This window comes from Methanobrevibacter sp. UBA417 (genome assembly GCF_002508845.1).
Lineage (GTDB): Archaea > Methanobacteriota > Methanobacteria > Methanobacteriales > Methanobacteriaceae > Methanobrevibacter_A > Methanobrevibacter_A acididurans.
On sequence record NZ_DAZC01000036.1, the window covers coordinates 60,567 to 118,237 of the forward strand.

At 27.9% G+C, this 57,671-nt stretch carries 51 protein-coding genes, 7 tRNA genes and 1 other RNA gene (1 of these 59 only partly in view); 15 read left to right on the plus strand and 44 right to left on the minus strand.

What is annotated here, in order from left to right; all coding sequences use genetic code 11:
- Window positions 1–19 precede the first annotated feature (19 nt).
- The 18 genes from BP769_RS08135 to BP769_RS08220 form a co-directional block, all read right to left on the minus strand.
- Window positions 20–301 (minus strand): energy-converting hydrogenase B subunit P, encoded by a 282-nt coding sequence (locus BP769_RS08135; RefSeq protein ID WP_413824775.1) that lies wholly within the window; start codon window positions 299–301, stop codon window positions 20–22.
- Between the two features lie 29 nt (window positions 302–330).
- On the minus strand, window positions 331–1,329 hold the full coding sequence (locus BP769_RS08140) for a respiratory chain complex I subunit 1 family protein (RefSeq protein WP_413824772.1): 999 nt from the start codon (window positions 1,327–1,329) through the stop codon (window positions 331–333).
- A 4-nt stretch (window positions 1,330–1,333) separates the two neighbouring features.
- Entirely contained in the window at window positions 1,334–2,494 is a 1,161-nt protein-coding gene (locus BP769_RS08145) for a nickel-dependent hydrogenase large subunit (RefSeq protein WP_413824770.1), read from the minus strand.
- Between the two features lie 76 nt (window positions 2,495–2,570).
- Window positions 2,571–3,017 carry an NADH-quinone oxidoreductase subunit B family protein gene (locus tag BP769_RS08150; protein WP_413824768.1) on the minus strand — a complete coding sequence of 149 codons (447 nt, stop codon included), beginning with the start codon at window positions 3,015–3,017 and terminating at the stop codon, window positions 2,571–2,573.
- Entirely contained in the window at window positions 3,014–3,532 is a 519-nt protein-coding gene (locus BP769_RS08155) for a 4Fe-4S binding protein (protein WP_413824765.1), read from the minus strand. Before BP769_RS08155 ends, BP769_RS08150 begins: the two co-directional genes overlap by 4 nt.
- 22 nt (window positions 3,533–3,554) lie before the next feature.
- Window positions 3,555–4,928, minus strand: coding sequence for a 4Fe-4S binding protein (locus tag BP769_RS08160; RefSeq protein ID WP_413824763.1), 1,374 nt, complete (start codon window positions 4,926–4,928; stop codon window positions 3,555–3,557).
- 135 nt (window positions 4,929–5,063) lie between these two features.
- Window positions 5,064–5,324: an energy-converting hydrogenase B subunit J gene (locus BP769_RS08165; protein WP_413824760.1), complete on the minus strand. Its 261-nt coding sequence runs from the start codon at window positions 5,322–5,324 to the stop codon at window positions 5,064–5,066.
- On the minus strand, window positions 5,321–5,803 hold the full coding sequence (locus BP769_RS08170) for an MnhB domain-containing protein (protein WP_413824758.1): 483 nt from the start codon (window positions 5,801–5,803) through the stop codon (window positions 5,321–5,323). The genes BP769_RS08165 and BP769_RS08170 overlap by 4 nt, the downstream gene beginning before the upstream one ends.
- Window positions 5,800–6,078 carry an EhbH gene (locus BP769_RS08175; protein ID WP_409198398.1) on the minus strand — a complete coding sequence of 93 codons (279 nt, stop codon included), beginning with the start codon at window positions 6,076–6,078 and terminating at the stop codon, window positions 5,800–5,802. Before BP769_RS08175 ends, BP769_RS08170 begins: the two co-directional genes overlap by 4 nt.
- A complete protein-coding gene (locus BP769_RS08180) occupies window positions 6,071–6,406 on the minus strand; it encodes an energy-converting hydrogenase B subunit G EhbG (protein WP_413824756.1) in 336 nt (111 codons plus the stop codon). Before BP769_RS08180 ends, BP769_RS08175 begins: the two co-directional genes overlap by 8 nt.
- Window position 6,407: 1 nt before the next feature.
- Window positions 6,408–7,901 carry an energy conserving hydrogenase EhbF gene (ehbF, locus tag BP769_RS08185; protein ID WP_413862387.1) on the minus strand — a complete coding sequence of 498 codons (1,494 nt, stop codon included), beginning with the start codon at window positions 7,899–7,901 and terminating at the stop codon, window positions 6,408–6,410.
- Window positions 7,894–8,262, minus strand: coding sequence for a cation:proton antiporter subunit C (locus BP769_RS08190; RefSeq protein WP_409199056.1), 369 nt, complete (start codon window positions 8,260–8,262; stop codon window positions 7,894–7,896). The genes ehbF and BP769_RS08190 overlap by 8 nt, the downstream gene beginning before the upstream one ends.
- Window positions 8,263–8,264: 2 nt before the next feature.
- Window positions 8,265–8,498 carry a DUF4040 domain-containing protein gene (locus BP769_RS08195; RefSeq protein ID WP_409198395.1) on the minus strand — a complete coding sequence of 78 codons (234 nt, stop codon included), beginning with the start codon at window positions 8,496–8,498 and terminating at the stop codon, window positions 8,265–8,267.
- Between the two features lie 2 nt (window positions 8,499–8,500).
- Window positions 8,501–8,944, minus strand: coding sequence for a cation:proton antiporter (locus tag BP769_RS08200; RefSeq protein ID WP_413824750.1), 444 nt, complete (start codon window positions 8,942–8,944; stop codon window positions 8,501–8,503).
- A gap of 2 nt (window positions 8,945–8,946) precedes the next feature.
- A complete protein-coding gene (locus tag BP769_RS08205) occupies window positions 8,947–9,207 on the minus strand; it encodes a monovalent cation/H+ antiporter complex subunit F (RefSeq protein ID WP_413824747.1) in 261 nt (86 codons plus the stop codon).
- Window positions 9,208–9,310: 103 nt separating this feature from the next.
- Window positions 9,311–9,625 carry a monovalent cation/H+ antiporter subunit E gene (locus tag BP769_RS08210; RefSeq protein ID WP_409198392.1) on the minus strand — a complete coding sequence of 105 codons (315 nt, stop codon included), beginning with the start codon at window positions 9,623–9,625 and terminating at the stop codon, window positions 9,311–9,313.
- Between the two features lie 313 nt (window positions 9,626–9,938).
- Window positions 9,939–10,487: a metal-dependent hydrolase gene (locus BP769_RS08215; protein ID WP_413824744.1), complete on the minus strand. Its 549-nt coding sequence runs from the start codon at window positions 10,485–10,487 to the stop codon at window positions 9,939–9,941.
- A 239-nt stretch (window positions 10,488–10,726) separates the two neighbouring features.
- Window positions 10,727–11,518 (minus strand): succinylglutamate desuccinylase/aspartoacylase domain-containing protein, encoded by a 792-nt coding sequence (locus BP769_RS08220; protein ID WP_413824741.1) that lies wholly within the window; start codon window positions 11,516–11,518, stop codon window positions 10,727–10,729.
- Window positions 11,519–11,717: 199 nt separating this feature from the next.
- Here BP769_RS08220 and BP769_RS08225 point away from each other — a divergent pair, with 199 nt between their 5' ends.
- Both BP769_RS08225 and BP769_RS08230 read left to right on the plus strand, forming a co-directional pair.
- Window positions 11,718–13,736, plus strand: a complete 2,019-nt coding sequence (locus tag BP769_RS08225; RefSeq protein ID WP_413824739.1) for an IGHMBP2 family helicase — start codon at window positions 11,718–11,720, stop codon at window positions 13,734–13,736.
- 432 nt (window positions 13,737–14,168) lie between these two features.
- Window positions 14,169–15,344 carry an argininosuccinate synthase gene (locus BP769_RS08230; RefSeq protein ID WP_413824737.1) on the plus strand — a complete coding sequence of 392 codons (1,176 nt, stop codon included), beginning with the start codon at window positions 14,169–14,171 and terminating at the stop codon, window positions 15,342–15,344.
- 132 nt (window positions 15,345–15,476) lie between these two features.
- Here BP769_RS08230 and sfsA read toward each other — a convergent pair whose 3' ends face one another.
- Together sfsA and BP769_RS08240 are read right to left on the minus strand one after the other, a co-directional pair.
- A complete protein-coding gene (gene sfsA, locus BP769_RS08235) occupies window positions 15,477–16,181 on the minus strand; it encodes a DNA/RNA nuclease SfsA (RefSeq protein WP_413862389.1) in 705 nt (234 codons plus the stop codon).
- Window positions 16,182–17,750 (minus strand): NAD(P)H-hydrate dehydratase, encoded by a 1,569-nt coding sequence (locus BP769_RS08240; protein ID WP_413824731.1) that lies wholly within the window; start codon window positions 17,748–17,750, stop codon window positions 16,182–16,184.
- A gap of 124 nt (window positions 17,751–17,874) precedes the next feature.
- Here BP769_RS08240 and BP769_RS08245 point away from each other — a divergent pair, with 124 nt between their 5' ends.
- Window positions 17,875–19,056: an NAD-binding protein gene (locus tag BP769_RS08245; RefSeq protein WP_413862391.1), complete on the plus strand. Its 1,182-nt coding sequence runs from the start codon at window positions 17,875–17,877 to the stop codon at window positions 19,054–19,056.
- Between the two features lie 42 nt (window positions 19,057–19,098).
- Here the strand turns inward: BP769_RS08245 and fhcD are convergent, their stop codons facing one another.
- Together fhcD and BP769_RS08255 are read right to left on the minus strand one after the other, a co-directional pair.
- On the minus strand, window positions 19,099–19,986 hold the full coding sequence (fhcD, locus tag BP769_RS08250; protein ID WP_409198384.1) for a formylmethanofuran--tetrahydromethanopterin N-formyltransferase: 888 nt from the start codon (window positions 19,984–19,986) through the stop codon (window positions 19,099–19,101).
- Window positions 19,987–20,217: 231 nt separating this feature from the next.
- Window positions 20,218–21,372 carry a UPF0104 family protein gene (locus BP769_RS08255; RefSeq protein WP_413824726.1) on the minus strand — a complete coding sequence of 385 codons (1,155 nt, stop codon included), beginning with the start codon at window positions 21,370–21,372 and terminating at the stop codon, window positions 20,218–20,220.
- Window positions 21,373–21,754: 382 nt separating this feature from the next.
- Between BP769_RS08255 and BP769_RS08260 the strand changes: the two genes are divergently transcribed.
- The 3 genes from BP769_RS08260 (at window position 21,755) to BP769_RS08270 (ending at window position 24,676) form a co-directional block, all read left to right on the plus strand.
- On the plus strand, window positions 21,755–21,976 hold the full coding sequence (locus BP769_RS08260; RefSeq protein ID WP_409198382.1) for a TRAM domain-containing protein: 222 nt from the start codon (window positions 21,755–21,757) through the stop codon (window positions 21,974–21,976).
- 278 nt (window positions 21,977–22,254) lie between these two features.
- Window positions 22,255–23,721: a TrkH family potassium uptake protein gene (locus tag BP769_RS08265; protein ID WP_413828766.1), complete on the plus strand. Its 1,467-nt coding sequence runs from the start codon at window positions 22,255–22,257 to the stop codon at window positions 23,719–23,721.
- Window positions 23,722–24,001: 280 nt separating this feature from the next.
- Window positions 24,002–24,676, plus strand: coding sequence for a potassium channel family protein (locus BP769_RS08270; protein WP_413824722.1), 675 nt, complete (start codon window positions 24,002–24,004; stop codon window positions 24,674–24,676).
- A 29-nt stretch (window positions 24,677–24,705) separates the two neighbouring features.
- On the opposite strand, the gene BP769_RS08275 is transcribed toward BP769_RS08270, so the two are convergent.
- The 8 genes from BP769_RS08275 to BP769_RS08310 all read right to left on the minus strand — a co-directional run bounded on the left by BP769_RS08275 (window position 24,706) and on the right by BP769_RS08310 (window position 26,756).
- The gene (locus tag BP769_RS08275; RefSeq protein WP_413827091.1) at window positions 24,706–25,317 is read right to left on the minus strand and encodes an MBL fold metallo-hydrolase; all 612 of its coding nucleotides are present in this window, start codon (window positions 25,315–25,317) and stop codon (window positions 24,706–24,708) included.
- An 82-nt stretch (window positions 25,318–25,399) separates the two neighbouring features.
- Window positions 25,400–25,549 (minus strand) — tRNA-Trp (locus BP769_RS08280).
- Window positions 25,550–25,645: 96 nt separating this feature from the next.
- The gene (gene hjc, locus BP769_RS08285) at window positions 25,646–26,053 is read right to left on the minus strand and encodes a Holliday junction resolvase Hjc (RefSeq protein ID WP_413824715.1); all 408 of its coding nucleotides are present in this window, start codon (window positions 26,051–26,053) and stop codon (window positions 25,646–25,648) included.
- 185 nt (window positions 26,054–26,238) lie between these two features.
- Window positions 26,239–26,314 (minus strand) — tRNA-His (locus tag BP769_RS08290).
- A 58-nt stretch (window positions 26,315–26,372) separates the two neighbouring features.
- Window positions 26,373–26,455 (minus strand) — tRNA-Leu (locus BP769_RS08295).
- A gap of 48 nt (window positions 26,456–26,503) precedes the next feature.
- Window positions 26,504–26,578 (minus strand) — tRNA-Glu (locus BP769_RS08300).
- 25 nt (window positions 26,579–26,603) lie between these two features.
- Window positions 26,604–26,677 (minus strand) — tRNA-Ile (locus BP769_RS08305).
- 6 nt (window positions 26,678–26,683) lie between these two features.
- Window positions 26,684–26,756: transfer RNA gene (locus BP769_RS08310), tRNA-Asn, on the minus strand.
- A 283-nt stretch (window positions 26,757–27,039) separates the two neighbouring features.
- Between BP769_RS08310 and BP769_RS08315 the strand changes: the two genes are divergently transcribed.
- From BP769_RS08315 to hisE, 4 genes are all read left to right on the plus strand, one after another.
- On the plus strand, window positions 27,040–28,041 hold the full coding sequence (locus BP769_RS08315; protein ID WP_413824713.1) for a radical SAM protein: 1,002 nt from the start codon (window positions 27,040–27,042) through the stop codon (window positions 28,039–28,041).
- Window positions 28,042–28,261: 220 nt separating this feature from the next.
- Window positions 28,262–29,614: an Asp-tRNA(Asn)/Glu-tRNA(Gln) amidotransferase subunit GatB gene (gatB, locus tag BP769_RS08320; RefSeq protein ID WP_413824860.1), complete on the plus strand. Its 1,353-nt coding sequence runs from the start codon at window positions 28,262–28,264 to the stop codon at window positions 29,612–29,614.
- A 32-nt stretch (window positions 29,615–29,646) separates the two neighbouring features.
- Window positions 29,647–30,456 (plus strand): CBS domain-containing ParB/RepB/Spo0J family partition protein, encoded by an 810-nt coding sequence (locus BP769_RS08325; RefSeq protein WP_413824710.1) that lies wholly within the window; start codon window positions 29,647–29,649, stop codon window positions 30,454–30,456.
- A gap of 24 nt (window positions 30,457–30,480) precedes the next feature.
- Window positions 30,481–30,771: a phosphoribosyl-ATP diphosphatase gene (hisE, locus tag BP769_RS08330; RefSeq protein WP_409198375.1), complete on the plus strand. Its 291-nt coding sequence runs from the start codon at window positions 30,481–30,483 to the stop codon at window positions 30,769–30,771.
- 51 nt (window positions 30,772–30,822) lie between these two features.
- Here the strand turns inward: hisE and BP769_RS08335 are convergent, their stop codons facing one another.
- Entirely contained in the window at window positions 30,823–31,431 is a 609-nt protein-coding gene (locus tag BP769_RS08335; protein WP_413824708.1) for a GNAT family N-acetyltransferase, read from the minus strand.
- 30 nt (window positions 31,432–31,461) lie between these two features.
- The gene (gene larB, locus BP769_RS08340) at window positions 31,462–32,253 is read right to left on the minus strand and encodes a nickel pincer cofactor biosynthesis protein LarB (protein ID WP_413824705.1); all 792 of its coding nucleotides are present in this window, start codon (window positions 32,251–32,253) and stop codon (window positions 31,462–31,464) included.
- A 129-nt stretch (window positions 32,254–32,382) separates the two neighbouring features.
- Between larB and hypF the strand changes: the two genes are divergently transcribed.
- On the plus strand, window positions 32,383–34,692 hold the full coding sequence (gene hypF / locus BP769_RS08345) for a carbamoyltransferase HypF (RefSeq protein WP_413824703.1): 2,310 nt from the start codon (window positions 32,383–32,385) through the stop codon (window positions 34,690–34,692).
- 25 nt (window positions 34,693–34,717) lie between these two features.
- Here hypF and BP769_RS08350 read toward each other — a convergent pair whose 3' ends face one another.
- Complete coding sequence (locus BP769_RS08350; RefSeq protein ID WP_413824701.1) at window positions 34,718–35,299, minus strand: ArsR/SmtB family transcription factor; 582 nt, start codon at window positions 35,297–35,299, stop codon at window positions 34,718–34,720.
- A 308-nt stretch (window positions 35,300–35,607) separates the two neighbouring features.
- On the opposite strand from BP769_RS08350, the gene BP769_RS08355 reads away from it, so the two are divergent.
- From BP769_RS08355 to dnaJ, 3 genes are all read left to right on the plus strand, one after another.
- A complete protein-coding gene (locus BP769_RS08355; protein ID WP_413824699.1) occupies window positions 35,608–36,183 on the plus strand; it encodes a nucleotide exchange factor GrpE in 576 nt (191 codons plus the stop codon).
- Window positions 36,184–36,275: 92 nt separating this feature from the next.
- Window positions 36,276–38,186: a molecular chaperone DnaK gene (gene dnaK, locus BP769_RS08360; RefSeq protein ID WP_413824697.1), complete on the plus strand. Its 1,911-nt coding sequence runs from the start codon at window positions 36,276–36,278 to the stop codon at window positions 38,184–38,186.
- Window positions 38,187–38,415: 229 nt separating this feature from the next.
- A complete protein-coding gene (gene dnaJ, locus BP769_RS08365) occupies window positions 38,416–39,576 on the plus strand; it encodes a molecular chaperone DnaJ (RefSeq protein ID WP_413827084.1) in 1,161 nt (386 codons plus the stop codon).
- A 295-nt stretch (window positions 39,577–39,871) separates the two neighbouring features.
- Here the strand turns inward: dnaJ and BP769_RS08370 are convergent, their stop codons facing one another.
- From BP769_RS08370 to BP769_RS08415, 10 genes are all read right to left on the minus strand, one after another.
- A complete protein-coding gene (locus BP769_RS08370; protein ID WP_413824693.1) occupies window positions 39,872–40,216 on the minus strand; it encodes a DUF2149 domain-containing protein in 345 nt (114 codons plus the stop codon).
- Window positions 40,217–40,228: 12 nt separating this feature from the next.
- On the minus strand, window positions 40,229–40,891 hold the full coding sequence (locus BP769_RS08375) for a MotA/TolQ/ExbB proton channel family protein (protein ID WP_413824691.1): 663 nt from the start codon (window positions 40,889–40,891) through the stop codon (window positions 40,229–40,231).
- Between the two features lie 183 nt (window positions 40,892–41,074).
- Window positions 41,075–41,782, minus strand: coding sequence for a DUF2162 domain-containing protein (locus BP769_RS08380; protein ID WP_413827081.1), 708 nt, complete (start codon window positions 41,780–41,782; stop codon window positions 41,075–41,077).
- 54 nt (window positions 41,783–41,836) lie between these two features.
- Window positions 41,837–45,331 (minus strand): beta strand repeat-containing protein, encoded by a 3,495-nt coding sequence (locus BP769_RS08385; RefSeq protein WP_413824304.1) that lies wholly within the window; start codon window positions 45,329–45,331, stop codon window positions 41,837–41,839.
- 102 nt (window positions 45,332–45,433) lie between these two features.
- On the minus strand, window positions 45,434–48,742 hold the full coding sequence (locus tag BP769_RS08390) for a beta strand repeat-containing protein (RefSeq protein WP_413824306.1): 3,309 nt from the start codon (window positions 48,740–48,742) through the stop codon (window positions 45,434–45,436).
- A 241-nt stretch (window positions 48,743–48,983) separates the two neighbouring features.
- On the minus strand, window positions 48,984–53,939 hold the full coding sequence (locus BP769_RS08395) for a cobaltochelatase subunit CobN (RefSeq protein ID WP_413827079.1): 4,956 nt from the start codon (window positions 53,937–53,939) through the stop codon (window positions 48,984–48,986).
- A 147-nt stretch (window positions 53,940–54,086) separates the two neighbouring features.
- An RNA gene (gene rnpB / locus BP769_RS08400) (RNase P RNA component) lies at window positions 54,087–54,379 on the minus strand.
- 102 nt (window positions 54,380–54,481) lie between these two features.
- Window positions 54,482–54,556: transfer RNA gene (locus BP769_RS08405), tRNA-Met, on the minus strand.
- 121 nt (window positions 54,557–54,677) lie between these two features.
- Window positions 54,678–55,163, minus strand: coding sequence for a hypothetical protein (locus tag BP769_RS08410; protein WP_413824311.1), 486 nt, complete (start codon window positions 55,161–55,163; stop codon window positions 54,678–54,680).
- A 23-nt stretch (window positions 55,164–55,186) separates the two neighbouring features.
- Window positions 55,187–55,591 carry a hypothetical protein gene (locus BP769_RS08415; RefSeq protein WP_413824334.1) on the minus strand — a complete coding sequence of 135 codons (405 nt, stop codon included), beginning with the start codon at window positions 55,589–55,591 and terminating at the stop codon, window positions 55,187–55,189.
- 168 nt (window positions 55,592–55,759) lie between these two features.
- On the opposite strand from BP769_RS08415, the gene map reads away from it, so the two are divergent.
- A complete protein-coding gene (gene map / locus BP769_RS08420; protein WP_413824314.1) occupies window positions 55,760–56,692 on the plus strand; it encodes a type II methionyl aminopeptidase in 933 nt (310 codons plus the stop codon).
- A 232-nt stretch (window positions 56,693–56,924) separates the two neighbouring features.
- Here map and frhB read toward each other — a convergent pair whose 3' ends face one another.
- A protein-coding gene (gene frhB / locus BP769_RS08425) for a coenzyme F420 hydrogenase subunit beta (RefSeq protein WP_413824317.1) crosses the window boundary here: on the minus strand, window positions 56,925–57,671 show its 3' portion. 99 nt of this gene lie beyond the right edge of the window; the window shows 747 of its 846 coding nt (coding positions 100–846); its start codon lies beyond the right edge, outside the window; it ends in the stop codon at window positions 56,925–56,927.

Consider the following 57,671-nt stretch of genomic DNA (forward strand, 5'->3'; position numbering starts at 1 on the left):
AAGAAAGGAAAAAAATTATTTAAATTAACTCAACGTCAATATCCACTTTTTCCATAAACTTGTCTAAATCAGCATGTGCCTTTTTAAACATAGCCAAATAATTATCTTCATCCCTAACAGGAATAACTTCTAAACCTAAAGCCCTATGTTCATCAATCCAACTTTCCTCTAAAACAGGGACCTCAATTTTAATAGGTTCAGCAGTTTTATTAACAATTATAAGATTCCTATAAGGGAAATGTGTTTCAACAATATATCCCCCAAGACTTAACATATGATAAGGTCTCATAACAATTTTCATTCAAAGTCACCTAAATAAAATAATAAATATTAAAACATTCCTACAACAATAGCTAAAACTCCAAGTAAAGAGCTAGCAATAACAACTGGATAAAATTGTCTAAAAGTAAATACTGGAGAGAATGCACTTAAAATCCCAACAATAACAGGGAAAATAAAAGCAACCACAATATTAACAAGAATACCCCAAGATAAAATATTAGGTGTAATACCTAAAAATAATACACAAAAAATACTAGCTAGAGCAAACATTAAAAATCCTTTAGTTAAATAAATAAAAGCTCTTGAATCAGCAGCAAATTCCATATACGGTCCTTGAATAACATCAGCTTCAGCATGAACAATATTAAAAGGATACTCATTTAATAAGATAATATAACCAATCAAAAAGACTATAGCACCAATAAACCCTGGAACAGTAAATAAGAATGGGCCAGAAATTTGTTGCATAGTCACTATATCATTAAGATAAATACTACCAGATAAAACTACTGGAACAAATAAGGATAAATACAATGGAAAAGAACCAAAAGCAATCATTCTTAAAGATCTATTAGAACTTATATCTTCTAAAAAACTTACATTAGTATCAGTTCTAGCTCCACCTTTAGCATGATCTGGGAAAGGCATATTACCAGACATAACAGACTTAGACAAAGAACCCATTAAAACATAACAAATTTCATCAATCTTTAAAAATCCAACAATAGCAATCAAACTAGCAAAAGCTAAAAATTGATAATTTTGTGGAGTTAAAGTTAAAAACAATAAAAACACTGCAATGAAACAAACAATTGGTAAAGCCTTATATAAACTAGGAACAGGTGAATTAATTTTCAAATTTTTCTTAAAAAAGAATTTAATAGTTGAAAATAAACCTGGACTAGCAAAATTTGGCCCAATTCTTTGCTGAATTCTAGCTTGAACATACTTTCTTTCAAAACCAGGAAGAAGAGTCCCTACAAACACAGCAACAACCAAAGTACCTAACACTGCTAAAACTGAATATATAATTGGAATGAATGACATTTTCCTATTTCCTCATCATTTTTTTATCATTTTTATCAAGTTGAATAATTTCTACAGCACGATCAGTACAAGTGAAACATGGATCACATTGAACTATACATAATTGACCATCAGTAATAGAATCACCAATACATGCATATTGCATAGCACCAATATTAGCTAAACTAGGAGTTCTAATTAAACAACTTCTAATTCTCCCATCTTCAATTGCAAAAGAATCATATAAATCTCCACGTGGAACTTCAATATGAGATTCAATAATATCACAATCAAACATTTCCCAAGACCTATTAGAAATAGGACCAGAAGGAAGATTTTTAACAGCTTGACGAATAATTTTAATAGATTCAAAAGACTCTAAAACTCTCATTAAAAGATTAGATTTAACATCACCATCAGGTTGAGTTATAAGATCATAATCAAAATTCTCATACTCATACATACCAGTTCTTAAATCAGATTTAACACCAGTAGCCCTAAGAGTTGGTCCAGAAACTGCAAGTTTAATAGCTTGCTCTTGAGGAAGAACACCAACACCAGTGATTCTTGACATAACCATAGTATCATGAAGGAATCTATCAGCAAAATTTGTGAGAGCTTCTTCTGTTTTATTCATCCCATCAATCAATCTTTGTATACGATTATCATCAAGTTCACATCTAGGTCTCACACCACCTATAATAGCACAACCATACTGAACACGATTTCCACCAATCATGCTTAAAAGTTCCATAATAGTTTCTCTCATATAGAAAACTCTCATAGAAAAGGTTTCATGACCTAAAACTTCACAACCATGAGCAAGATAAAGGAAGTGACTATGTAATCTTTCTAATTCCCCCATAATAACTCTAATATAAACTGCCCTATCTGGAACATCAACTTCTAATCCCTTCTCAGCAGTTCTAACAGAATTCCAGACATGTGAATTAGAACAAATTCCACAAATTTTTTCAGTAAGAGCATTAGCTTTTTCTACAGGAAGACCTTCCATAATACGTTCAACACCACGATGATTAACACCAACAGTTATTTCAGCATCTTTAATAATTTCATCTTCCACAAAAAATCTAACTCTATAAGGTTCTAAAGCAGCAGGATGAACTGTACCCATTTGGATTTCAGTTTCTATTACTTCCTCCTTTTTAGCTCTTTTCTCTTCCATTATCTCACACCTTATTTTTAAATCATCTTAAATTTTTGAATTATTAAAATTTTTATAAACATTAATCTTATTTTTTTTAATCAGCATCTAACAATTGAGGTAGAACTGACACCACTCCTGCAATAACATCTTGAGGTCTGCAGGCACAACCTGGAACTTTAGCATCTACAGGAATTATATTTTCAACTGGACCATCAATTTCTTCAGAAGGAATATCACCATGAATATTTTTATAAACTCCACCCATCAATGCACAACTACCTGCAGCTACAACAAGTTTAGGTTCAGGAACTGCAGCATAAATTTCTTCTAAAGGTTTCCTATTATGATGTGTAACAGGACCTGTAACTACTAATATATCAGCTTCACGAGGATTCCAAGTTAAAAATACATTATACTGTTCTAAATCAAATCTTGGTGATAAAACACAATTCACAATTTCAATATCACAACCATTACATCCACCAGTATAACATAACATCAAATGAATAGATTTTGATCGTGAAAAAGATTTAAGACTCATTCTATCTCCTCTTTATCCTCTTTTTTAGAATTATTATTTTTAAGATTGTCTAATACAGACTTATCAGACATGTATTGTGCTATAAATGCAAGTTTATCTGCTGGAATTTTAAAAGGTTCTTTAATAAGATTTTCAACATCAATAACATTTTCACCAACATTATTAGGATGTATAGCACCAGCTTCCCCATATAAGGCATATACTGGACAAAAATCATGACACCAATAACAAACAACACATTTTTCTTGATTTAATTCTGGAACTTCAGTAACAATCCATCCTTCAGCTAACTTAACAGGTTCTTTTAATGGTTTCATAGTTATAGCATCAGTTGGACAAACATTTGCACAACCACCACATCCAATACAAGCTTTAGATACTTTTTCTGTAGGTTTTACTTCACCATTTAGGATAGCATTTCTCATATCCATATCAGTTACTCTATCTGAAGCAAAAAGTATTTTCTTTATATTTCCGTAAGCTCCTTCTAAGAATACTTTAAGTAAATCTTTCATTTAAACTCCACCTAGTACTGGACTATTTAGCATCCTTGAATTTTCTTTCAAAGAGGAAAGCATTTGATGGGCAAACATGCATACATGCCCCACAATAAATACAATCATCATCTTTAACAACTAAATGACCATCTTTTTCTATAATAGCATCTTCAGGACAAATATCTTGACACAAACCACAATTAATACATAATTGTTGATCAATCATATTAAATCCATCAGCTATTTCTTTTTTAACTGTTGTTCGCTTAGGAATAGCATCTTTTGGACAATGAATTCCACAAGTTTCACACATTATACATTTATCTAAATCAACTTCAATAGTTCCTCTTTTTAAGGTAATCGCATCTTTTGGACATACTTCAACACATATTCCACAAGAAATACAATCTTCTGAAACCTTACCATCCCATTCTATAACTGAAGCTTTACGTGCATCATTTTGACAAACTTCAACACACTTTCCACAAGACACACAATATCCTTCTAGTTTATAATCACTTGTCTCATGTAAAGATGAAACTGGACAATCAGCTATCATTAACTGATGATTTTCAACTGATGAATCAGATAAAACATCTAATGATGGATCATATCTTAAATTTCCATCAACCTTTTTCAAGGAACCATTTTCATTATTATCAGCACATAAACCACAATTTAAACATGAAATAATAGAACCATTAATTTTTTGATTCAATTTAATAATATTAACTTTAAAATCATCTATACTAATTGAATTACTTGGACAATTATTTAAACAATTTAAACACAAAGTACAGATAGATGGATCAACAATACCATTTTTAATAGCCCCTGTAGGACAAACATCTTCACAAACCTTACATTCTGTACATATACCTTGTTGTTGTACTGTAACATTTATAGCATTTGTTGGACAGTAATATTCACATCTACCACATAAAGTACATTTATCATAATCAGTATCCATACAAATTCTAGAAGCAAATTCTTTATCACTTTTATTAGATTGAATAGGTACATTAACATCAGAAACATTAGGCATTGCTAATTTTAAAGAATTTAAAAAACTTAAACGGTTTTCATCAATTAAATTAGATGCATCAATTCTTGATTCACAAACATCCCCACATAAACCGCACATTGAACAAATACCTTTAACAACACCATCTTCAATATGTATACTTTCAACAGGACAAGAATATTCACATATTCCGCAACCATTACATTTAGCCCTATCTACAACATAACCCCCATAACTATTTTTGAAAATAGCATTATTAGGGCAGACATCATGACATGTCCCACATGTAATACAGCTAAAAGCATTTCCTTTAATTAACCTAATAGCTTCTGTCGGGCACTTTTTAATACACTCTGCTCGACTTTCACATTTATTAGTTGTTACATACATGATTTTTACTTCCAATCTAATTTTATTTTTTTTAAAACTTTTCTTTTTATAAATTTTATTATTATAATATTTGAAATTATTTTTTTATAAAATCAAAAATCCTTTTCTTGATAATATAAAAATAATCAACTTTTTTTAACTATTTTCTTTAGATCTCCCAAATAGGAATTTACCTAATATAAGACCTATAAATGCTGATACGAATCCAGTTGCAACAGGAAAATCAGAATAATATGGGAAATTTCCTAATTGCCATGCCATTAATATAGCAACAATGAATAATAAGAGAATAGATCCTCCAGTTAATCCAATATTAACTTTAGCATCAGTTCTAATTCTAGAACCTATTACTAAACCGATTATTAATCCAAATAAAATTGGTCCTATAACTATCATTCTTCATCCCCTTCTTCTTCAAAACTTTTAAATTGATAAAATGCAATTGCAATAGCAGATAAACCAACCATAACTTTTAAACCAACAACAATATTTAAGTATGGGATTATTCCAGCATTAGTCACATCAGGATAATGGAAAATAGTTTGTACGAGATTTGGAACAAGATTATAAGCATCAAAACCAATATTATACAAGAATGAACCTGCAAATATTAAACCTACTAATCCTAAACCAATATATGCTAAAGCTCCAAAACTTTCAACTGCTGAAACGAAATCATGAGAGAAATCTACAGGGATTCTATCATAACCATAAACAAAGAGACTTAAAATAACTCCCCCAGCAATCATAGCTCCACCTTGGAAACCACCACCCGGTGTAATATGTCCACCTAAAATAGTGTTTACTCCTAAACATATTGTGAAGATTGAAATTGGAAAAGCTAGTAATTTTAATACTGTACTTCCTTCACTCATTGTTCATCACCTTTTAATTTTCCTCTTCCAAATATTAATAAGACAATTAAAACAGCTGAAACAAGAATTAATGCTTCACCTAAAGTATCATAACCTCTCCAATCAAATACTATATTAGTAACCATGTTTGGAGCGATATTAGGACCTAAAGCATTGTAAATTAAACTGATTCCTGGAGCAATGATACTTTTTAAATTAAATAAAGCATCGAATAAAGTTACACCAAATAAAGCAGTAACAATTGCTAATATTAATTCTTTAATATTATCATACATAGCCTACACCCCAATAAATAAGACAAACCACAATTCCTAATGTTAAAATAACATAAAACAGCATTGTATCCAATGAATTATTTTCTTCCTTAATAACTTTAGGGATTAAAGGTAAATTAGTAACTAATGCAACAGCTAAAATTAAAACAATAACCATTGAAATAAGTAAATTTACACGAGTAAGTAATAATGCTGCAAGTAAAGTTACTGATATAACAGTTAATTCTCCTGCAGTAGCTCCTGAAACATTATCACTAGTTAAAGGATCTTTCTTAATTTTTCCTTTAACTTCCTTAAGAGAATCTAATAATAAATCATAAAATGCCATCTTATATCAAGCCCCCTAAATATTGTCCAAAGCTATATGTTATTAAATTAGGATCAAGACCTATTACAAGACATATTATTAATAATATAGCTATAGACACTATTGCTAAACTTGGAACTTCTTTATGAACAAAACCTAAATCTTTAGGTTTAGGTTTTAAATAAATTGAATGGAATGCTTTAACAAATGTCATAAAGACCACTATACTAACTAAAACAATTATAATAGCTATTTCTGGGAATCCTGCATTTAATGCAGATTGAACTAACATTAATTTAGATTGGAATCCGTTAAATGGAGGAACACCAGCTAATGCTAAACCTCCAAGTAATATCATTATACTAACTTTAGGGTTTAATGAAATTAATCCTCCTAATTTACGAGTATCAGATGTACCAGTTAAGTAATAAACTATACCAAATCCAATAAATAATAAGGAAGTAATCACTATATCATTAAAAGCTTGGAAAAGCCCTGCAGTCATAGATAATTTAGTTCCTATACCAAATCCAATAGCAATAAAACCTAATTCACCTACTGCTAAAAACCCTAACATTTTTCTATAATCTGTTTGAACAACTGCCATAGATACACCTAGCACCATAGCAAGTAGGGCGAATAACATTATAGTTATTTTATATACAGATAAATATCCAAATATTCTAAACATTACTAATCCGAATGCAATCATTGTTAATACTGAAAAAGTTGTAAGTATTGCTGATGATTCTGGAGTACCTTTACTGTATATTAATGATTTTATTGTGTTGAATGGAGGTAATCCGGATGCATATAACCAACCGAAAAAGATCATAGCAAAACCAATTATTAATGCTGGAGAGTAAGGATTTACATAACCAGTGTGAATTGCATAAACAATATCTGTTATGTTTACACTACCAATTACACCTAAAACAAATCCTATACCTAAAAGTAGTATAGGTCCTCCAATTGATCCTAAAATCATATATTTTAATGCAGTTTCCGTACTGCCTTCAGTGTTTGAGGCTAGTATAATACCTGTTTGTGTTAATGCTGCTATTTCAAAAAATATGTACATGTTAAAAATATCATCACTTAATAACATTGCACTTACTGCAGCTGTTCCCATAAATATTAGGAATAAGTAAGGTCCAGATACTTTTTTATATTTATTGAAATATGTGAATAAAGCTAAGAAGATTACAATTCCAAGAATGAAAATGAATATTTTTTCTAAACCTGCTAAACTATATGTAATAGCTGGATGGAAAAGAATGACCCGTGAACTAAGTAAACTTGCAGGTAAAGATTCTAACAATGAAGGATTAAATGTTAATGGTGCATGACCTCCAAAGAAATGTAAACCATTTGAAGCAACTAAAGCTATTATTGGAATTATAATTGCAACAATTAAAGCCATTATTCGGGATATTCTATTTTTTCCATGAAGTAAATTTAATAATAAAGCACAAATTAATGGTATTATTACTATTAAAGGAATTAATTCATTCATGATCTTCACCTAACATAGCTTTTGTACTTAAAGTGTGATGCTTTTTATATAATACCATAACTAATGCAAGCATTACAGCTAATGTACTTGCCCCAATAACAATACTTGTTAAAACTAAAGCTTGAGGTAAAGGATAAGCAGAATTTGCATAGAATGAACTTTTAGTCATTCCAGGTAAGAAAATTGGAACTATTCCACCTAATTTATAACCTAAAGCAACAAGGAATAGGTTGACTCCCTCTTCTATAAAACTTAAACCTATAATCTTTTTAATTATATTATCTAAAAATATTGCTGCATAAAGACCTATAACGATTAAAGCACCTGAAGTAAATAATGATGCTAATTGAACATCCATAATCATTAGTCATCAGTCCTTTTAGTTTTTTTCACTGCTAATGCTATAAATGCAGGTACAATAGCTGCTCCTACAATAGCTTGGGTTAAAGCAACATCTGGAGCTAATAAAATTTCATATAAGAAAGCTACACATAATCCAGTTATTCCACTAACAACAGCTGCTTTGAGTAAATCTTTTTGCATTAAGGTAATTATAGCACCTAATACTATGATAACCATTATTACGTACTCAATCATAATTATTCATCCTCAGTAATCTTTAGAGTAGAAATTGAAATTTTATCTTCAGAATCATCAAATTCTTTGAATTCATTCGCATTTTTATAGAAACCTGTTGATTCTATCTCTTCAGTAAAATCTTTTTTATCATCTTTCTTTTCATTACCTTCAACTAAGTTTTTATTATTTTTTTCATCTTCACCATGGAAATATCCATTAGCCATAGCATGTGCTGCAAATGGAGCTAAAATGAAATATAATACTCCTAATAAAGGATCTCCTAAACATATAAAAGCAATTACTGCTGCAATATCAATTACACCCAATATATGGATTCTTGCATAAACTACATTATCCATGTCTTTATCCAATCTTAAAATACCAATACTAACAATAATAGTAATGATAGCTACAATAATGAGCAATATAGATTGTATCAAGTTTAGAATAGATGGTGTAATCATTTTTAATCCCCTCTATTGACAGTTGCAAAAGCTATAGTACCAACTATTCCTAAAAGAACTAAAGCTAAAGCTATATCTCTAAAAAATCCAATCCCATAAATTCCACCTAAACCTACAAGAATAACTGAAACAGAAACTGTTATAGCATCCACTCCAACTATACCCATAGTTGTTGATTTATGAGTAGCCAATCTTAAAGCTGCCAATGTGAAAATACAAAAGGCAATTAATAAGAAAATCTTTGAAATTAGTAATATATCCATCACTATCACATTTTTTTTTACTTAGTTTTAATAATGATTTAAATAAAAATTTTTATTTTATATAAATTTGAAAAAAGAGGATTTTTCCATATAAAATTCTTCTTTATTCTAACATTCCTTTAATATATGGTTCAAATGGAATAATATCCTCTTTTTCTCTTGGACTAATAATAGCTACTTTTAAAACTTGTGCTTCTGAATCTAAATCTACAGTTAAAGTTCCAGGAGTTAAAGTTATACTATTAGCTAATATTGTTTGAGCTACAGGTCTTTTAAGTACTGTTTCAATATTAACTATTATTGGATCATATTCTCCATCTTTTAATGTACGAAGAGTTACATCAAAAACCGCTTTTATTATTTCCCATATTAAAACAAAAAAGTAAGCTATTGCATAATAAATTCTAGTTAAAAACATTGAATTAAAGCTCCATTATCCTCTATTTTTTTTAAACATTTTTATTAAATAATAATATTTTTTTAGAAAAATTAGTATTATAAAAATTTTCCTAATATATTAATACTATTTATCATGATTATTTATTATAAATGTTTCGATAATAAGCTCCAAAAAAAAAGAATTAAAACACTTAAAATCATTAAAATACTAATAAAAAAAGTTTAAAAACATTAATAATAAAAACTTATAAATCAAAAAACTTAAAAAATGATAAAAAATAAGTTAAAACAAGAAAAAAGATTATATAAACGAATTATATTAAACAGTTTTTTTAGAATAATAAATGGCTTAAATTAATCAAATGAGGAATAGATAAAATAATTAACAGAATACTTAAAGTAATACCAAATTTTTTATAAACTTTACGATTACTAAAAGGCCTAAATAATCTTATTCCAGAAGCAGAAAAGGAATCTAATATTAAATGACTTAAAAATCCTAAAATTAAAGAAATAAAAATCAAAACATTACTAATCTTAGTACATGGAATAAATAATAAACCTAAAATCAATAAAGCTAAAAAAAATGGTAAAACCCTTTTATTTAAAACAAAAACACTTAATAAAATAATCATTAAAACTAAAGCTAATTTAAAAGTAATATAATTTGAAAACATACTGAAATAAATAATAAAATTCATCCCACAAATAACAATAGAAGATATAAGTATAGATAAAACTAATATTCCAAAAATAGAATGTGTAAATCCTCTATGACTTGATAAAAGAAATATTAAACTTAATAAAATTAAAATTAACCCAATATAATAAGGAAAATCAAAAGCATACATTACAATAGTTAATATTAAACCAATTAACATTAAATAAAAGACATTTTTTCTTTTAAAATCATGATCAAAATCTGAAAAGTTAGCACCTAAAATTACTAAAGCTATAGCTAATGGGTTTTGAAAATATAATAAAGAAAGTACTAATCCAAATAATGTATGAGCTTTATATGAAGAAATAATTTATCACCTTTTTATAAGTGAATTTTACTATTATTATATAAATAACAATTATGTAAGCATTTGAAAAATAATTAAAAATAGAATTACTTTTAAAGAATATTACAATATTTTAAAAAACTAATCATCTGATTTAAAGATCTCTTTGTAGAACCTAAACTAAGATAACCTATAGTAGATATTACTTCACAAGTAACAGCCGGAATACCTATTAAATTACATTCATCTTCAATAGCACCTTTAAACATAGCCCCTGCATTATTATAATTAATTATAGAAGAATTAGTATCTTCACTAATAAATGAAGCTATATCAAAACTTTTAGGAGAAGGTTTAATTGTGCAAAAAACACCCTCTTTACCAGGATTAGCATTAGGAGCAGTAGAATGGAAATCTGCAACATAACTAATTCCTAAATCTTTAATCTTATCAATTATTAAATTACCTAAAGATCCTTTAATCATACTAGTCCGGTTAATATCTTGACCATTATAATTTCTAATATTATACATTGTTGCTTCAGGTGCTGCGAATGGAATAATATAAACTGTTCCATTTAAATTAAGATTCCGCAATTTATTAACCAACATTAAAGCAGCATTTTGAGGAGGCAATTCATTACCATGAACTCCTGCAAGAATCATTACTTTTAAATCTCCATGACCTAATTTAATTAAAGGAGTACCTTTAAGACTTTCATTAAGAATAAATTTAGTTAAGGGAGTATAATCCATGTTTGCAAAAAGATTTTTATTACCTGAAACATAACCTTGAGATTTAGAATATAATGTAGTGATGGAAAAATAATCATTATTAGTAAATAATGATTTTTTAATAGAATCTGAATCATTCCCTAAATTATGTGAAGCTAATGTTTGTTCCATTTTCTTTAAAACCTTCTTTTTAGAATTATTATATAAAATTTAAATTCTTTCATTTACTAAGATAATAAATATAAGTAAAATTATTAAATGAAAATTTATTAAAAATAGTATATAAGATAATCTAAAATAATAATTTTAATAAGAAAAATAATATAGAATAATAGATATAATGAATAAAATTTATAGAAGGTAGAATCTGTTGAAAAAATATATTTCAAATCTCATAGAACTTATAAATAATGAAAGAAAAGCCGAAATAAGTGCAATGAGAAATATGATCAAAAGATTAAAACCTCATCAAAGAGAAAAAAAAGGAATAGCCATAAATCATTTAAAAGGAAAAAATCTAGGAAAAGAACTAGGATATAATATAATTCAATATGGTAGAAAAGAACTTATAGATACTGAAATCAATGTAGGGGACTTAGTATTAATAAGTAAAGGAAACCCCTTAAAAAGTGACTTAACTGGTACAGTAACTGAAAAAGGTGGAAGATTCATTAAAGTAGCATTAAACAATCTCCCACAATGGGCTATAAAAAAACATGTGGATATAAATTTATATGCTAGTGATGTGAATTTTAGAAGAATGGAAGAAAATTTAAAAAATTTAAGTCCATATGGAAAAAAAGCATTAAATTTTTTATTAAAAAAACAAAGCCCTAGTAAAAAGAGTAAAAAAATTAAAATAGAAAATTTTAAAGATAAAAAATTGAATTCTTCACAAAAAGAAGCAATAACTAATGCAATCAATTCAGCAGATTTCTTTTTAATACATGGTCCTTTCGGAACTGGGAAAACAAGAACCTTAAATGAATTAATTTACCAAGAATGGAAAGAAGACCATAAAATATTAGCTACCGGAGAAAGTAATACAAGTGTTGATAATTTACTTGAAGGTTTAACAGAAAAATTAGGTAAAGAAAATCAAGATACTCTAAATTTAACAAGATTAGGCCACCCACAAAGAATTTCAAAAGAGAATATTAAATATTCCTTAGCTTATAAGGTCGAGACCCACCCATTAAATAGTGAAAAAGATAAAATTGAAAAAATTATTAATGAAAAATCTAAGATACGGGACACTTTCACTAAACCAAGCCCACGTTATAGAAGAGGTTTTAGTGATGAAGAGATTATTAAAAATGCTGAAAATAATAAATCTTCAAGAGGTATTAATGCTAAAACCATGAAATCTTTAGCTAATTGGATTTTAATTAACCAAGAAGTTGAAGAATATTATAAGAAGAGTGAATGTTTAGAAGATGAAATTATTAAAGATATTATTAAAAATAGTGATGTGATTTTATCTACTAATTCTAGTGCAGCTTTAGAATATATTGAGGATATTATTTTTGATGTAGCTATTATTGATGAAGCTTCACAAGCTAGCACTCCTAGTGTTTTAATCCCTATAAATAAAGCAAAACGTTTTGTGTTAGCAGGAGATCATAAACAATTACCTCCTACTATTATTAGTAATAAATCTAGAAAGCTTCAAGAAACTTTGTTTGAAAAATTAATTATTTCTTATGATTATAAGTCTTCTCTTCTTAATTGTCAATACCGTATGAATGAAAAATTGATGAGTTTTCCAAATAGTGAATTTTATGATAATAAATTGTTTAGTGATGATTCTGTTAAATCAATTTCTTTAAATGATTTAGATAAGAAGACTTTAGGTTCTAATAATATTTCTAAAAATTTTAATAAGAAATTAAGTGTTAGACTTAATAATATTAATAAGTTTTTTGAAGATGAGAATTATCCATTTTTATTTTTAGATACTTCTTTAATTGAAAGAAATATGGAGATACATTTGAATGATTCTAAATCTGTTCTTAATAAGGTTGAAGCAAATATTATTAATATTATTGTTAGTAATTATTTGGATTTAGGTTATTGTTCTGATGATATTGGTGTTATTAGTCCATATATGGATCAGGTTGAATTTTTAAGGAATATGATTCCTGTTGAAGTTAAAACTGTTGATGGTTTTCAGGGTCGTGAAAAAGAAATTGTTTTAATTTCTACAGTGCGAAGTAATAAGAATAATAATATTGGTTTTTTAGATGATATTAGACGTTTGAATGTTTCTATTACTCGTGCTAAACGTAAATTAATTATTATTGGAGATAGTAGTACTTTGAAGTTTGATAATGTTTATAAAGATTTAATTGATTATTGTAAAGGTAATGATTCTTTTAAAGTTCTTTAATTTTATTATTTTTTTAATTAATAATTTAGGTATACCTAAACTTTATATAGTAAGAAATACAATTTAATAAATATGAGAATAAAAATTTTCACGTTTTTATATCTCACGAAAAAATTCTCTTAATTGATAAAAAAAATATCTTCGCTCAAATAAAAACTAAAAAATTAAAAGGACCCATATAAACATACCATTCTTTTAAATAAAAAAAATAAAATAAATTACCTCCAAAATAAAAGGTATCAATTAAGAGAATCTTTTTCTTCTGCAAAAAAAATGCACACAAAACTTACTAATTTTAAAAATTTTTCAAAAATCAATAACTTTAATAAATCCAATATAAACCTTATAAATAATATAAATTACAAAATAAAAACCATAATAATATAATTGTTACAAAAATTTATAAAAAATTAATTAAGAAGTGATTATAAAATGGATAAAGTAGTATTAGCATTCAGTGGTGGATTAGACACAACTGTATGTGTAAAATTATTAGAAGAAAAATACAATTACGAAGTAATAACCGTATGTGTAGATGTAGGACAACCTGAAGACGAATTAGAAAAATCTCAAAACTCCGCAGACAACATAAACACAGGTAAACATTACATAATCGATGCAAAAGAAGAATTTGCAAACGATTACATCTCTAAAGGAATAAAAGCAAATGCAGAATACGAAGGATACCCATTAAGTACAGCATTAGCAAGACCCCTCATAGCATTAAAAATAATCGAAGTAGCAGATAAAGAAGGTGCAGTAGCAATAGCTCACGGATGCACTGGAAAAGGAAATGATCAATTCAGATTCGAATCAATCATAAATGCAATGTCAGATTATAAAATAATCGCACCAATAAGAGAATTAAACTTAACCAGAACTGAAGAAGTAAAATATGCAAAAGAACACAACCTCCCATTATCCTCAGATAAAAGATATAGTGTAGATGAAAACATTTGGGGAAGATCAATAGAAGGAGACATTCTTGAAGACCCTAAAAACGAAGCACCTGAAAACATTTATGCATGGACAGCTTCATCTGAAGATGCAAAAGACACTCCAGAAAAGATTTCAATAGAATTCGAAGAAGGAGTACCTATAGCTATAAATGGAAAAATGATGCCACTAATCGACATTATAAGAGAAGCTAACAAAATAGCTGGAGAAAATGGTGTTGGAAGAGTTGACACCATAGAAAACAGAATGATTGGATTAAAAAGCAGAGAAATATACGAAGTTCCTGGAGCAAAATTATTAATCAATGCACACAAAGCATTAGAAGAATTAGTTTTAACTACAAGCGAATTAAGATTTGCAGAATATATGAGCACATTATATGCAGATTTAGTATACGGAGCTCTCTGGCAAGAACCTTTAAAAGAAGATTTAGATCAAGCATTTGACAACATGCAAAGAAGAGTATGTGGAAAAGTAGTAATGAAATTATTCAAAGGATCCATACACCCATTAACAAGAGAATCTGACTTCAGTTTACACAGTGTAGAACAAATCACATTTGAAGATAAAGAAACAGACCAAAGAGAAGTTGAAGGTATGATTAAATACCACGGAATTCAAGCTGCAAACTTCCAAAAATTAAACCAATAAAAATTTAAAAAAATTTTTTTAGAATATAATACTAATAATTTATTATACTCTAAAAAAAACATTCCTACTTTTTTTTAGCTAAATCAATAGAATAAAAATCCTAATTTTAAAAAATAGAAAATAAAAATAATATTAAAGACTTAAATCAAAATCTAAAGACTTTTTAACCATAGTTATACCATCTAAACTATTTTTACACTTATAAACTAAAATTTCAACTCCAGAAGAATAAGCCTCATTTAAAATTTTAGCAAAATCAGGATCATTTTCCCAATTAGGTCTGAATTTATCCCCTTTAGGATGTTGAATTAAAAAGAAAACAACAGCACGATGCCCTCTTTTTTTAAGTTCAATCAACTCATTCAAATGCTTCCTACCTCTTTCAGTTGGAGCATCAGGAAATTGAGCCAAACCATCCTTAATTAAAGTAACACCTTTAACTTCAACATAACAATCCTCTAAAATATTCCCATCCTTAGATTTACCTAAATAAATATCAATTCGAGAATTATCAATAGTTTTTTCTCTTTCCAATACATTATAACCTTGAAGTTCCCTAACAATACCCTGTTTTATTGAATTAAAAACAATTTCATTAGCTTGCTGAGAAAATAAACTAACAAGCACACCTTTATTTAAAACAAAATGAAGAGAAAATTTAGTTTTCCTTTTAGGATTATTACTAGGTAAAAGAAAAACTTTAGCATCAGGCACTAAAAGCTCTTTACATCTACCAGTATTAGGAACATGAGCTTTAACTAATTCATTATTAATTTCAACTTCAGCAATAAAACGATTAGGTCTATTTTTAAATACACCTTCAACATAATTATTCAATTAAATTCCATCCATTAACTTACCAATAAATTCAGATAAATCAGAAGCAGCAAAACCATAACCATATTTATCCATTGCTAAATCCCCTGCTTTACCATTTAAAAATGTTGCAAGAGATGCTGAATCAAAAACATTTAAACCTTGAGCTAATAAACCACTAGTTAAACCAGCTAAACAGTCACCAGTACCCCCAACAGTCATTCCAGGATTACCTGAAGTGTTAATTTTAATTTTAGATCCTTGGAAAATAAAATCAGATTCACCTTTAACTACAGTAACTCCCTCAATTGAATTTGTAACAGATTGGAAAAAAGTTAATTTATCATTAACAATTTTATAATTTAAATTATCAAATTTCATACTAACATCATCAAAAGTTAATCCTTCCTCATAAATAATATCTTGATAAAATTGTTTAAACTCATTATTATGAGGTGTTAATATAATATCCTTTCTTTTTGAGATTAGTTTCCTATTAACTAATTTTAATGCATCTGCATCTAAAACTATTGGTTTTTTAATTTTATGAACTAAAATATTAAATAATTTTTTAGTTTCATCATTTTGACTAGCCCCAGGTCCAATTAAAACTGCATCAACATCTTCAACTAAATTTAAAATTTCCTCTTGATTATTTAAATTTAAATAATCCCCTTTTAAACTATGAACAATTAAATCAGGAGAATAAGATTTAATAGGAATAGCAGCAGATTCAGGAGTTGCAACATGAACTAAATCAACACCACTACTTATAGCACTAATTCCAGCTAATCCAGGAGCGCCAGAATATTCTTTACTCCCCCCAATAATAAGTAAACTACCATTATTTCCTTTATGAGAATTATTAGACCTATTTTTAAGTTTTAATAAATCCCCATCACCAACAAATAGTTCTGCTTCAAGAGGTATTCCAATATCACAAGTGATTAATCCACCTACAATATCTTCAGAAGCAATCCTTAGACCAGTTTTAACTTTATGAAAACCTACAGTATAATCTGCTTTAACACAAATATCCAAAACTTCCCCAGTTAATGGATTCATTCCAGAAGGAACATCAATTGCAACTTTTAAAGCATTAGATTTATTAATAACTTCAATAGCTCGTCTTTCTTTAGGACGTATCTTACCTTTTATTCCAGTGCCTAAAATTCCATCTATAATAATAGATTCAGAAAAATTATTATTAAAAGCAATATCTAATTTATCTATTTCACTAGAATCTTTCAAATAATTAATATTCAAACGAGAAACCCTAGGATTCAAATTACGTAATACTTTCAAATTAGTAAGAGCATCCTGAGATTTAATTTCATCATCATTTTTTAAAAGACATAAATCAACACTAAAACCACGATTTAGTAAATGACGAGCCGCAACAAAACCATCACCACCATTTCCCCCTGAACCAGTAAAAATAACTATTTTAACTGGTTTGGAAAATGTGAAAGTAGATAAAGTTGCAACCTCATCAGATAAAGATTTACCTGCATTCTCCATTAAACAAAGTCTAGAAAGACCTAAATATTCACAGTTATGATCAGTTACCTGCATATCTATTGGATCCATAAATTTTATTCCACCTGAAATTATTTTCTTATAAATTAATTATAATATTTATTAAGAAAAGTATTTAATTTAATCTTTTATATAATAATAATTAAAGTTATAAAAAAGTTAATGGGAAAATTTTATGGAAAAGTATGGTTTAATAAAAACTCTATTAAAATTTATAGACACCAATAAAATTAAGTACGGTATAGGTATATTCATTGCAATTTTAGTATATGGAGAAATTGGTTCAATATACATAATGAAATTAAATCCATTTGAAGCACTTTACTTCACAGGTATAACCTTAACAACCGTAGGTTATGGAGATATTATTCCTACTACAATTTTACAAAGAATATTTGCAATAACCTTAGCTTTTGCAGGAATTGTAATTATTGCTTATATATTTGGTGTAATATTCTCTGTCATTACTGAGGGTATGGAAAAAGCTAGAAGCGGTGTGAAAATGAAAAAAATGATAAGTCATCTTAAAGATCATTATATTTTATGTGGATACGGAAGAGTAGGTAAAGTAGTATTAGATGAGCTTAAAAAAAGAAATCAACAAGTATTAATTATTGAAAAAAATAAGGAAATAATTGATAGATTAAACGAAGAAAATGAAGATGATAACATAATCACCATGTGTGATGATGCAACTGACACAAATTTATTGAAAAGAATTGGTTTAAATAAATCAAATGGAATGTTAGTATGTACTGGAAGTGATGTGAATAATTTATTCATAGTTTTAACTACCCGAGAAATAGCCCCAGAATTATGGATAGTTTCTAGAGCAAGTTACTCTGAAAATATTAAAAGACTAAAAAATGCAGGATCAAACAAAGTAGTATCCCCTGAATCTAGTGGAGGAAGCGATATTTACTATGCAGCTATGTCTCCAAAATCAATTAAAATCACATGTAAACATTCAGTAGAAACAATTTCAAAAGAAATGAAAATAGTTATGAGCAATAATTGTAATCTTGAAGATATCGAATATCATTTTCCAGGAATAAAAGAACCTTTAATCCGGAAAATTGGTTCAATTAAAAATGGAGAGTATGATAGATTCAACAATATATTAGAAAAGAATGAAATTGCTAAAAAATCTATTAAAAATCTTTACAAATCTGTAGGTGGAATTCACTCTCACCATATGACTGGGAAAACATTTAAAGATATAGATAATGCAATGAAAAAATTATCTGATGAGAATATTATTATAGGAATTGATTTAAGTGATGAAGAAATCCTTAAATTAACTAAAAATCAAGCTCAAGGAATATTCAAAGAACAAGAAGAAAATTGTAAATTATAATTATATAAAAAAAATTTAAAAAAGAGAATTTATAAGATTTATTTAGAATAAATCTTGTAAATTTATTTTATAAGCACCTAAATTTCCACCAAAGTTACCTGCACTGATTTGAAGAACTCCATCAACATTACAAGCAGCTTTAATACCTTGTTTCATTGCTTCTCTAACAGAATCTTCATCAACACCATCAATAACGACTTCCATTACACCATAAACATCATCAGGAATATCACTATCAACTTTATCTTTTAAGGTAACACACATTTTTTCATTGGTAGATGCATTTAAAAATTCATAATTATTACATCCAACTTTAGAACCAGATGCAACCATACCACCAGGGAATGGAGTTATTACTCCTTCAACATTATGGATAGCATCAATAGCAGCTTCAGTTGCTACAAGTGCACTCATTTTACTATTTGCTAAAACGAAAAAGTTTCCTCCAGCAACACCTTCTTTATATCCAAAAGCAGATTCAACTAAGAAATCTCCAGACATGATAGGAATAGAGTGGATTTTTCTTCCATCAATATCTATTACTTCTTCAAATCCATCACCGAAGAATTTTAATTTATTACCAGTTTTTAAAACATCTTCAGATTCAAGACAATTAAATACTGCAGTAGTAGGTGCTGTTAAAATTCCCATACCGATTCTTTCCATTAATTCATGATCTAAAGCTTTCTTTCCACCTTGACAAATCATTATTGTGTAACCAGGTCTTCCATCAGGAGTTTCTTCAGGAGGTACATAACCATCAATTCCTGCTTCTGCAGGACATCCAATAACAGAAGTTCCATATCCAGTTGCTTCAGTTACAGCAATTTTAGCTAATTTTTTAGTAGCTGCAGTTACTAACATTCTTGTAACTTTAATTCCGAAACCTTCTGCATAAGTATCTTTAATATCTACACCATTTATTTCCATTTTTTCACCATTGATTTTTTAAAATTGATAGATTTTAAATTATAATTTACTAAAAAAAAATAATGTAATTAAAGTTTAAAAATTTAAACTTCTTTAATGAATTTTAGTAAAGATATAATTCAATCATTAAAGTTTATAATTTATAAATAAAATAAAGCTTTCTATTTAATTTTAATAGAAAAAATAAAAATATGAAAAAAGTGTTAAAAAAAAGTTGGAATATATGATGAATTAATTTTCATCCTTCAAATTAGGACTAGATGATTCAGTATTATCGGAATTTTTAGAATTATTAGAATTAGATTCATATTTTTCATCTAAACTATTTTCTTCATCAAATTCTTCAGTTATTTCTTCCTCATCACTTGACATTACCGAAGAAATTTTATCTAAAGCTTCCTCACCATAAAATGGTAAAACTAAAAATCCAATAATTGTTGTCATCCAAAATGAAATTAATCTTTCAACAACAGTAGCTGCCGCACTAATAGATGGAGAAATACCTGAACTAGAATATAATAAAATCATAACCCCATCAACTGCACCTAAACCTCCAGGTAATGCAGGAATCATTCCAATTAAAGAAGCAACAATGAAGACTTCACCTATAAGAACTGGTGTTACTGTACAACCAAATGCTAAAAATACAATATACACTCTTAAAATTTCTACACACCATATGAAAAATGAAAGAGGAAGAGCATAATATAAAATGTTTTTATTCTTAACCATGCCACGCATTGTATCCTGAAAACCATTTATAGCAACAGAAACTTGTTTTTTAATATGATCTGGATCTTTTTTCTTAAAAATTTTAATTGCTAATTTAGAAATCCATTTAATAACTTTATTTCCAAAATTTTCATTAATAGACATATAAACTATTAAAAAAACAACGATAATAATCGCAATAACAGCTGCTATCATAACTACAACAATTATAGGATTTAAAGTAAGATGAGTAATTAAAGCAATAATTGTAATAATAGCTAGTATAATAAAAGGAAAAGTATCTAAAGCCCTATCTGCAATAACTGTAGCGAAAGTTTCAGAAAATGGTCCTCCACCTTCTTTAGTAAGAAGATAAGCTCTTACAGGTTCTCCTCCACCTCTACCACTAGGAGTAATATTATTAACAGATAAACTAACTAAAACCATAGGAAGTAATTTTTTAAAACCTAAATCCTTATCAGCTACTTTATTAATTATTTCCCATCTAAAAGTATAAAGGAAGTAAGTGAAAAACTGTATAAGAATTGCAAGTATAACATAATATATATTAGCAATTTTTAAAGCATTTAAAACTTGATCAATACCTATAAACCACAACATCACAACCATGATTAATAAGCCAATACCTAAGAATATATAAGATTTATACTTCATTGTCTAACCTAAAATTTATTAAATAAATATTAAATAAAAAAATTATTAATAAATTATTAACTTTTAATATATTTAATATTTTATAAAAATTAAGTTCATGACCCTGAAAAAACAAATGTTTATATACTTTAAAAAATACAATATAACTAATGCATAAGTAGAGGATATATCATAAGCTTTTTCTAAATTAATTAATTTTAATTATTAATGAATTATATTTTAATTTTTGAAGGAATTATTTTTTTAAGATTATTTTATATTAGTGAATAAATTTTGATTGGTTGCAAATTAGATTAATTTTTATGTTATTTTACTCATTATTGCATTATATATGTTAAAAAGCAACATTTTAATGTTGACTTATTAACGGATGTGAATATAAATGTTTGAAGATAGTTACAATAAACAAGAAGAATACTCCTGTCCTGTTGAAGTAGGAACAGAGTACGATGTTAAAATAGAAGACCAAGGTAAAAGTGGAGACGGAATTGCTAGAGTTGACGGATTTGTCATATTTGTTCCTGAAACCGAAGTTGGTCAAGAAGTAAAAATAAAAGTTAATGCAACCCGCCGAAAATTCGCTTTCGGAGAAGTAGTTGAATAAATTTTTAACTACCTCCTTTTTTCATAAAACATGAACTATTTATGATTTTAACTTTTTTTAAAGTTTTAATTATGAAAAAGTTTTTTTATGAAAAAACACTTTTTTTATTTTTTTTTACAAATTTTTTTAAATACAAAACTGAATCAAATTAAATACTTATTTTTTAAACAAAACAATATTATAAACATATAAAAAATTCGACTTTTTTTTACAAATATTTCAATAAAAATACATTATTCAATAAAAATTTAAATAATTGAAGAAATAAAAAAGTATTAATGAAATATATAAATAAAACTGATATTTTAATAAGTGCACATTATCTTGGAATAATAATGCAAGGATTAGGTCTTGTTTTATTAGCACCAGTCATAATAGCTCTTATTTATCATGAAAATATTTATATAAATTTAATTATACCTCCATTAATCTCTATTTTAATAGGTAGTATTTTACATAGAAAGTTTACCTGTTATGATAAAATTAGATTACGACAAGGAATGATAATATCTTCCTTAGCTTGGATATGGGCCGGAATTATCGGTGCCTTGATAATGATGATGTGTTTAGACATTTCATTTACAAATGCTTTTTTTGAGAATATGTCTGCTTGGACAGGTAGTGGATTAACTATTTTTCCTGATGTAGAAATTTTACCTAAATCAATCCTTTTTTTAAGAAGTTATGAACAATGGTTAGGTGGATTAGGAGTAGTAATCATATTTATTGGAATTTTAATACGAAATGGTACTGCTGCATCTAGACTTTATGAATCCGAAGCAAGAGACGATCGAATCAAACCAAGTGTAGTGAACACCTTATATAAAACATTAGAAATGTATTCTATTTACACAATTGCTGGAATAATAATGTATGTATTAGTAGGTATGCCCCTTTTTGATTCAATAAATGCAACATTCACAACAATCTCTACTGGAGGAATGTCTATTAAAAATGCAAATATTGGAGCATATAATAGCAATGCCATATATTTAGTAACAATAATTATAATGATAATAGGATCAATTAACTTCTCAGTCCATTATAAAGCAATAAAAAGTAAAGGAAAATCAATAATTCAAGATGTGCAATTCCAAGCAATAATGGTATTAATAATAATTTCTTCAATAGGAATTTATTTAACAAGCCATATGGATCCAATGATTATTGTATTCCAGGTAGTATCCGCAATAAGTACAACAGGTGCAAATGTACCTAGTTCATCTGTAATGACTTTATGGCCAGGATTCACATTATTAGTAATTATAATATTAATGCTTGTAGGGGGATCATCTGGATCAACTGTTGGTTCAATTAAGGTAATACGTGTTATAACTTTTTTAAAAGGAATAAATTTAACAACATTGAATTTATTATCCCCAAAAGGTAGAGTTATTAATGCTAAAATTGGTGGGAAAACAATTGGAGATAAAGAAATTAAAGAATCCAGTTCATATATCACATTGTTCATGTTATTTGTTGCAATTAGTTGGTTAATCTTATTAGCTTATGGATATCCACCATTACAATCATTGTTTAATGTTGTATCTGCACAAGGTAACAATGGAGTATGGTTAGGATCCCCATGTTACTTAATACCAAGCGAATTAAAATATTTACTAGTTGGAAATATGTGGATTGGTAGATTAGAAATAATACCTGTATTAGTTCTTCTAAAAGCTATTTATGAATCTTTTAAAAGAGCAAATAAACAAATACACAAAGGGTTAAAACAGAAAATTTAAACACCCCCATAAAATCTATTTTTAAAAAAAGGATAATAAAAACACGTCCTTATCTAAAAAAAGCTCAAATAAATAAATTAAATATAACTTTAAATAAGTTTATATAATAGGAAGTAAGATTAATAAATTATAATAAACTATAAGTTATATTTTAATAAAAAAAATTAAAATTGAGACATTAATTAAATTAAAGTATGAATCTAAAAAAATAAAATGGATGATAAAAATTTAATAAATTAATTAAACTTATTCTAAAAAAAAATTAATGGGATGACAAAATATGTATGTGATAATTTTAGGTGGAGGACGTGTAGGACTTTCACTTGCAAATCTTTTAATCAATGATGGTTATGATATAACAATTATTGAAAACAATGAAAAATTATGTAACAATGCTGCAATGGAACTAGATGCTATGATAATTTGTGGAAGCGGTACTGATACAAAAACATTAGAAGAAGCAAACATAGATGAAGCAGATATATTTGTTGCAACCACAGGAAACGATGAAGCTAACTTATTATCCTGTATATTAGCAAAAGAATATGATGAAAAGAAAATCATAGCACGTGTAAGTAACCCTGACCACGAAGAAGCATTTAAAAAAGTAGGAATAGATGAAGTAATAAGTCCAGAAAGAACAGCAGCAGGATTTGTAGAAAAACTAATCACTAGACCTAATGTAGCAGATTTAGTATCATTTGGAGAAGGTAGTGCAGAAATCTTAGACATGAACATTTTAAATGATAAAGTAGTTGGTAAAAAAGTAGAAGAAGTCTCCCCAACTAAAGATTGTATAATAATTGCTATTTATACTAAAGATGGATTAGAAATACCTCAACCTGAAAGAGTATTAGCTAGAGGAGAAAAAATTTCCATATTAGTTAAAAGAGGTTGCTTCAAAAAAGCTGAAAAAAAATTCATGGATAATAAAAAGAGTGCTTTAAGTTTATAAAAAAATAATAAATAATATATAAAATCTAATCAAATTCCTTGATTAGATAATTCTATATGTTTTTTACCATTATTAACCCATGGACCATGACCAGGGAATAAATATTTAACATTTAATTTATTTAATTTTCGTAATGAGTCTCTTAATTCATCAATATTTCCACCAATATCCGGTCTTCCATAACCACCATTTGCAAAGACTGTATCTCCACAAATAAGATTTTCACCATCCCATAAACAAATTCCACCATGACTATGACCAGGTGTATGAATTACCTCAAAATCTCCAACATGATCTCCTTGTTTTAATCTTATATCTACATCATGTCTAGTTATAGTTCTACCAAAAAGATTACAAACTGTTAATTCTTTATTATAATTTTCAAGTGAATCTGCATCATCTTCATGTATTGCGACTTTAGCATTAGGGAAAAAATTATTTCCACCAACATGATCAAAATGACAATGAGTATTAACTATTAATTTAATATCATCAGGATTAACACCTGCTTCTTTTAATTGGGAAAATAAATAATCTTTATGTTCTCCAGTACCAGTATCAAATATAATATCATCTACAATATAAATATTAGAATCTAAATCCTTTCCAGGAATACAAATAATGTTTCCAATTTTTTCCATAAAAAATAGTCTCCTAAAAGTAGTGTTTATAAATTTAATTAATTAAAAATTTTAAAAAAAGCATTAATATATTATATAAAAGTGGGGTCACAGGGATTTGAACCCCGATCCTAGGATTTCTCTTGTCTCAGTACTCCAATTGATCATCATATCAATCACATACTGATCAGACTGCGCGTTTTCTTCAAAGACAACTGGAGTCCCAGATGATGCCAGGTTACACTATAACCCCAAATATAAATTCATAAGAAATAACATTCTTACAGTATATAAAAATTAGTTATTAATATTATTTAAACTTTATGTTTAAACATAATTTATAAAAAGTTTAAAATTTAATTTGCTTATCTTTACCTGTAATTTCATCAAGTTCTAAACCTTTTTCTAAAGCAAAATCTTTCTCAATTTTATAATTATTACTTTTAGTTCTTTCAGTTGTTTTTGGATCTAAAAATAACCATTTAGTATACTTAAATTTAACCCCAATATATGGAGTTGCTCCAAAAATTTTAGAAAATTCACATAAAGCATCTATTTGAGGATAATCTATGTAAATTTTATCTTTAGTTGTTGTTTTAACTTCAATAGCTAAATATATTTTTGAATTACCTGCTAATACATCAGGTAATGGTTTTTTTGTAGCGCCTCCAGATGCGGGTGCTCTCATTGCTGCAAAATCTAAACTCCATAATCGATGAACTAAATCTCTTTCTTCTGCAGAACCTTTTTTAACCATTAAAAATCAACATCCTATAAATTAGAAATTATTTTAAAAATAATATATATAATAAATTTATTTTGACTATTAAAAGAACTTTTCCAAGCATTTGAAAATTAATAATAAAAATAATTATTATTGAATAAAAAATTAGATTAAATAATCAGGAATGAGGAAAAAATTAGTAAAATTAGTTATAAAAATGGGGCCGGGGCCGAGATTCGAACCCGAGTCGCAGGATCCACAGTCCCGTAGGATAACCGCCTACCCTACCCCGGCATTTGAACATATCATAAAATATGTAAAAGTAATTATTCATAGTAAATTAATAGATTAATGCGGGAGCAGGGATTCGAACCCTGGTAGACCTGCGTCAACAGGTCCTAAGCCTGTCCCCTTTGGCCGCTCGGGCACCCCCGCTTCGGAAAGGAGAGGGCATTCCCCTTGATAAAATCATATTAAATTAAATGCTTCGGCCGGGATTCGAACCCGAGTCTTCGCCTCGAAAGGGCAAAATGATTGGCCGGACTACACTACCGAAGCAGATATAAATGCATTTGATTAGGTATGGGCCCAATGGGGTTCGAACCCATGGCCGCCCGGTTATGAGCCGGGCGCTCTACCTGGCTAAGCTATGGGCCCAAAAAGCGCCATCGACAGGGCTCGAACCTGTGACCAATCGGTTAACAGCCGAACGCTCTACCTACTGAGCTACGATGGCATATGACACCCATGCTTTAATCAGAATGCAATAAAAATTTTCTGCTCAAAATAAAAAAAATTAGATTTTGAACATACAATTTAACTTGGACAATTATTGTATATAAAGGTTTTGTTTTAACTATTTTAAAACAAAAAAAATACTATGACCAAATAAATATCAATACTACAACTATGTTTTAATGACATATAAACTTTATGGAAAAATTAGATATTTAAAAGACAAAACCCATAATAAAAACAAACACAAAAAATTCAAAATAAAAAAATAAACAAAGGATAAAATGGAACAAAATACAATAAACAGTACAGAAATATTAGAAACAATAAATAAAGCTAATAAACTAACACTAAAAAATTTTTCAAACACAATTAGCTTAGAACGAGCAATATTCCTATCATGGTGGTGTGACAAAGGAGATTGTAAATTCTGTTATATGAGTACACAAAAAAATAAAATAAGTGATCCTAAAAAAGCTCGAAGAAAAGTTAACAACATTTTAGCAGAAGCAGAAATGTGTAAACGATTAGGATGGAATATTGAATTTTTATCAGGAGGATACAAATCATTCACAACATCTGAAATTAAATCAATAGCTTCAAATATATACAATATAACTGAAGAAGGTGTATGGTTAAACACTGGAATAACAGACCAATTAGAAGAATATGGGAAAGAAGTTAAAGGGATAACTGGAGCAGTAGAAACTGCAAACCACATACTCCAAAAAGAAATCTGTCCAAGCAAACCATTAAACGATATAAGTAAAATGTTAGATAAAGCTGGAGATTTAGGATTTAAAAAAGCCATAACTATAATTTTAGGATTAGGGGAAACATTTGAAGACATTAACTATTTAATCCAATACTTAAAAGAACATGACATAGACAGAGTTATATTTTATTCACTAAATCCACACCCTGAAACAATATATGTTAACAGTTCACAACCAGCATCCCTATATTATGCTAAAGTAGTCTCAACAATTAGACTAAACTTCCCAAAGATAGAAATAATATGTGGAACTTGGGTAGATAACTTAGCAAATATTGGAATATTAATATTAAGCGGAGCAAACGGAATAACTAAATTCCCCTTATTTAAAATGTTCGGAACAAAATATGGTAAAAGAGTAGAAGAAGAAGTACAATGGACTGGGAGAAAATTAAAAGGAACTTTCACCAATGAAGAAAAATTAGGATCAGAAAAAAGCCAATACAATCAAGATTTCAATCCTTACATAAAAAGATACATTAAAGATTCATTAAAAAACAAATACAAATAAAAAAAATAAAATTCTATTTTTCTATTAATAAAAAAAACCTTAAAATATAGATAATATTTATTAATAATTTCAAACAGAATCTTAACCAATATATATTATAGAGTAAAAAAAATAAAGAATTATTATAAAAATATTTTTTACTACTATTTTTTATAAAAAAAATTTTCCATTAATATAAAAAAATTATTCAATGGGAGGAATTACTATATCTGATGTAGACATGATGTGTGGATTAGAAATTCACGTACAATTAGAAACTGAATCCAAACTTTTTTGTGAATGTAAAACTAATTATAAAGAAGCTCCGGCTAATTCAAATATTTGCCCAATATGTTTAAACCAACCAGGAGCAAAACCTTACCCAACAAATGAAAAAGCTATAAAAAATGCTTTAATGATATCTTTAATGCTTAACTGTAAAATAGAACAAAATCAAGCTTATTTTATGAGAAAACATTATGATTATCCTGATTTATCCAGTGGATACCAAAGAACAAGTATCCCAATAGGATATGAAGGAGAATTAAATGGTATTAGAATAAGAGAAATACATATGGAAGAAGATCCAGGACAATATAAACCTGACAGAGGAACAGTTGACTTCAACAGATCCGGAATTCCATTAATAGAAATTGTAACAGAACCTGATATCAAATCTCCAGAAGAAGCAAGAAACTTCTTAAAAGAATTAATACGAGTATTACAATACAGTAAAGGAGCACGTGGAGAAGGTACTATGAGAGCTGATGTAAATGTTTCCATAAACGGAGGAAACAGAGTAGAAATGAAAAACATCAACTCCATTAAAGGAGCTTTCAAAGCACTAAAATTTGAAGTTGTAAGACAAAAAAACCTTACAAAAAGAGGAATAGAAATAAAACAAGAAACCAGAGCATACTTAGAAACTCAAATGATTACTGTATCAATGAGAGACAAAGAAAATGCAGATGATTACAGATTTATTCCTGACCCAGATTTACCTCCAATGCAAATATCAGACAAACAAATAAACGACATAATTGAAATAATGCCTGAAACACCATATAACAAGGCAAAAAGATTTGAAAAACAATATGGTATAGATAAAGAATCTGCAAAAGTATTAACCTCTGAAATAGATTTAGCAGATACTTATGAAAATGTTGTAAAAGAAATAAATCCAGAATTTGCTGCATTATGGATGAAAGATGAACTTAAAAGAGTACTAACTTATAATAAAATTGATTTAGTTGAAAGTGAAATCACCTCCCAAGACTTAATCGAATTATTCAACTTACTTGAAAATAAAAAAATCACAACTAAAGCAGGGCAAAGAATTATTGAAAAAATGCCAAATGAAGAAAAAACTCCAAAAGTTTTAGCTGAAGAATTAGGATTAATAGGAGTAGTTGAAGAAGATGGAATAGTTAAAGCTGCTAAACAAGCAATCGATGAAAATCCAAAAGCAGTTGAAGATTATAACAATGGACAAAAAAATTCAATTAATTTCTTAATGGGTCAAGTAATGAGATTAACTCGAGGTAAAGCAGATCCTGGAGAAACTGTTAAAATATTAAACGACTTATTAAAATAAGAAAATAGAATTTAATAGGAGGATGAAATTTTATGACAAGTAATGAAACTAAAATAAAATCAACAGTTAAAGATTATATGACTAAAAATGTAATTACTGTAACTCCTAACACTCCAAGTGCTGATGTAATTAAAATAATGAAAAAAACTGGACACGATGGATTCCCAGTTGTTGATGATAATGGGGCAATACAAGGCATAGTTACTGCTTACGACTTACTTCTTAAAGATTGGGCTGAATTAGTTAAAGGAGTAATGTCTAATGAAGTTGTAGTTGCATTAGATGATATGTCTATTAATGATGCTTCTAGAGTAATGTTTAGACATGGTATTTCCAGATTACCTGTTGTTAACGATAAAAAACAAGTTAAAGGAATCATAACCAATACAGATATGGTAAGATCACATATAGAACGTTCCACACCAACTAAAGTAGAATACTTTAAAGAAACATTAGAACAATTATATGGAATAAAAACAAAACTAAAACGAAAAGAAGTTCCAGTTAATGATTTAAGACCAACCCAAGATAGAATCTATGCTGATGAATTACAAGGAAGAATATATGAATTAGAAAGAGGATTAGCAGAACCTGCAATAGTTGTAAAAACTGGTAATCGTTGGATTCTTGTAGATGGACATCATAGAGCAGTGGCATCAATAAAATTAGGATTCGATAAAATAGATTCATATGTTATTGACTTAGGTCAAGATTTAAGATTAGGAATGGAAAAAACAGCAGATTCACAAGGAATTTATAAATTTGATGATATAAACATAATTGATGATGCTCAACACCCATTAATTGCATTAACTGAAACAATAAAAACAAAAAGAGATTAAATAAAAAATTTTGGAGGATTTAATATGGCAGATGAAACAATCATCAATGAAGTATATAAAGTACTAGAAGATAGAAGAGACAATCCTATTGATTCTTACACATCTAATATTATGAAAGATAGTGATAAAAAAGCTGTTGATAAGATTTGTGAAAAAGTAGGTGAAGAAGCAGCAGAAGTTATTTTAGCTGCAAAAAATGATGAAAACCTTGTTTATGAATCTGTTGATTTAATATTCCATAATTTATTACTCCTAGCATATAAAGGAGTAAACTTAAATGAAGTATTTGATGAATTTGAAAGAAGAAGAAAATAAATCATTAAATTTCAATTAAAAAAAAAAATTTATTCTTCATTACTCTTTTTTTCATAAAATATATTCTAAATTATACATTCCTCTTTCTGGATCTAAAATTTTTGATGACTTTTGATTAAATACTGAAAACCCTAAGGATTCATAAAGTTTTAAAGCACCTAAATTTCTAAAATCTGCATCAAGCACTACTCTTTTATAACCCTCATTTTTCGCATATTTAATTATTTTATTAATAACTAATTTTCCTAAACCTTGACCTCTATTTTCAGGGTTAATAGCAATTTCACCAATGTATAAATCATCATTATTAACTTTTGATAGAACTAATCTATCTAAAAATGAGATATAAGATAATTTAGAAGCTTCAGAAAATCTTAAATTTTTAAATAAAAATAAACTATCTTGAATAAGATTATGAGTTTCACCTTTACTAATTTTAACCATACCCATTATCTTACGATAATCATCTAAAATAACATAAAAAGAATAATTTTCATTACTAGCTTTTTTAAAGTTTAATAACATTTCATCTTCTAATGCAAAAAGAGCAATATCTTTATTTTTAAAGACTTTTTCATATGTTCTAAAATCCACATCATAGGTTAAACTAGCTAGTTTATGATAATCATGAATTTCAGGATTGAATTTTTCAAAAATCATTTTTTAACACAACAAAAAAAATTATTAAATTTAACGATTTTTAACAATTGTTAAAGCTAAAACTCCTGCACCAAAACCATTATCAATATTTACAACAGCTATTCCAGGAGCACAAGATTGAAGCATAGCAAATAAGGCTGTTTTACCATTATCACTTACACCATAACCTATACTAGTAGGAACCGCAATAACAGGCACATCCACTAAACCAGCAACAACTGAAGGTAATGCACCTTCCATTCCTGCACATGCTATAATGCAATTAACTTTATCTTTTATCATTTTACTAATTTGAGGTAAAAGTCTATGAATACCTGCAACACCAACATCATAAGAACTTATTACTTCACAACCACCCTCTTGAATTACAATTTTTGCTTCTTCTGCAACTGGAATATCAGAAGTTCCTGCAGTAAGTATACCTATTTTCCCATAATCTGGATTAATCTTATTTTTTAGTGGATAATTATTAATCCTTAAAATTTTAGCTTTATGATTATAATCTAAATTAAAACCTTTTTGTTTTAAATCACTTAAATCTTTATTTAAAGATTCAAATCTGGATTTAGATAAACGAGTGAAAAGTAATGAAGATTTTTCATTAGGTTTAACTGATTTAAAATAATTATTTGCTATAATAATTAAATCTTCATAATCTTTACCACTAGAATAAACAGCTTCAGGAAAACCTGTACGATCCTCCCTATCCCTATCGAATTTAATTAATCCTTCCATATCAATTATATTATCAGCTTTTAAAATGTTTTCACATTCTTCAATGGTTATTTTACCATCTAAAAGATTCTTTAGTGTTTCTTTCAATTCATCCACCAATGTTTTTTTAATTTTATAAAGACTTATATTTTTATTAACTATTTATAATATATTAGTTATTATTAATATTTATAAAAAAAATTATTTTTACTAATTTTTTAATAGGAAACAATTATTATGAAAAGTACAAAGATTTTAGTTCAGGGCATTGTTCAAGGAGTAGGATTTAGACCTTTTGTTTACAGAGTTGCAACTGAATTAAAATTAAAAGGTTATGTTAGAAATTTAGGAAATGTAGTTGAAATAGTACTTCAAGGAGAAAAAAAGAATATTGAACAATTTTTATATGATTTAGAAAATAAAAAACCCCCTATTTCAAAAATAAATTCTATTAAAACCAAAAACTTTGAAAACAATGAAGAGTATGATGAATTTAAAATTTATGAAAGTTTGGATAATTTTTCTGGAACTTCTGTTATACCTCCGGATTTAGCTATTTGTGATAATTGTTTGAAAGAAATAAGAGATCCAAATAATAGAAGATATCATCATCCTTTTAATGCTTGTACTGATTGTGGTCCACGTTTTACAGTTATAGAAAATGTTCCTTATGATAGAGATAAAACAACTATGGATGATTTTCCATTATGTGATAAATGTGAAAAAGAATATACAGACCCTTTAAATCGAAGATATCATGCAGAAGCAATGTGTTGTCCTGATTGTGGTCCTAAATTAAGTTTATTTGATAAAGAGGATAATGATTTAAATTCAAAACATCCTTTACATGATACTGTGAAATTATTAGATGAAGGTAATATATTAAGTATTAAAGGTATTGGAGGAACACATTTAGTTTGTAAAGTTACAGATGAAGATGTTGTTAATCGTTTAAGAAAACGTCTTGGGAGAAAAAGTCAACCTTTTGCAGTTATGAGTCCTGATATCGAAACATGCTTAACTTTTACTGAAATAAGTCAAAAAGAGAAAATAACTTTAAAATCTAAGGAAAGACCTATTGTAGTGGTTAAAAAAAGTAAGGATTATTATTTTGCAGATTCAGTAGCTCCAAATTTACATACAATTGGGGTGATGTTACCTTATTCTCCTTTACATAATCTTTTGTTTGATTTTAGTGAGGAGCCTGCATATATTATGACATCAGCTAATGTTCCAGGTGAACCTATGATGATAAGTAATGAGGAGATTCTTGGAAACTTAAAAGGTATTAGTGATTATAGTTTAATTCATAACAGAAGAATTGTTAATCGTTGTGATGACTCTGTTGTACGATATCGTAATGATATGTTATCTTTTATTAGACGTTCTAGAGGTTACACACCTGAACCTTATGATTTGAAAGGTAAAGTTTTAAATAAAAATGTTTTAGCTCTTGGTCCTGAATTAGATGTGACTTTCACAATAGTTAAAAATAATTTAGCATATGTTTCCCAACATATTGGTAATACTAATAAATATAAAACTTACTTGTTTTTACAAGATGCTATAAAAAATATGATGAATATTACAAAGACTAATGATTTTGATATAATTGCTTGTGATATGCATCCTCAATTTTTCACAACTAAATTAGCTAAAGAATTAAGTGAAAAATATAATGCAGAATTAGTGCAAGTTCAACATCATCATGCTCATGGAGTTGCTTTAGCAAATGATAATGATATTGATGAAATGATTGTTATTGCATCTGATGGTGTAGGTTATGGTAGTGATGGAACTGCATGGGGTGGGGAAATACTTTATACTGATATTGAAAGTTTTGAAAGATTAGGATCTTTAATGCCTCAAAAGATGCCTGGTGGAGATTTATGTGCTAAATATCCTGCTCGTATGTTAGCTAGTATATTGGATTCTTGTGAAAGTTTCACTAGAGATGAAGTAATTAAATTATTAAAAGAAGATTATGTTGATTATTTCCCTCATGGAGATATGGAAATTGAAAATTTTTTTAAACAATTAGATTCTAATTTGAATGTTGGGATTACTAGTAGTACTGGTAGAGTATTGGATTCTATTTCAACTGCATTAAATATTTGTGGTGAACGGAATTTTGAGGGTGAAGCTGCTATGAAATTAGAATCTGTGGCAATACCTGCTAAAGGTGAATATAATATTCCTCTTAGTTTTAAAAAAGTAAAGAATCGCACTGTACTGGATACTGGTAATATTTTAAAAAGTGTTATAGATTTAATTAATGAGGGTGTGGAAAAAAGTGAAATTGCTTATGCTGGACAAGTTGCTGTTAGTGAAGGTTTAAGTAAGATTGCTGTTGATGCTGCAAGAAAAAAAGATGTTAAATGTATTGGTGCTACTGGTGGTACATTTTATAATGAGTTAATTAGTTTAACTACTAAAAATTATATTGAAAACAATGATTTTGAATTTATTCAACACAAAAATTCTTGTGCTGGTGATGGTTCTGTTTCTTTAGGTCAAGCTATTGTTGCAGCTTATAAAAAAAAGTAAAAAAAATAAAAAATTAAATTTTTTTTTAATATTGTTCTATGAAGAAATATGTTTTGTGTGGTTTTATGATATCTTTTCTATTATCTTGTTCGTCTGCAGTTCTTTCTAGGATGTATTCTGCTCGACTTTTTAGATTATCATATAATCTTATTAAACTTTTAAGTTCTTCAACAGCTTCCCATTGACCTTGATCGATTTTTTTCTCTAATTCTAAGAGTTTTGACCATTCGTCTCCTGATGGTAATTGTTTTTTATTTAACATATCATCAGGGTTGTTGACATGTATTGTTATTGGTGTGATTTGTATGTTTACGGTGACATCATTTGGCATGTCATAGTATTTTCGTGGTCTTCCTCTGACTACTTTTTTAAATGAAGAGTTTAAGATCCCAATATCTTCCATTGCGCGTAAGTGTTCTATTATAGCTTTTTGTCCGATATTTAGTTCTTGTGAAATTTCACTAACAAATTTTGGTTCATCTCTTAGTAAATTGATTATGTCTCTTCTAGTTTTACATCCCATTACATCTAAGATGTCTTCCATACTCACATCTTCAAGGTCTATATGGCTATTTTGGTTTTGTGAATTTTGTGGATTGTTTGTCATAGTAATTATATATTAAGTAAATTATCCTTTATATAACTTTTTGTTATTAAAAGATGAAAAAAACCGAAACCTTTATATAACTTTTTGTTACTATAATAGTAATAGAGAAAGATAACTTTTTGTTACTTTAATATTTTTCTCAAAAAATATTATTAAATAAGTCAACCTCCTAAAAAAAAATATATTATCCCAAAAAAATATTTTAATATCTCAAAAAAAATGGAACTTATTATCAAACAACAAAGAGAAAAAAAAGACAGAGTACAAATCCACTTTCTCCCTCTTTAATTATTCATAAAGGTGAACAAATGGCTAATGAAAAAGAAGAAAAAGATTCTAAAAAAACAACTGAAAAATCAGAAAAAAAGAATCTAGAAAAAGATGAAAAAAAATCTAAAAAACTTAACAAAAAATCTAAAAAAGACGAATTAGCTAAAATTAAAGAAGACCTTGAAAAGAAAGAAGAGGAATTAGCTGATTGCAAATCATTAACATTAAGACAACAAGCTGATTTCGAAAATTACAAAAAATTTTCAGAAAAACAAAAGTCCGAATTAATAAAATATGCTAACGAAGAATTAATAACAAACCTTCTAGATTGCTATGAAGACTTAGAACGAGTAACAGAAAACTCACAAACAGAAGAAGATGCAATTGAAGCAACAAAATTAATTTATAAAAAAATGACTAAAGTTTTAGAAAAAGAAGGATTAAAAGTAATCCCTGCAAAAGGAGAAAAATTTGATCCATACAAACATGAAGCACTACTAGTAACAGATAGTGACGAATACGAAAACAATGAAATAATTGATGAACTAATGAAAGGATACACCTTAAAAGATAAAGTAATCAAATATTCCAAAGTTAATGTATGTAAAAAATAGATCTGAAAAATTTTAGCAAAAATAAAAAATTAATATTTATAATATTATTATAAAAAAACTCATAAAAATAACAAAAAATAAGGTGACAAACTATGTCTGAAGAAAACAAAAAAGAAAAAATAATCGGTATTGATTTAGGTACCAGTAACTCAGCAGCATCCGTACTTGTAGGTGGAAAACCAACAATCATCCCATCAGCAGAAGGAGCAACACAATACGGAAAAGCTTTCCCAAGCTACGTTGCATTCACCGAAGACGGACAAACATTAGTTGGAGAACCAGCTAGAAGACAAGCAATTACAAACCCTGAAAACACAATAAGTGCAATTAAAAGAAGTATGGGTACTAATAAAAAAGTAAAAGCAAACGGAAAAGAATACACCCCACAAGAAATTTCCGCAATGATCTTACAAAAAATCAAAAAAGATGCAGAAAGTTTCTTAGGAGAACCAATCGAAAAAGCAGTAATCACAGTTCCAGCATACTTTGATGATAACCAAAGAACCGCAACAAAAGATGCAGGTACAATTGCAGGATTAGATGTAGTAAGACTCGTAAACGAACCAACAGCAGCAAGTTTAGCATACGGAATCGATAAACAATCCGATGATGATATAAACATTATGGTATTCGATTTAGGAGGAGGAACCCTCGATGTAACCATTATGGAATTTGGTGGAGGAGTATTTGAAGTAAAATCCACAAGCGGAGACACCCAACTCGGTGGTACCGATATGGATAATGCAATTATGAAATACTTAGCTGATGAATTCAAAAAATCAAGCGGAATCGACTTAATGGACGATGACCAAGCAGTACAAAGATTAAGAGAAGCAGCTGAAAAAGCAAAAATCGAATTATCCACAACATTAACAACTGATATAAACTTACCATTCATCTGCGTAGATGGTAGTGGAAAACCACAAAACTTAATCAACACATTATCCAGAGCAAAACTCGAAGAATTAGTAAACGGAATCGTTAACAAATGTGGAAACCCTATGAAACAAGCATTAGATGATGCAAAAATGAACAAAAAAGACATCAACAAGATCATCCTCGTAGGAGGACCAACTAGAATGCCTGTAGTTCAAAAATATGTAGAAAAATTCATAGGTCAACCAGTAGAAAGAGGAATTGACCCAATGGAATGTGTAGCAATGGGAGCAGCAATCCAAGGAGGAGTATTAGCTGGAGAAATAAAAGACCTCGTTCTTTTAGATGTAACCCCATTATCCTTAGGTATTGAAACATTAGGATCCGTAAGTACAAAACTTATTGACAGAAACACAACCATCCCAACCAAAAAGAGTCAAATATTCTCAACTGCAGCAGATAACCAAACAAGTGTAGACATCCATGTATTACAAGGTGAAAGACCAATGGCTGCAGATAACACAACTCTCGGTAGATTCCAATTAATAGGAATACCAGCAGCACCAAGAGGAATGCCACAAATTGAAGTTACCTTCGATATTGATGCAAATGGAATATTAAATGTAACTGCAAAAGATATGGGAACTGGAAAAGAACAAGCAATCACAATATCTGCACCAAACAAATTATCTAAAGATGATATTGATAAAAAGGTTAAAGAAGCAGAAATGCATGCTGACGAAGATAAAAAGAAACAAGAAGAAATTGAAGTCAGAAACAATGCAGATTCCATGATTTACACTTCAGAAAAAACAGTAGAAGATTTAAAAGATAAAATCTCTGATGAAGAAAAATCTGACATCGAAAAATTAACATCCGAATTAAGAGAATTAATTAGCGGTGACGACATAGCAGCAATCAAAGATAAAACTGAAGAATTAACTAAAAAAGTTCAAGATGTAGGTGCAAAAATTTATCAAGAAGCTGCAGCAGCTCAACAAGCACAACAAGAAGCACAAGGTGCAGAAGGAGCACAAGGTGCAGATGCAGGAGCTGACCAAAACAACGCTAATGATGATACTATCGATGCAGACTATGAAGTAAAAGATGATGATAAAAAAGAATAAAAAAAAATTAAGTTAAATTAATTTTTAACTTAAATTATTTTTTTTTAAACAAAATTAGAAAAAATAAACCACCACAAAAAAATAATTTTAAATATTTATATAATAAACAATAATATTATAATAACAAAAATTTATTTTAATAAATTATTAATTCTAATTTTGAACTATTATTCCATTTTTTAAAAATTAAGATCATAGTTCAGTATTTATACATGAAAAAGGTGAACAAATGGCAGAAAAGCGAGATTACTATGAAATTCTTGGAGTAGACAAAGGTTCTACCGACAAAGAAATTAAAAAAGCTTATCGAAAATTAGCAATGAAATACCATCCAGATGTCAGTGACGATCCAGATGCAACAGAAAAATTTAAAGAGATAAGTGAAGCTTATGCTGTTTTATCAGACGAAGATAAACGACAAAGATATGATAAGTTCGGTCATGCAGGAATGGATGGATTTTCACAAGAAGATATATTCAGAAATGCAAACTTTGATGATATATTCCAAGGTTTCGGAGGATCAGGCGGATTTAACGTAGAAGATATCTTCGACATGTTCGGTTTCGGTGGAGGAAGACCAAGATCAAATAGACAAGGCCCTCAAAGAGGATCTGATATTTATACTGATATAACTATTAGTCTAGAAGAAGCTGCAAGTGGTTTAAGTAAAGATATAACAATAAGACATGATGTTACCTGTCCAAGTTGTAAAGGAGAAAAAGCTGAACCAGGCACTAATACAAAAACTTGTCAAACTTGTGGCGGAACTGGACAAGTAAAACAAGTGAACAGAACAATTTTAGGACAAATGGTTAATATAAGACCATGTAGAGATTGTAATGGAACTGGTAAAATAATAGAAGAACCTTGCCACAAATGTCATGGAAAAGGAACTGTTAAAGAAAGTAAAACCATTAATATCAAAGTACCTGCAGGTGTTGAAACTGGAAACAGATTAAGAGTATCTGGTGAAGGTAATGCAGGGGAAGTTGGTGGAGGATCTGGAGATTTATATGTTCAAATCCGAGTAAAACCAAATAAAAAATTTGAAAGAGATGGATCTAATCTTTACTACGAAAAAGAAATAAGTTTTGTTGAAGCAAGTTTAGGTGCAACAGTAGAAGTTCCAACAATTAAAGGAGCAATAGATTTAAAAATACCTGAAGGAACACAAAGTGGAACTGTATTCAGAGTCCGCGAACAAGGTATGCCAATAATGAACCGTGATATGAAAGGAAACCTTTATGTTACAGCAATAGTTGTTGTTCCTCAAAAACTTAATGAAGCTCAAAAAGACTTACTTAAAGAATTCGCTGATATAAGTGGAGAAGAAATCAAAACTTATAAAAAAGGAATTTTTGATAAAGTAAAAGATGCTATTAATAAATAACATTTTTTACAACTTTCTTATTTTTTTTAATTTTATTTAAATTTAAATTCTAATTTTACTAAATTGTACTATTTTTATTATTTAATGTATATTTTATACTTTCATATGTGTGAAAAAAGTTTATAAAAGAATAATATTATAAACTACTTATTTTAAAATGATGGTTTTAACTTAGATGTGAAAAATTATAGACTTTAGTTTTAATTAAATCAATTTTAAAAATCTATCTAAAAATAGAAATAATGTTTAATAAAAAATTAAAAATAAAAAAAATAAGATATTAAGAATATAATATTCACATGGTACTTTCTACCATTATTAATTTTCCCGAACTAGGATCCTTATACACTTTACCCATTTCAGTATAACCTTTTCCAGATGCATTACTGGTATCTGGTGTGTCGTTTAATTGTTGGCCTTGATCTACTTGTGCTACTTTTTGCATTGCATTCATAGCATCTTGTTTTTGACTTTGACTAATATCCTCATTAAAAACAACATCTTGCATGTTCCAACTCATAACAAGGAAAACTAGTAAACCTACTGCAATAACCAGCATAGCATCAACAAGATTACCTACACCAGCCATTGGATCTTCTTCTTCATGTTTACGTCGTCTACGACTAGTCTCACGAACCATAAAAAAACCCCCCTATTTTCCATAAGATTTTAAATGATTCAACTTATCTAAGACAACATCAGCTAAAGCATCAAGATTAGATAAATACTCCTCATACCAACGACTTCTAACCTTAGATACAAAGTAAGCAATCGCACCAGCACCAATACCAACAACAGTAGTATCAAAAGCTACAATAATAGCTTGAGATAAAGTGTTAACATCACCTGTTCCTAATGCTGCAAGACCTGGACCCATAGGGATTAAAGTACCCATTAATCCAAGAGTTGGACCAATACGAGTAATAATATCAGTCTTTTCCAAAGACTTCGCAGTCTTATCCTCCTCATTTTCTATAAACTTACGAGCTAAAGCAACACGAGAATCCTTAGTCAAAGAACTAGAAGACGCAATCTTATCCAAAACACTTCTTTGAGATTTAGGAATTTTAGCAGAAGCAATAACCTCTTTCATTTCCTCAACAGTACCAGATTCACTAATACTATATATCAATTCACGCATAGTTTTCATAGAAACTTTCTTACGAGAAGTATACTCAGATATAAGACCTCCCAGTATTATAACTGAAATAACAGCAAATAATAATAAAAATACAATAACTGGAATCTGTAAACTTTGTGAAATAACATCTAAAGCAGATGTTAAAAAGCTACTTCCAGGAATGCTTGAAACCATTAATTTTCACCTTTAAAAATTTTTTAAATATAAAGATGAGTGGCCAAAAATATATTTTTAAAGAAAAATTTTCTTCAATTAGTAAACTAAACATTTTTTTTATAATGTTTATGCTTACAAATTTTAAAGTTTTGACCATCCATCATAAATTCCATTATTTTATTTTTTTTTCTTAATTTCTTTTTAATCTAGTAAGGTAGATTTTTTTGTCATGATATATCCAATTATTATTAAAATTAATGCTAATACTATAAACATGAATAATGAGTTAAAAGATTGGATATTAATTCCACTAAACTGCTTACTTAATGCAGTTGCTATGTTTGGTAAAACTATAGCAGAAAGTAGGAAGTATACTCCTAGGAATAATTCAAAGTTTCCAAGAATAATTGGATAAGGTTTTTTAATAAACTTAACAATTGTATTAGATGCAAAATATGATATTAAAATGGTTGCAACAAGTGCAACTGCAACATATTCACTTAAAATAAATACACCAATACTTACAGTTGGAGCAAGTAACAATATAGTAGCTATAATCACTCCAAAACAACATGGACAAGGAGCAATAACAACCATACAAGTAGCAGCAGTAGTGTTCTTATTATGGACTTTATACTCTCGAATAGTTAAAACACCTGCCACAATCATTATAGCAGCCATTATAATAAAAAATCCAGAATTATAAGTATAAATCAAATTAGTTAACTGACTTGTATAATAAGAAGCCACCTTAGACAATATTAAAACTCCAGCACCATAAGCAATACAAATTGCTGCAAGATACTTCTTAGAAATATTAGCCAAACCAGAAGCCAAACCCACCTTAATACCAAAAACCAAAACAGCGGATAGTATACCTACTTGCATTAAAATACTAAATATTTCCATAATAATTTTTCTCCAAATTTTTTTTCTTTTTATTATTTTCTAAAGTTTAAAGCTTTATGCTTTAGTTACGATTAAAGAAGTTAAACTACTAGTTGAAGGTTGATATGCATTATTACCACTATAACTGGATAAACAGGTATATTTACCTACAAATAAATTAATTTCTAATTGATATTCACCAGTATTATCAGTAGTAACCCAATAAATTTTACTAGCACCATCACTCAAACGAGTTAAATTCAAAGCAACATGCTGACCAACAATAGGATTACCATTAATATCACATAATTTACCTGTGAAATTCTGACCAGCACCATAAACTTCAGTAAAATTATTATTAGTTAAAACAGTACTAGTACGATTATCAATTTTAGTAACAACTTGAATATTAACAACGTTAGAAGTGGAATGTAAATAAGTAACATTAGATTGATTAAAACCATCAAAACTAGCACGAGCAGTATAATTACCTATAAATAAATTAATTTCTAATTGGAACTCACCAGCACCATCAGTAGTAACCCAATAAATTTTACTAGCACCATCACTTAAACGGGTTAAATTCAAAGCAACATGTTGACCAACAATAGGATCACCAAACTCATCAAGTAATTTACCAGTAAAATTCTCACTAGAACCATAAACTTCAACCATATTATTACAAACTAAAACAGTAGAAATATTATCATTACTTCCATAATTATCATGAACTAAATTTGTTTTTGGATTAACTGCATTATTTCCAGTATAATTAGCTGAGATTAGAGAGTTATTTATCACATAATTAGTGTTTGTGGTAGCGTTTACAGCATAAACGGCAGTTGTTTTAATAGTATTATTTGTTATATTATTTGAATTGGAGTTTTGGTAAAGGAATATTCCACTATTACCTAGAGGTATTGCATCAGAATGTAATGTAGACCCAATATTTTTTAATGAATTTCCTAAAGATTGAATATTATTAGAATTAATTAAATTATCTGATGACATATACCCTGCAATTCCATATACATAACTACCATTTCCTAAAAGTTTATTAGAACTTATAGTATTATTATTTGATTGGAAAATTTCTATAGTATAAATGGTATTAGAGTTTATATTAACTATGTTTTCTTTAATTTTGTTGTATTGACTTATTTCTAATGTAATACCATATGCATAATCATTTGAATTTAAAGTTAATTTGTTATTAAATATTTTAGTGTTTATACTGTTATATCCAGTGATAATACCAGATACAAAGTAGTTTCCTTTAATATTAATGTTATTATTTTTAAAACAATTATTTTCAGCACTTGTATTTCCAATATTTGTTTGAGCTCCTAATACTCCTGTACCATATATAAATGGATCAAATGAACTTAAACTTATTATATTAGAATCAACAGTATTGTTATGACTATCATAATAGATATCTATACCAACTATTGAGTTTGTAGATTCATTATATGGAGAATATTCTTTTGTTAATCCAGATGTTACATTTACATTGTTTTGGGTGATATTGTTATTAGATGAGTATAATGCTAAAATACCATATGTTCTGTATATTTCTGGAATATTATGAACCCCATCAATACATGCTTCAGGTTCAAAAAGATGTACTTCACTTGTTCCGTTAGTATAAACATTATTATGAGCAATATAATTATTACTTGCTGCATAAGTTAAAATGGTGTATGTTAAGTATTTTCCATTAGATATTAATGTATTATAACTTACATTATTGTTAGATGAATCATAAATGTAAATTGCATAAGCTGCATCTTTATCTGTAACATTAATATAATTATTTATAATTTTAACATTAGATGCACCATTTACATATATACCCCATTGATCTATTGCATTAGGATTATTATTTATAATGTTTAATCCTTCAATATCACATCCAGATGCAGTTACTTTAACTGTGGAGTTATAGAAGAATGCATTATTACCTAATATTTTTAATTTAGAGTTTAAGGTTAAATTTTTATTTGTAAATTTTCCATTAAATATGATAGTATCTCCGTCTTTTAAGGTACCTACTATGATTTGACCTGTACTATCGAAGAAATTTGAAAAATTATCATTATTTATATTATAGACTGTTCCATTAAAATCTGTTTGATTACCTGAAGAATTTGTTCCTGAAGGTAATCCTATTTTAGCTTCCCCAATGACTGTATTATCTTTAATAATTGTTGAAGTATCAGATTCTCTAGCATCTATAGCATATTCTGCAGATGTTAAAACAGTATTATTTGTAATACTTAAATTTTTAGGATATTTTGTACTTGATTGTTTTTTAATTAAAATATCCACTCCGGAATTGCTTGAAATATTATTGGAAGTTATCACAATGTTTGAAAAATCACCCATAGTGTATATACCATTACCAGAAACTGTATTTATAATATTATTAGATATGATTATATTATCGCCTGCACTTCTAATTCCTATAGTTGATCCTTTAACATGAATAATATTGTTTGTTACATTTGAATTACTTAAAACATAAATTCCAGCAGAAACTGTAGAACTTGAAATTGTATTTCCTGAAATTAAAGAATCATCTGAACCACTTATAGCATAATCGCCAATAATATTAGTTAAATTGTTATTTATAATAGAATTATTATTACCAGTAGATGAAATACCTCGATATGTACCAATAACCTTATTATTTTCTGCTTTATTATTATATCCCATCATTTGAATAGCATAATTCCATGAAGATGGATTATCTATAAGACAAGTAACTGTGTTTCCTATTATAGTATTATAATAAGAATATCCTCCACTAAATTTTCCAGAACCATAATAAGATAAGTATATAGCATTTACTCCATCATTAGTTACATAATTATTTTTAATAGTGTTATAATTTGCACCACCTAATACTAATGTTGAGTGAGTTTTGCCTTCTGAAGTTTTTTTAGTTTCTAAATAATTATTTGATATGTTATTGTAATTTGAACCAGTATTTAATGCAATGGCCATTGCTCCAACACCATTTACAGAGATATTATTGTTGAATATAGTGTTATTTTCTGCATTATAAAGAATTATTCCAAAACCGTCAGAGTTACTATTAATAATTTTTAAATTAGATATAGAAGAACCAGAACCAGAATTATAAATAGTTATAGTTCCGTTATATAAAATTGCATTATTTGATGTACTGGTAATTGTTAAAGGATTTTTAACTATGAAATTTTTATTAATAAAAGTTCCAGATAAATCTATTGTATCTCCATTATTTATCCCACTAGAACTTAATAAGTTACCGTTTTCATCAAAATAATTAGAGTAAGAATTTTCAGTCACTTGTACTGTTTTTGATGATGAAGAAACAGTGTTAAACATTGAAATATTTGTATTCATATCATTAGAATTTTCTAAATTAGGGGATTTTGATGAAATTGAATCTGTTAAACTATTTGTATTATTATAATTTTGTGAAATTGAAGAAACATTATCATTTAAATCTGTAGCACTTACTGTACTAATTGATAATATTATAAAAATTAATAAAAATGTTATGATTTTTAATTTTTTCATTTTTAATTCACCTTAAAAAAAAATTTAAAAAAAGTTTAGAAAAAGGATAAAGAAAAAAATAAATTTTTCTCTTTTTATTCAATTTTTCTAAAGTTTATATTCTTATGCTTTAGTTACGGTTATAGAAGTTAGACTACTAGTTGAAGGTTGATAAAGACCGTTACCATCATAACTGGATAAACAAGTATATTTACCTGCAAATAGATTAATTTCTAATTGATATTCACCAGCATTATCAGTAGTAACCCAATAAATTTTACTAGCACCATCACTCAAACGAGTTAAATTCAAAGCAACATGCTGACCAACAATAGGACTACCATTAATATCACTTAAAGTACCAGTGAAATTTTGACCAGCACCATAAACTTCAGTGAAATTTTTATTGCTTAAAATAGTACTAGTACGATTATCAATTTTAGTAACAACTTGAATACTAGCAACACTAGAAGTGGAAGGTAAATATGTGAGATTATCTTTACTAAATCCATTATAACTAGCACTAGCAGTATAATTACCTACAAATAGATTAATTTCTAATTGGAACTCACCAGTGAGATCTGTAGTAACACCATAAATCTTACTAGCACCATCATTTAAACGAGTTAAATTTAAAGCAATGTGTTGACCAACAATAGGGTCACCAAATTCATCAAGTAACTTACCAGTGAAATTTTGACCAGCACCATAAACTTCAACCATATTATTACAAATTAAAAATGTTTTTAGACTTGCTGATTTATTTGTATTATTATATACGGTTAAGTTTGTTGCACCAGTTTGATTGATATAAATTTTTTGATTGGTGTTAAATGTATTATTAGTAATGTATGAATTTTTAGAGTTACCTATTAATATTACTGCTGCATTACCTGATGGAATCATATCTCCACCACTTTGAGTTGAGCTTCCATTTCCACCAATGAAAGTCATATTATTATGATTAATTACACTGTTATCTAAAGCGTAGCCTGCTACACCATATACAGCATTTCCTTTAGCTTTAAGATTATTATAATTTATAGTATCATTAGATGAAGAAGTAACTTCGATTAAACGTACATCGACACCTTCTCCTGTGACATTATTATAGGTTATAATATTGTTACCACCAGTACTTGGATAAAATGGATCTGTAGCTATACCATAAACAAAATTATTAGAATTAATATCAATGAAATTATTAGATATTTCACTATTAACTGCATTAGTATAAATACCAGCCATATAATTACTATTTACATTAGCTAAAATTGAATTGTTTGTGATTTTAATAGATGTTATATTTTTTGTTGCAGGATAAGGTGCTATTATATTCATACCATAGTTATAATCAGCATTACCTGTTAATAAAATATCATTATTATTAATATTTAAATCAGTTAATCCATCTTCAGAAGCATAAATACCAGCTATACTAGATGATCCATAACTACCTACATCAATACCATCATCACTATTTATAAAAATAACATTATCATTTATAGAATTAGATGAACTTTCAATATCCATACCATTTGCATTTGTGGAATTAATTAAATTATCAGAAATAGAGTTTCCAGTAGAACCAGAAATTAATTTAATAGCTGCATTTCCACTTTTTATAGCATCAGAATTATTTAAAGCTATTTTACTAATATTTCCACCAATAATAGTTATATTATTATTGTTAATTGTACTATTTGTAAGGGAATATCCAGAAATTGCATAAACACCTTTACCTTCACCAATTAAAACATTATCAGATATAGTATAATTATTAATCATGAATAAAGAACCAATTAAATAATTCATGATTCCTTTTGAATTAATTGTATTTTTACTAATTGTAACATTACTTGGAATTACAGTTGAGCTATATACATTATTTCCAGAAATTCCATAGGTTATTCCATTATTTTCAAGCTTAAAATTATTGTTTAAGATATTAGAATTATCTAAACCTACAGCATAAACACCATAGATCATATTTTCATAACCTTTACCAGTGATATTATTATTGTTTATTGTAAATGAAGTGAATTCCCCAGTATAAGGATAATTAACAGATAAATATACTCCATAAACATATTTTACTGCACTATCATAATTTATATTATTATTAGTGAGTGTTACATTTTTAATAGGATTATTAGAAACTATATTAATAGCTGCTAACATGTAGTTTGTATAATTTTTAGTTGTATTTAAAACAATATTATTATTATCTATTTTATTAGATGAACTTTCAAGGTTTATTGCAAAAGTATCAACTGCTTTAATAGTATTAGTATTAATATTGTTTCCAGTAGAATCTCCAACTAATGTAATTGCAGAATTACCACTTTTTATAACATCATTATTAGTAATATTTAATAATGAAATGTTTCCACCAATAATGTTGATTAGATTATTATTAATATTACTATTTGTAATTGAGTATGCAGCTATAGCATAAACACCGTTACCAATTGCAGATAATTCCTTACCGATAATATTCATTTCAGTATTTTTAAAGGTTTCAATTAAATAAACCATTTGTCCTTTAGCTGAAATTTGATTTTTACTTATAGTGATGTTACCAGTTGAATTTGTTAATCCCCAATTATTAGATATAGCAATACCATAAACAAAACTATTAGAAGAAATATTAATATTATTATTAGAAATTATACTGTTAATTAAACCTGAAGCATAAAGTCCTGCATAATATTTACTATCTACAATTCCATTAATTGTATTATTAGTAATTTTATAACCTGTTATAGTTGCAGTTCCTGTTGGATCATTAAAATAAGAAGCAGCTTGAATATCAATAGCAAAAGTATATGAATTGATACCATTCATTGAAATTATATTATTTGAAATTATATTATTATTTCCATCTTCAGCATAAATACCATAACTATTATTTCCTGTTATCTTAATATTGTTATTTGTTATGGTATTGTTAGAAGAATAAACATTAATACCATTAGTAGTATTTGAAATTAATGTTAAACCTGAAATAGTAGATCCATCACTACCAGATAAAAGAGTAATAGAACCATTAGCTAAAACACTTGTTGAATTTAAGTTTGTTATAGTTAAAGGAGTATTTATAATAAAATTTTTCCCATTTACATTTCCTATATTAATAGTATCTCCAGAACTTATTCCAGAAGATGACTTTATATTTCCAGACTCATTAAAATAATTTGAATATGAGTCATCAGTTATATTGTAACTATTAGATGCTGAAAGTGTATTGATATTATTTGATGTACTAACCATCGTATTGGTTGATATATCAGAAGTTCCTAGATTTATATCAGAACTGTTAGAATCTCCAATATTATTAGAACTATAATTTATATCAGTAGCACTAGCAACACCTATAGTTAGAAATATTATTAATATTCCCAAAATTAATGTAACTTTTGTTACTTTCATTATTTTTCACCATTTATTTTTTTTCTATGAAAAAAGAAGCCAAAATATTACTTATATTCCAAATTTTTAAAGAAAGGCCCCAAATTTCTTAATACATCAATGATAATTAATTAATAAAATGAAATTTATTAAATTAAATCTAAATTGAGTATAATATTAAGTATAATAAAAAGTAAGTAATAAAGTTTACCTTAAAAAAATAAAATAAGATTGAAAAAAATAAAATAAAAAATAATAATGATTAATAATCATCATCATCATTATTTTTCTTAGCCCTAATATATCCAAATCCAAAGATAGCTAATAAAACAAGAATACAAGCAATAACTGCCACTGGCATAGACCCTTTAGATTGATTAGAAGAAGATGAAGATGTAGACATTTCATACGCATCACCTTTACTAGAAGATCCAGAATCAGAAGATTGGCCTTTACTAGAATCTTGTTGAGAGTTACTATTACTATTAGAACCTGAACTATCACTAGAACTAATATCCGAACTACTTGACTGATCATAAGTACCAACACTTGAAGAAGAACCAGCACTACCAGCACTAGAACTACCAGAAGAACCTGAACTAGAACTACCAGACTCACCTTGACTGCCAGAGCTAGAAGTTCCACCACCAGAAGGATTAGCATTACCTCCATTAGCAGAATAACAAGCTTGATTACTACCTGTCATAGCTTCATACATATCAGAATACTGCTGTTTAGTCTCTGGTGAAAGAGAAGACATCTGCATCACCATTTTATTAAATTCTAAATTAGCACAAGTATGGTGACAACAAGCAAATCCATATTGAACAACAGATTGAACATAAGTATCAACTAATTTAGTTAAAGTAGTTTTATCCGCTTTCCAATAACCTTTCTGATAAGAATAAACCATCCAAGCAGCAGAAGTTTGGAATGAAACAGCTTTATAATCCGCATTAGCTGATGAACTAATACCAATAATATTCTGAGCTAAAGCATCATAAACTCCATTAGAGAATAAACTAGAACCAGTTCCACTAGAACCACTAGAAGAACCTCCACCAGAATTAATATTTGAATTTCCTCCAGCTACAGTTTCAAAACCAAAAATATATTCATATCTTTTAGCATAAGCTTGCCAACCTGAAGGATTATCTCCAAGTAAAGAGGCTTGTACTTTTGGATTTAATATAACTGAACGAACCTCAAACTCTAACTCTTCAGAAAGTGTACGAGTAATAATATCATTTTTATTTCTAATATCAACTACAGAAGTATCAGCTTTTCCACCTAAATACTTGGATGCTCCAACCATTCCTCCAAACCAATCATAATAATCATCAGAATCAAGGAACCTCCAAGTACTATCTATATTTTGAGTAATTATATCAACATTTTTAAGTAAATATTCATAATCCGCTCTTTTTTGAGTAACAACTAATTTACCATTTTTAATATTCCAAGAATAAGATACTCTTGAAAGATAAATATCTGCTAAAGTGGATTTGATGTTAGTATCATTTTGCCATTTATTTGTATTAGGTATAAAATCACTCATTCCAGTTCCTTCAAGAACTGCACCAGGTAAACCAAATAACCTATCTAAAGTTGGATTTTCAGCATAATGCTTTTTAACCATATTAACAGTAGCATCTTCATTAGGTGTATTATTATAAACTAAATCAACAGCACCTACTAAAAGACTTATCCAATTTACATTACTAGTAACAATACTTGCATAAACATCAACACGAGGTCTATTTAATACAGAACCATTAGATAGTGTTACAGTTAACTTATCTAAAGGAATAAGTTCAATTCCAGTAACTGTACCTGTTGTAGACCATGTTGGAGTAACTCCTAGTAAATATAAGAATTCACCTATACCAATACCTTCAGTACGTAGTAATTCGGTACCCCACATAATTAAACCAACTAATTCAGGGAATTTACCATGAGCTTCATAATAATCAACTAATAATTTGTTAGCTATATTTTTAGATGTTTCCCAAGCAGCTTTAGAAGGCATTTTAGTAGTATCTACAGTATAAGCATTTGTACCAGTAGGTAAACTATCTGAATAAGAAGGATCTGCCATTAAACCTGGTTGAACATATCCTCCAGATAAAGCATTTATAATTGATTTCCATTCATAATTATTCACTAAATTGGTAATTGTAGAATTAGCAAAAACTAAAGAACTATAAAAATCTGAATCTTTAGAAATATTCCATAATGTAGCAATATCGCTTAAATTTTCTTGACCAGGAACTAAATATGTAACTACTTCAGTAAGCCATCCTTGAATAACATCCACTTCTTTAGTATAATTAGTGTTATGTAATACAGAGTAATAACCTAATTTAGAAAGATTAGGATAAAGCATGCTCAAAATATTATCATAGATAGAAGTTCTTGAAGCAACAATAGTTATTACCTCTTGAATTAATTCATCACCAGTTAAACCTACACCTAAAGTATGTAATCCTAATGTTACTACATCATTAGATAAATCTTCAAGTTGTTCATGTAAATCATCAACCCAAGTAATAAAACTTTGATTTTTACTAGGTTGAGTATAACCAAGACTGCTTGACATATTAAGTATTAATTTTTCATATTGAGAAGCTAAATCTGAAGCATTATTCTTAATTGCAGTTTCATAATTTGTAATATAAGTATTTAATGTAGTTAAATTACCATATAATTCAGATATAACAGTTGCAGGAGTCATATGACTAATAATTAATGCACCTAATCTATCTTTCGCAACCATTGCTTCACCAGGATTAGATACTATATATGGATAAATAGTTGGAATACTCATCAATTCAAATGTCCAATCATCAGCTTGAAGACCTATAGATCGTCCAGGTAAAAACTCTATAGTTCCATGAGTTCCCATATTGATTATAGCATCTGCCTTATAATCATTTTGTAACCATTTATAAAATGAAACATATTGTTGTGAAGGTGGAAGATAAGAACTATGATAATCTTCTACATTTTCCCATCCTCTACTTGGTTGAAATGTTATGAATATATTACCAAAAGACATTCCAGGAATTACAATATAAGTATTATTATAAACCATTACATTTCCTATACTAGATCCCCAATATTCAACTAATTTATTTTGTAGAGTTTTATTTAAAGAATTGAAGTAAGTTAAATATTTATTAAAATCAATTAATTGTCCATTTTCTGTTAAATTATTATAATATTTTTCCACATATTGATTTAATAAACCTTGAGCCCATACACCTTTATTTCCAATTTCTGAGATAATTGTATATAATGTTGTTACATTTGGAATTTGATCTTTACTCATTCCAATATCATAACCTGCATCACATAATTGTATTAATAAATCGTGTACACTAGTGAAAACATCTAAATATGATGCTCCAATTTCGCCTTTACCTGGTGGATAATCATATAATACTACAGCTATTTTTTTATTTGTATTATTTTTTTCTTTAAGATTAACCCAACCAAGTGAAGTTTCAACTAATTTACTTACACCACTATCAATAACTACTTCTGTTCCATTTTCATCAAGATAACTACAAAGTATAGCTCCATAAACACCTTCAAAACTAGGTATAGTTACCGCATAAGTCCATTCTGTTTGTGGACCATAAGTACTTAAATAACTAGTTTCACTTACTTCATTTAAAGCTCTTATGATATTGATATTCATTTGAGTATATGCACTAATTGCACCACCATTTCCTATATTTTCATAATCCATTGACCATGAATATAATGAATTAACTAAGCTAACACCTCTAGTAGAAATATTATAAATATTTGTTAGTAAAGAAGCAATAGATGGACTTGTTGAACTTTGATAAAGATTAAATACGCTACGATTTTGAGCTTCATATTTTTTTATCATTGAATCAACTAAATTTCCTCCAGGATAATAACTTGCAATAATCACATAAGAAGAATTTAAATTAGGATTATAATTTTTATACCAAGATTCAAATTGATTAAATAATGTTTGAACATTAGAATTTACATCTTGCCATTTTACATATTCATTAGTCATCCAGTTAAGACTTCCTTGACCATCACTATTATATCCAGAATCTTTTAAAATCCATTGATTAATTAAAGTTTGATTAGGAGTGGAACATAATTTTCCAAGACTTGGATGGTATATTCCAAAACTAGATGATAATAATGGGGTTCTACTGGAATTTAAAGTAGGGTTTACATTACTATTCCCTAATAGATATAATATATATGCATAATAGTTTTCCATATTTTTTTCTAAAACATCCATATCAGTTATATCATTTGATTGGAAATAAGATCCTATGTATGTATTTGCTAATGTATTAGGAGTATTATTACTTGAATTAGCTCCAACAAAATTGATTCCTATTTTATTAAGAAGTGTAGAATTATAAACTCCAAATGTATATGAGACCATATAATTTTTATTTGCTGGAGAATTAACAAGTATACTTGTATCAAATTGATATGTATCAGCTGCATACATATCTAATTGTATATAATTTGCATAATCTAACAACCAAATTTTATTAGATTCAAAATCAGGATATGTATTAATATAATAAACTCTTTTAGAAAGATTCATTAAATAATCTACTTTTTCTGAATGTGCACCATAATAAACTAATAAACAGATATCTGGAATAAAACGAACATCAGTTACTGTATTAAATGAATCAACTGTGAAATTTTTCATAATAGGATTATATGTAGAATATTCCACATTGAGAGTGTACTTTCCATAATCCAATAAGTTAGTTGTAATTGTACCTTCATTATTAGTTATACCAGAATAAACAAGTTGATTGTTAGAATCATAGATTTTAACAGTAGCATTAGAAATTAAAAATCCTTCTTCACTATAATTTCCTGAACTACTATTTTTAGCATCTAAGACTTTTATTGTGGTTGTAGGTTTATTTACACCTAATGAATTTGTAGCAGCTAGATTATTGATAGTTTCTGATGAATTTTGATTTGTTGATAATACACTATTAACTGTATTTGTATCATTTGAATTTAATAGAGTAATATTACTTGATGACATTTGACTTATATTTTCATTACTTAATAATGATGAAGAAGATAAAGAATTGTCATTAAAATTGTTTTCAGCAGTTACTGAGGCAATACTAACCATTACAATAAAGATTATTAGAAATATCAGTGTTAATCTATTAATTTTTTTCAACTTTTTTCACCTCCATTTAAATGAATTGATATGTAATTAATTTAAACTAGAATAAATAATTTTCTATTATACTTTAAAAATATCAAATGAAGTTTATAAATTAAGTAAAAAAAAGAAAAAAATAATAAATGAAAAAAATAATATGGTGCCTGCCGAGAATAACCCACCTTCTGTTTTATCAGCATTCATCTTAGCGGACTACCTTGCCTCATACAGTTGTCATCAGCATTTTTTGCCCTTGCATCCTACAGATTGGCCGTTTCACCGTTCCTTTTAATGTCAATCAGTTAAACATCATAGTCATTCATTAAAAGACGTTTCGTTTCTGCTCCAGAGTCATACTTCTCAGCATATGTTTTTCAACATTGTAGTTCTGTAATGATGGGCGGAGTTTCCTTAGTTTATAAAAAAATATAAACCAGCAGCTGTCTTCAGCTTGCACCATATATTATAATATAAACAGATTTTAATATAAAAAACTTTTCGAAAAATAATCTAATTAAAAAATAGTATTGTATAAAAAAAATTGTTTATAAAAAAAGTAGCAGGGCCTAGATTTGAACTAGGGCTCTCGGGGTTATGAGCCCCGCGGGATCACCAGACTACCCCACCCTGCTATACAAATTAAAAATTCTTATAAAAAAATATTATAATCCATAAGAATTGGATATATATAATTATGTTAACATACTATATAAAGGTTTTGCATAATAAATTAAAAAAAAAAGATAAAAAAAATTATTCTTTATCTAAATCTTCTAAAGCCTTTAATCTAGTATCTAAATCAGCAATATTATCATCAGTGTTGGTTTGATAATCATTGAATCTTTTTTCTAAATCATCAATACTTTCACATGCAGTATCGCATCTTTCTTCAAGATCACTTAAATCATCTTTAGTAACTAAAGACCAATCTTCAATTAACTCCTCACTTTTTTCATCTAAAAAAGAATCTAACTTTTTAGAAAAAAGATCAGTAGAATTATTTAAAGAACTAGGAACATCTTTAAAAGTATATTTAATCTTATCTCCCATAGAAACCTTATCCTCTTCATTTCCATAAGCACCTGAAGGCATAGTTTCAGGTTCACCAGTATCCATAGAAGCAGGAACATAATCCTTAACTTTATCTAAAACATTAGATTTAGCACTAATAATATAATAAAGCAAAATTACAATAGCAAGAATAAGAATAATAATAGCTACAATTTCCACAATATCCATTCACATACTCTCCTAATAAAGTTTTACTTTTTATAAAGCTTCTTTTCTTTTTGTTCTATATCTTTAAGCATTCCTTCTAATTTCTTTTGCTCAGTTTGAGCCTCTAATCTAGCTAATCTTTCATTGATTTCACTATGTAAATAACCAACATTACCTCGAACATCATCAGTAGAAGTTCTTATTTGAGTAAGATGTTCTTGTTGATCTTTAGGTAACTGAACAGGATTTTCCATTAATCGTTTGTTTTCCAAATCTTTTTCAACCATAGCAATTTTTTTAAGTTCAATCTCTTTTTCCATTAAATTAATTGTATTTTTAGATTCAGCAACTTTTCTCCACTGAACAACAACTAACACAATAACAATTACTAAAATAACCGCTAAAATCAAAATAAATAGTTGATTAGGAATTGCAAAATTTGAAGCCATCATAAAATTTTTTCCTCCAAATTATTAATTAAGTAAAATAATTATTAATTAATAAATACTAATTATAAATATAAAATAAATAGTATATAAAAATTTTGAAAAAGGTAAAACCAAAAAAAGTAGATATACTAATAAAAAAAAATTAATAAAAAATATGAAGGAGAAAAAATGGAATCTGATGAAATAGAATCCTACGAAAAAGCAGGAAAAATATTATCAAAAATAAGAAACAATGCTGTAAAACTCATTAAAAATGATTTACCTATATTAGACTTAGTAAGCTATGTAGAAAATGAAACATTAAAAGCAGGTGCAGGAATATCATTCCCATGTAATGTATCAATAAATGAAATCACCGCACATTACACATCCCCAATAAATGATACAAACAAAATGGTTACAGGAGACTTAGTTAAATTAGATATGGGTACCGAAATAAATGGATATGTAGCAGATTCTGCTGTAACAATAATGGTTCCTGGGGATAATTTAGAAGATTTATTTGACGAAGAAACATTAAATAAAAATCAAAACATAATCGAAGCATCAGCCGCAGGATTAGAAGCAGCAATAAGTACAGTTAGAGAAGGAGTGGAAATAGGTAAAATAGGTCAAGCTATTGAAGATGCAATACATGAATATAAATTAAACCCTGTAAGTAATTTAACTGGACATAGCTTAGAAAAATGGAATTTACATGCAGGATTATCAATACCAAATATAAATAACCACGACACAACCAAATTAAAAGAAGGACAAGCTATCGCAATAGAACCTTTTGCTACAGATGGAATTGGTTTAGTAAATGATACTCCAAATTCTTATATCTATTCATTCCTAAAAAATAAACCTTATAGAATAAAACACGATCAAAAAGTAATAGATTATATAGAAAATAATTACCATGACTTACCATTTTCAGGTAGATGGATAACAGAAAAATTTAATCCAAACAGAGCACATGCATCACTTAGAAAATTATCACAAACAATGTCTATCTATCCTTATGCTGCACTTAAAGAAAGATCAGGTGCATGGGTTTCTCAAAAAGAACATACTGTTATAGTAGAACCAGATGGTTGTAAAGTAACTACATTATAAAAAAAATGATAATTAAATAATAATTACTATTTTTAATTTTTATAAAAATATCCACCAAATTTTTTATCACCAAAAAATTATGATTACAATAATTTTTTTATGAAACTAAAAATTAGGAATATTAAAATTTTCTAAAAATATAAATTATAAAAAAAGATTTTAAAATAAGTATAAAAAAAATAAAATAGGTAAATTCATTTAATTAAAAATGAATTACCTTTAAGAAGTCAAATTACCAAGGTACAGGTAATCCTAATTCCATTCTACTTTTTGATTCTTTTGCAGCTTTATCTTTCTTTTGACCTGCTAATTTTTCAAGCATTTGTTTACCAAATTTACCTTCATCAACAGCTTTAGTTTCAATAACTCCAGCTTCGACAGCAGCATCAAATATAGTTTTACCTGCATCAGTTCTAGTTAATACTGTAGACCATCCATCAGGAGATCCTACAGAACCAGTAGATACATCAGCTAATTCTGCAACATAATCTTTACAGATGTTACATCCAGCTTGTTCATATCCGTGTGTTTCTTTTAATTTTAATCCAGTATTACCTTTTGGATCTTCAATCCATAGTTTACCTTTACCAATATCCATCTTATCTGTTAATTCCATGGATCCATTTAATTTGGATTCAACGAAAGTTTGAAGAGATGCATAGGAAAAGTTTTCCATACAGAAAATACCTATTAAAAGTTTAATTTTATCTGCTAAGAATCTTGTGGAAAATGGGTAAGATTGCATTTTTCTAAGACCCATTATTTCACATGGTGTAGCAACTGTTCCTAATTTTTCAATACCACATTGTCTTACTGCTTCTTTTAAAACAGCATTATTTGGAGAAAATGTGTATTTAGTTCCAGCAGCAGCAATAATTTCATCTGCACTCATAGCTATTGTTGGTTCAGGTTGCCATGGAGTATCTGTATTACCTGCAACAACTGCACCTTCAATAATACCTTCATTTAATGCATAGGT

Excerpts from the sequence above, each read along its gene's own strand:
- BP769_RS08315 (WP_413824713.1), top strand. The coding sequence starts at position 27,040 with ATGGAACAAAATACAATAAACAGTACAGAAATATTAGAAACAATAAAT.
- BP769_RS08165 (WP_413824760.1), bottom strand. The coding sequence starts at position 5,324 with ATGATAGTTATAGGACCAATTTTATTTGGATTAATAATCGGTTTAGTA.
- BP769_RS08140 (WP_413824772.1), bottom strand. The coding sequence starts at position 1,329 with ATGTCATTCATTCCAATTATATATTCAGTTTTAGCAGTGTTAGGTACT.
- BP769_RS08410 (WP_413824311.1), bottom strand. The coding sequence starts at position 55,163 with ATGGATATTGTGGAAATTGTAGCTATTATTATTCTTATTCTTGCTATT.
- BP769_RS08265 (WP_413828766.1), top strand. The coding sequence starts at position 22,255 with ATGAAATATATAAATAAAACTGATATTTTAATAAGTGCACATTATCTT.
- hypF (WP_413824703.1), top strand. The coding sequence starts at position 32,383 with ATGAAAAGTACAAAGATTTTAGTTCAGGGCATTGTTCAAGGAGTAGGA.
- BP769_RS08260 (WP_409198382.1), top strand. The coding sequence starts at position 21,755 with ATGTTTGAAGATAGTTACAATAAACAAGAAGAATACTCCTGTCCTGTT.
- BP769_RS08380 (WP_413827081.1), bottom strand. The coding sequence starts at position 41,782 with ATGGAAATATTTAGTATTTTAATGCAAGTAGGTATACTATCCGCTGTT.
- BP769_RS08385 (WP_413824304.1), bottom strand. The coding sequence starts at position 45,331 with ATGAAAAAATTAAAAATCATAACATTTTTATTAATTTTTATAATATTA.
- BP769_RS08175 (WP_409198398.1), bottom strand. The coding sequence starts at position 6,078 with ATGTATGATAATATTAAAGAATTAATATTAGCAATTGTTACTGCTTTA.
- BP769_RS08245 (WP_413862391.1), top strand. The coding sequence starts at position 17,875 with ATGGAAAAGTATGGTTTAATAAAAACTCTATTAAAATTTATAGACACC.
- ehbF (WP_413862387.1), bottom strand. The coding sequence starts at position 7,901 with ATGAATGAATTAATTCCTTTAATAGTAATAATACCATTAATTTGTGCT.
- BP769_RS08135 (WP_413824775.1), bottom strand. The coding sequence starts at position 301 with ATGAAAATTGTTATGAGACCTTATCATATGTTAAGTCTTGGGGGATAT.
- BP769_RS08255 (WP_413824726.1), bottom strand. The coding sequence starts at position 21,372 with ATGAAGTATAAATCTTATATATTCTTAGGTATTGGCTTATTAATCATG.
- BP769_RS08145 (WP_413824770.1), bottom strand. The coding sequence starts at position 2,494 with ATGGAAGAGAAAAGAGCTAAAAAGGAGGAAGTAATAGAAACTGAAATC.
- BP769_RS08355 (WP_413824699.1), top strand. The coding sequence starts at position 35,608 with ATGGCTAATGAAAAAGAAGAAAAAGATTCTAAAAAAACAACTGAAAAA.
- BP769_RS08325 (WP_413824710.1), top strand. The coding sequence starts at position 29,647 with ATGACAAGTAATGAAACTAAAATAAAATCAACAGTTAAAGATTATATG.
- gatB (WP_413824860.1), top strand. The coding sequence starts at position 28,262 with ATGATGTGTGGATTAGAAATTCACGTACAATTAGAAACTGAATCCAAA.
- map (WP_413824314.1), top strand. The coding sequence starts at position 55,760 with ATGGAATCTGATGAAATAGAATCCTACGAAAAAGCAGGAAAAATATTA.
- BP769_RS08170 (WP_413824758.1), bottom strand. The coding sequence starts at position 5,803 with ATGAGTGAAGGAAGTACAGTATTAAAATTACTAGCTTTTCCAATTTCA.
- BP769_RS08270 (WP_413824722.1), top strand. The coding sequence starts at position 24,002 with ATGTATGTGATAATTTTAGGTGGAGGACGTGTAGGACTTTCACTTGCA.
- fhcD (WP_409198384.1), bottom strand. The coding sequence starts at position 19,986 with ATGGAAATAAATGGTGTAGATATTAAAGATACTTATGCAGAAGGTTTC.
- hisE (WP_409198375.1), top strand. The coding sequence starts at position 30,481 with ATGGCAGATGAAACAATCATCAATGAAGTATATAAAGTACTAGAAGAT.
- BP769_RS08160 (WP_413824763.1), bottom strand. The coding sequence starts at position 4,928 with ATGTATGTAACAACTAATAAATGTGAAAGTCGAGCAGAGTGTATTAAA.
- BP769_RS08415 (WP_413824334.1), bottom strand. The coding sequence starts at position 55,591 with ATGGCTTCAAATTTTGCAATTCCTAATCAACTATTTATTTTGATTTTA.
- BP769_RS08230 (WP_413824737.1), top strand. The coding sequence starts at position 14,169 with ATGGATAAAGTAGTATTAGCATTCAGTGGTGGATTAGACACAACTGTA.
- BP769_RS08200 (WP_413824750.1), bottom strand. The coding sequence starts at position 8,944 with ATGATTACACCATCTATTCTAAACTTGATACAATCTATATTGCTCATT.
- BP769_RS08205 (WP_413824747.1), bottom strand. The coding sequence starts at position 9,207 with ATGGATATATTACTAATTTCAAAGATTTTCTTATTAATTGCCTTTTGT.
- BP769_RS08215 (WP_413824744.1), bottom strand. The coding sequence starts at position 10,487 with ATGTTAATTGGTTTAATATTAACTATTGTAATGTATGCTTTTGATTTT.
- BP769_RS08180 (WP_413824756.1), bottom strand. The coding sequence starts at position 6,406 with ATGGCATTTTATGATTTATTATTAGATTCTCTTAAGGAAGTTAAAGGA.
- BP769_RS08195 (WP_409198395.1), bottom strand. The coding sequence starts at position 8,498 with ATGATTGAGTACGTAATAATGGTTATCATAGTATTAGGTGCTATAATT.
- BP769_RS08335 (WP_413824708.1), bottom strand. The coding sequence starts at position 31,431 with ATGATTTTTGAAAAATTCAATCCTGAAATTCATGATTATCATAAACTA.
- BP769_RS08375 (WP_413824691.1), bottom strand. The coding sequence starts at position 40,891 with ATGGTTTCAAGCATTCCTGGAAGTAGCTTTTTAACATCTGCTTTAGAT.
- BP769_RS08275 (WP_413827091.1), bottom strand. The coding sequence starts at position 25,317 with ATGGAAAAAATTGGAAACATTATTTGTATTCCTGGAAAGGATTTAGAT.
- BP769_RS08350 (WP_413824701.1), bottom strand. The coding sequence starts at position 35,299 with ATGACAAACAATCCACAAAATTCACAAAACCAAAATAGCCATATAGAC.
- BP769_RS08220 (WP_413824741.1), bottom strand. The coding sequence starts at position 11,518 with ATGGAACAAACATTAGCTTCACATAATTTAGGGAATGATTCAGATTCT.
- BP769_RS08370 (WP_413824693.1), bottom strand. The coding sequence starts at position 40,216 with ATGGTTCGTGAGACTAGTCGTAGACGACGTAAACATGAAGAAGAAGAT.
- dnaK (WP_413824697.1), top strand. The coding sequence starts at position 36,276 with ATGTCTGAAGAAAACAAAAAAGAAAAAATAATCGGTATTGATTTAGGT.
- BP769_RS08240 (WP_413824731.1), bottom strand. The coding sequence starts at position 17,750 with ATGGATCCAATAGATATGCAGGTAACTGATCATAACTGTGAATATTTA.
- BP769_RS08150 (WP_413824768.1), bottom strand. The coding sequence starts at position 3,017 with ATGAGTCTTAAATCTTTTTCACGATCAAAATCTATTCATTTGATGTTA.
- BP769_RS08155 (WP_413824765.1), bottom strand. The coding sequence starts at position 3,532 with ATGAAAGATTTACTTAAAGTATTCTTAGAAGGAGCTTACGGAAATATA.
- dnaJ (WP_413827084.1), top strand. The coding sequence starts at position 38,416 with ATGGCAGAAAAGCGAGATTACTATGAAATTCTTGGAGTAGACAAAGGT.
- BP769_RS08210 (WP_409198392.1), bottom strand. The coding sequence starts at position 9,625 with ATGTTTTTAACTAGAATTTATTATGCAATAGCTTACTTTTTTGTTTTA.
- hjc (WP_413824715.1), bottom strand. The coding sequence starts at position 26,053 with ATGGTTAAAAAAGGTTCTGCAGAAGAAAGAGATTTAGTTCATCGATTA.
- BP769_RS08390 (WP_413824306.1), bottom strand. The coding sequence starts at position 48,742 with ATGAAAGTAACAAAAGTTACATTAATTTTGGGAATATTAATAATATTT.